This is a genomic window from Shewanella sp. SM55 (assembly GCF_025654025.1).
Lineage (GTDB): Bacteria > Pseudomonadota > Gammaproteobacteria > Enterobacterales > Shewanellaceae > Shewanella > Shewanella oncorhynchi.
Genome location: NZ_JAKKRS010000010.1, coordinates 115,343 through 173,013, shown reverse-complemented (window position 1 = coordinate 173,013; position 57,671 = coordinate 115,343). Strand labels below are relative to the sequence as shown.

Here is a 57,671-nt window from a genome sequence, read left to right as displayed (position 1 = left end):
GTTTATAGGTGGTTTCTTATCATGAGTTTGTTGCCCCTAATTGCTTGTTCCTTATTGCTATTGATGGTGTGGGTATCTCTAAGCTTCATTTAAGAAAAGAAAAGAAAAGAAAAGAAAAAGGATAAGGCAGAGGCACTTATCCTTATGGTGAACCGATCAAAATGATGAGTTTAGCGAAAGCCGCTGCTTAAGCGCCGACAATCCCTAAGGGTTTGGCCGTTTGCCATGCGCCGCGGGTAAAATCTGGGAAGGTGACTGAATTACTGCGGTCATTGAGTGAATGTTCACTTAAGATATTCACCACCGACCAAGACGCGCCATCGTACACATCCTGATCTAAGGCCTCGCCATTGCGCAGGCAATAAATCATGCGCCATAACATCACAAAATCCATGCCGCCGTGGCCGCCGTTAATCTCAGCCTCTTTGCCTATGCGTTGCCACAGAGGGTGATCATATTTGTCATACCACTTTTGCATGTCCATATCCCACTCGTGGTAACTTTGACCAAAGCCACCATTTTCGACGGCGATACGATTCGGGAAACCCGCAAACACGCCATTTATCCCTTGGATTAAATTGTGGCGACTGTAAGGTCTTGGGCTCGTCGTGTCATGCTGCACCATGATGGTCCGGCCCTTAACGGTCTTAATCAGACTGGTATTGATATCCCCATTGATGTACTTGAGCTGATTACGCTCATGATCGGCGGGGAATTCACGTTTAGCATAGAGCGCACGGCCAAGAGCGGGCGAACTCATCGAGGTTAGATAATCAAATCTATCACCGCGGTTGATGTTCATATACTGGGAAACTGGCCCTAAACCGTGGGTCGGGTACAAGTTACCGTTGCGCTTGGTATGCCAATAAGTCCGCCATGAGCCCGTCTTATGGTCTATTTCCCTCATCTGCCAACGTAGCTCGTGGATATAAGCGGCTTCACCGTGGAGCAACTCACCAAACACACCTTGGCGTACCATGTTGAGAACCATAAGTTCTTCACGGCCGTAGTTAACGTTTTCCATCATCATGCAGTTTTTCTGAGTGCGTTCGGCGGTATCCACAATTTGCCAGCATTCCTCTACTGTGAGTGCTAACGGTACTTCGACAAAGGCATGTTTACCGCTTTCCATCGTCTCTATCGCCATAGGTGCGTGCCATTCCCATGGAGTAGAAATTATCACAATATCAATATCATCGCGGCTTAAGAGATCGTGATAGCTCAGGTCATTACCAGTATAGACAGCCGGTTTTGGCCGATTCTGTTTAACGATATGATCCACGGCTCTGTCCAGCACCGCTGGGTGAGTATCACAAATAGCTTTAAGTTCAACGCCTTCTAAATGACAGAATTGCTCGACATGGCTAAAGCCACGCTCGCCAACACCGATAAAGCCAACTCGAACCACGTCCATTTTGGGTACTATGAGTCCGATAACGGATTTACCCGCTTGCGGTTTAGGGGCGACACTACTGGCGTTGGCGTTGAGGGCAATATTGGCTGTGACGAGTCCGGCGGTAGCGGCACCCGCTGCCTTAAGAAAGTGACGACGATGAATGTTATGCATAGTGCTTCCTGCTTTATTTTTGTTTTGTAGGGATATTGAAATATCACTTGGTCTTATTTGTGCGGTAATTCACTTATGGGTTATATCAGAAACCCTATTAAAATTGGCAATAAAAGATGTAACAAGCTCCTATAAGTCCATTTGATATATGAAATGCGCACGTTATGGGGTTATGTAAAAATTTTAAAAAAAACAATTTCTTGAGTTATTTTTGTTGCGAGTTCATCAATATGATCAAACCAAACTAAAAAACGAAAGTGGGCAATATATGGAGCATATTCATACCAAAGGATTGAGTTCTAGATTTGTAGAAATAACGCTACACCCCCTTGTGCTTAACTCTTCAACAAGAGTCGTAGAAACTGGAAGAGATACAATTGTATCTAAATTGCTTGTTTGTGAGTGCTTTCTGTCAATACACGTGCGTGTTATTTCAAACATCTAAATCTAAAAATATTTAAAATTAAACACTTACAGGTTACCGTTTTAGGATAATTGGTCTGGAAAACGCGCATGCGTGTCTTTCTGATGGATTTTTGTATATGAAAAGCGGTAGAAAGCTGATAACTTCTAGTTAATACAGATAGTTAAGTGTGTGCGTTTTTATTTTTCTATGGACGCCAACGCTACGCTGCATTGGCGCTTTTTAGCTCAGCATTAGGGCCTTTTATGGGTGCATTTGAATATTCACAAGCCACTCTTCGGATCTTCGGGGATGATTTGATACCTGAAGACGTATCAAATTTACTTGGTGGTACAGCAACTAAAAGTAAAAAGAAAGGTGATGAAGATGTCAGCAAAACCAGTGGAAAAGTGCGGATTGCCAAAACGGGTAGCTGGCATTTTCAGGCTAAAAAGAGAGAGCCAGAAGACCTAAACGCGCAGATTGGAGCAATTTTATCCCAGCTAACAAGTGACTTAGCGATATGGGAAAAGCTTTACCAAAGCTACAAAGTTGACATGTTCTGCGGCTTGTTTATGGGCAACTGGAATGATGGTTTGAGCTTGTCACCTGAAATCATGCTGGCACTTGGTCAACGTAGAATTGTTTTAAGTTTAGATGTTTATAGTGGGTCGGACGATTAAGATGGTTGTCGCCCCTAAAAACAAATGTTAAAGCCAGCAAAATTGCTGGCTGCGACCTCAACCCGCAGCACGACTTTGCGTGCTAAATTTGGGCGCTAGGCACTAAAACCTTACTTGTTTTTCATTAATTAAAGGAATAATAAATGACCCACCTAATTACTAAAGTGATGTTAACTGGACTCATAGTGGCATCAACTCATCTTCACGCTGAAAACTATGACTTCAAACCGGGTTTATGGGAAACCACTTGGAAATCCGAAATAGTAGAAATAGACGCACCTCCTGAAATGGAGAAAATGATGCGGAGCATGGCCAAAAGGCCTGATTACACGGAAACTGAATGCATAAATGACATCGCCTCTGCATTTGATTTAGAGCCTGAAGAAAATGAAGGCGAAGAATGCCAAACCAACAGCAATTGGATCAGTGCTAACAAGATGGTGTTTGAAACATCATGCACTAGCCCTGATGGTGCATCTAAAACAGTGGGTGAAATGCGTTTCAATGGGAAAACGTTCACTTCTAAGCTTGAAGTGACAATCTCTGAAGAGTCAATGAAAATCAAGTCGAAACTCGTTGGCAATGGAAAATATATTGGCGCTTGTGACTAAGTGCCATACAAACTCTTCAACTTGACGCATAACGGTTAGCAAGGATGTTATGAGGGCAGTTAGTAATATAGAGGGGATTTATTGGACTTTTGCTGACATTGCCAGTTGGTCTGTTTGGCTGCCGTTCTCATTTTATCGACGTCTATACAGCGCGGTGTTTTTATTCAGCTCGCTAGATAAGTCTTTTAGCTGCCTTTACTTTAGCGATAAGTAAATAGTGATAAAGATCGCGTTTTTATTTTTAGATTGAGCTACACTGCCGATTAATTAGTCAAAGGTATTTATCTTTTATATTTTAAATATTTAGCAAATTTAAATTAACCAAAAAATTACATTTGACGGGCGATTTGAAGTAATTTGCTGCTGTGGGGAGTAAAGAGTTAAATGGGTTCTATGCTTAATGTACTACCACAACTGACATTCACTTTAGGTGATTGGGTATTGCATAAGGATATCAGGATGTCTGGGATTGAAAAACGCCGTCGCCTTCATTGGCGGGAGACAGATATGCAAAATCGTGAAATTATAGGTCGTTGGTTAGATGGGCGTCCTTTATTGGGTGACAAAATTACCCTCTATAAAGAAGACGATAAATATTTTTTAGAAACTTGGTTTAGCGATGGCTGCCATAGTTTAGATGAAGTCTATATGACGCAAACTCCTGAGGGCCATAAGCTGGAAGATGTTGGCGGCAATTTCTTTGGTGAATTTTTTATCGTGACATCGTCGCAGCAATTACAATTTTGTAATGAGCAGGGCTGTTATTTCCAAGCAGAAAAATTAGCGGCTGATGTCGATTTTGGTCAAGGTATACGCGTCGCTTAAACGACGACAGTCGAATCTGTAAATAACTAAGGTCGCACGATAGCTAAGAGCTAAGTCGCGACCTTTTGCTTTTATGGAATTGTAGCGAGTGGCTTAAGTTATTCAGTAAATGGATGTTTACTGCTAAAAAACAGCGGTTTACCCGAATAGGGATGGGTCAAACTTAAGCTTTGTGCATGTAAACATAAACGCGGTTTGGCCTTGATAACCTCGGCATCACCATAAAACTCATCACCCAAAATCGCATGGCCTAGGGCAAGCATATGCACACGCAATTGATGGGTGCGGCCTGTTTCTGGCGAAAGCTCGACTAAGGTGCTGTTTTCTCGGCGCTCTAATACACGGTAGTGAGTGAGGGCGCTTTTGCCGCCAGTCTCTCCCGCCTGTAGCGTTTTTTGATAGGGCGGATGTTCAGTGTCTGGCACTATCGCGAGGTCAATAATCCCCTGATCTTGCAGCACATGTCCCATCACTTCGGCAATATAGACTTTCTTACTCTGTCTATCTTGAAACTGTGTTTTTAAATGCGACTCCGCTTTTTTATTACGGGCGAACACCATAATGCCCGAGGTCGCGCAGTCGAGCCTATGCACTAAAATCGTTTCTGGATAAAGGGCTTGTAAGCGGGTTAACGCGCAATCGAAGGTGTGAGCCGCTCGACCCGGATTAGATAATAATCCCGAAGGTTTATTGATTATAATCAGATCTCTATCTTTATAGCGTATGTCTAGCCAAGGAACTGCTGGGGGCTGGTAATCAAATATCTGCATCTTGTCCTCATTTTTGCGCGGCCATACTAGCAAAATTTACGCAGGCACACAGCATAATCTCATGCTTGCTTATTCTTAGAGGGGTGAGGGCAAATATTCTGTAGGTGTCTTACGGCTCCAAATACGGGTATAAGCCATCAGCTGCGGATAAAAAGTGCGGAACGCGGTTTCGATTTCTATCTGCATTTTATTGACGACTTTATGGGCATCTTTAAACAGTGCGGCTTGCGGATGCTGTTTGGCCACCTGTGCTAAGGCTTGTTGTAATCCTTTTTCGGTGGTGTAGCTGCCTAGCCAATCGGCGCTGCGCATTGTGGGCAAGAGTGTACATAATGCCTCTGGATGGTATGGATCAACGCCTTGCGTGGCGAAAGCATCTAACGCGTCATAGGCCTTGCTGCTGAATTCATCCAAGGGTTGGTGGTGATATTCTTCCCAATAGTAAGCTAAATAGTGATCGAAACTCACCGCCATGAGTTCTGCTGCTATGCTTCTTAAGGGCGCAGGGAAAGCTTCCATTAATTCAATCGTCAATTCATGGCTGGCGCAGAGGGTATTAATCTCTTGGTTTAGCCATAAAGCTTGGCGTAACTCCATTGGGGCTTGCGCAATTGGCGCTTGAATATAGTTACCTGCTACGTTGGCAGCAAGGTGGGTTTTACTGATGTCGGCGAGATGTAAGTGTGTAAGAAAGTTCATTATTTGTGCTTGGTTAACCACGTCGGTTCACGGTATCATGCACAAGCGCGCTTAGGAAAGCGCCGAAGCTAAAAATGCAGTATTTTTTCACTTTTTATTGATAATAACATTTGATTCGCCGTGAATAATTATGGCTGACTTCAACGTTGACATAGTAATCGATAAGGGAAAGTGAAATAAAATCAATAACCTTTTTTAGGATCATGGATGATGTGGAACTGGTTCACCAAAATGCTTGGTAAAGACGAGCAGCAGAAGCGCAAAAAAGTGCTAATAGAAATCCCCTTTGAACAACACCGTTTCAGCATGGATGACTTTAGTCGCTCGCGGCTAAAATTCGATGCCGATGATAATCAGCCCCAAGATGGCATCAATCCAGTGGAACCCGAGCAAGAAGTGGACACTGGCAATAAGTAATCTTGATCTTATTGGCCTCTAACCATAGACTAGCCGCCGTTCTAAGCTATCTAGAGGCCAATATGCGCGTTGCAGACTTTTCTTTCGATCTCCCCGATGAGCTGATCGCTCGTTATCCTATGGCGCAGCGTAATGCATCTCGTCTGTTAACCTTAGACGGCAACTCTGGCGCGTTAGGCGACAAACAGTTTACCGATTTGCTGGGGATGATTAATCCCGGTGATTTAATGGTGTTCAACAATACCCGAGTGATCCCCGCGCGCATGTTTGGTCAAAAGGCCAGTGGTGGCAAGTTAGAAATTTTAGTTGAGCGTATGCTCGATGATAAGTGCATCCTCGCCCATGTTCGCAGCTCTAAATCCCCGAAAGTGGATTCGTTAATCCATCTCGACGGTGGCTATCAAATGAAGATGGTCGCCCGCCACGATACCTTGTTTGAACTTGAGTTGTTATCAGAGTTAACCATCTTAGAAGTGCTTGAAGCAGTAGGGCACATGCCTTTGCCTCCTTATATCGATAGACCCGATGAAGATGCCGACAAAGAGCGCTATCAAACTGTGTATAACCAAAACCCTGGTGCAGTTGCCGCGCCAACGGCGGGTTTGCATTTTGACGATGCCATGCTCGATGCATTAAAAGCCAAGGGCGTGAATGTCGCGTTTGTGACCTTGCATGTGGGCGCGGGAACATTTCAGCCAGTGCGTGTCGATACTATTCTTGAACACAAGATGCATTCCGAGTGGGCGAATGTGCCGCAGGATGTGGTTGATTTAATCGCGCAAACCAAAGCTGCGGGTAAACGTGTGGTGGCCGTAGGGACGACGTCAGTGCGCTCCTTAGAAAGTGCGGCACGCGCAAGCCTTGGCGAGCTCAAAGCTTTTAGCGGCGATACCGATATCTTTATTTACCCAGGTTATGAATTCCAAGTGGTCGATGCTATGGTGACAAATTTTCATCTACCTGAATCAACTTTGATCATGTTAGTTAGTGCTTTTGCTGGTTTTGATCATGTTATGGCGGCGTATCAACATGCTATCACGCAAAAATATCGCTTCTTTAGCTATGGCGATGCGATGTTTGTGACGAAAAAAGCCCACTAGACCAAGATTTTGTTTTAAAATAGCCGCCCAAAGTGAGATGGTGCGGCAATTTTTTTCGTTAAAAGATTGAACCTTTTAACGCTGTCCCCATCTCTATTGTTAATCAAAATGGCATTAGCCATTAAAAATGTAGTCAGACTGTTTATCTGGCGAGGTGAATTATGAAATTTGAATTAGACACTACCGACGGGCGTGCGCGCCGTGGTCGGTTAATTTTTGATCGTGGCACAGTAGAAACCCCCGCTTTTATGCCGGTAGGAACCTACGGCACAGTGAAAGGCATGACACCAGAAGAAGTACGTGCCACTGGCGCGGATATTTTGCTCGGTAACACTTTCCATTTATGGTTGCGCCCAGGCGAAGAGATCATGCGTAAGCACGGTGACTTGCATGACTTTATGAACTGGCAGCGTCCTATTTTAACGGACTCGGGCGGTTTCCAAGTGTTTAGTCTTGGCGATATACGTAAGATCACCGAAGAAGGTGTGCATTTCCGTTCGCCCATTAATGGTGAAAAAATCTTCTTAGATCCTGAAAAATCAATGCAAATTCAAGATGCATTGGGCAGTGATGTGGTGATGATTTTTGACGAATGTACGCCATATCCCGCAACTGAAGATGAAGCGCGCAAGTCAATGCAGATGTCTTTGCGTTGGGCGAGACGTTCGCGTGATGAATTTGACCGTTTAGAGAACCCTAACTCACTCTTCGGTATTATTCAGGGCGGTGTGTATGAAGATTTACGCGACGAAAGCTTAAAAGGCTTAGTCGATATTGGTTTCGACGGTTATGCCGTCGGTGGTTTGGCCGTCGGTGAGCCTAAAGCAGATATGCATCGCATTCTTGAGCATATTTGCCCGCAAATTCCTGCAGACAAACCTCGCTATCTGATGGGGGTCGGTAAACCAGAAGATTTAGTTGAAGGTGTACGTCGTGGTGTTGACATGTTTGACTGTGTGATGCCAACCCGTAATGCCCGCAACGGTCATCTGTTTACGAGTGAAGGTGTGATCAAAATACGCAATGCGCGTCATAGAGATGACACGTCACCACTTGATACTAAGTGTGATTGTTATACCTGTAAAAATTATTCACGGGCGTATCTTTACCACTTAGATCGTTGTAATGAGATTCTGGGTGCGCGTTTAAACACCATTCACAACTTGAGATACTATCAAATGTTAATGGAAGGTTTGCGCGGTGCGATTGAGACGGGTACATTAGACGCCTTTGTGGCGGACTTCTATACCAGTCAAGGTCGCGAAGTACCAGAGTTAGTCGATTGATTTTTTGCTAATAAGAAGAGAAAAACTATGTTTATTTCAAATGCATATGCAAGCGCTGCCGGCGCACCACAAGGTGGCGGCACGATGGAACTGATTTTCATGCTGGCGATTTTCGGCCTGATTTTCTATTTCATGATTTTCCGTCCGCAATCAAAACGCGTTAAAGAGCACAAAAATCTGATGTCTTCATTAGGCAAAGGCGATGAAGTGTTAACCAGTGGTGGGATTTTAGGCAAGATTGCAAAAATCAGCGACGAAAGCGATTACGTGTTACTGAGCTTGAACGACACAACACAAATCACGATCAAAAAAGACTATATTGCAGCTGTATTGCCTAAGGGCTCTATCCAGTCGTTGTAAGCCAAGAGGGCTCAGGCGTGTTAAATAAATACCCAATGTGGAAAAACATTATGGTGATGCTCGTCATCGCCATAGGTTGTTTCTATGCCGTACCTAACCTTTTTGGTGAAGATCACGCGGTGCAAGTGGTGGCGACTCGAGGTGCTGAAGTAACAGCATCTACCCAAGCCAGTGTGAACGAGCTGTTAGCCAGTAAGAGCATTGCGGTAAAGCGCTCTGAGCTTGAAAAAGGTCAGTTGTTGGTCCGTTTGCAAAATGCGGATCAACAGCTACTGGCTAAAGAACTGATTGCTGACAGCTTAGGTGATAAGTTTACTGTGGCACTTAACTTAGCGCCTGCGACGCCTAAGTGGCTCGAGTCCATGGGCGGTAGCCCAATGAAGCTTGGTCTTGACCTTCGCGGTGGTGTGCATTTCCTCATGGAAGTGGACATGGGCGAAGCGATTCGTAAGATGGAAGAAGCTAAAGTCGCTGATTTCCGTTCACAATTACGTGAAGAAACCATTCGTTATGCTGGTATTCGTGTTAATGCCACTGGAATTGAAATCAAGTTCCGTGATGCTGAAAACTTAGCGACTGCCGAGCGTTTTCTTAAGACTCGCAATCAAGATATGGTGTTCACCGATGCTAGCCGTGGCGAAGATTTCGCGCTGCAAGCTGTGATGAGTGAAGCTTATCTAAAGCAGATTAAAGAAGAAGCACTGCAACAAAACATTACTACCATTCGTAACCGTGTTAACGAGTTAGGTGTGGCTGAGCCTGTAGTACAACGTCAAGGCGCCGAGCGCATTATCGTTGAGCTGCCAGGTGTGCAAGATACGGCTCGTGCTAAGGAAATCTTAGGTGCAACCGCATCAATTGAATTCCACATGGTGGATGACAAAGCCGATCCGAATGCTGCGCAATCAGGCCGTGTACCTGCGGGTTCTGAAGTGTATCAGCGCCGCGAAGGTGGCACTGTGATATTGAAGAAAGAAGTGATGTTGACGGGTGATCATATCACTGGCGCACAACCTAGCTTTGACCAGTACAGTCGTCCTCAGGTCAGTATCAACCTCGACGCTAAAGGCGGTACCATTTTCTCTGACGTGACCAAAGACAACATAGGCAAGCCTATGGCGACTTTGTTCATCGAGTATAAAGACAGTGGTGAACGCAATGCCGATGGCAGCGTTAAGATGCTGAAAATTGAAGAAGTAATTTCGGTTGCTACTATTCAAGCACGTTTAGGCCGTAACTTTGTGATCACTGGCTTAAGTCATGGTGAAGCACAAAACCTTGCGCTATTACTGCGTGCGGGTGCCTTGATTGCCCCTGTATCAATTGTTGAAGAACGTACCATTGGTCCAAGCTTAGGTGCTGAAAACATTCAAAGCGGTGTGCAAGCTATGGTATGGGGTATGGCAGTTGTCTTACTCTTTATGTTGGTTTACTACCGTAGCTTTGGGCTTATTGCTAACCTGGCTTTAACCGCAAACTTAGTCATGGTTGTGGGCGTTATGTCTATGATCCCTGGCGCTGTGTTAACCCTACCCGGTATTGCCGGTATGGTGTTGACGGTCGGTATGGCGGTTGACGGCAACGTGCTGATTTATGAGCGTATTCGTGAAGAGCTTCGTGCAGGACGTAGCGTACAGCAGGCAATCCATGAAGGTTATGGTAATGCTTTCTCAACTATCGCCGATGCGAACATCACCACCTTCATCACTGCGCTCATTTTGTTTGCCGTAGGTACTGGTGCGATTAAAGGCTTCGCTGTGACCTTAATGATAGGTATTGCGACTTCTATGTTTACCGCCATCGTGGGTACTCGCTCAATCGTTAACGCGATTTGGGGTGGTAAGCGCGTGAAGACTCTGTCTATCTAAGGGGAAGTGACAATGATTGAAGTTTTATCCTTAAAACATACAGTAAACTTCCTCCGCCATGCACTGCCTATTAGCATTATGTCGGCAGTGTTAGTGCTGGGCTCGCTGGTATCGCTCGCAACTAATGGCGTTAACTGGGGTCTTGATTTCACTGGCGGTACTGTTGTTGAAATGGAGTTTACTCAGCCGGTTGATTTGAATGCGCTGCGTGTGCAACTGACGACGCCAGATTCCGAAGGTGCGATCGTGCAAAACTTCGGTTCTAGCCGTGACGTACTTGTACGTTTACAGGTGAAAGAAGGCGTTAAGAGTGATGTGCAGGTTAAGTCTATCATGGAAGCCGCGCAGAAAGTTGACCCACAAGTGCAGCAGAAGCGTGTTGAGTTTGTTGGCCCACAAGTGGGTAAAGAACTGGCAGAGCAAGGTGCATTGGCGGTATTAGTTGCGCTGATTTGTATCATGATCTATGTGTCGTTTCGTTTCGAATGGCGCTTAGCGTTTGGTTCTGTAGCGGCACTGGCGCACGATGTCATCGTGACCTTAGGGGTGTTTTCGTTATTTCAATTGGAATTTGACTTGACCGTATTGGCGGGCTTGTTGACTGTGGTGGGTTACTCACTTAACGATACTATCGTGGTATTTGACCGTATCCGTGAGAACTTCCTTAAGCTGCGTAAGAGCGATCCTGAAGAAATAGTTAACATTTCAATCAGTCAAACTATGAGCCGTACCATTATTACAACGGGCACGACTTTGGTGACTGTTGTGGCCTTGTTCCTTAAGGGCGGCACTATGATCCATGGCTTTGCGACTGCATTGCTGTTGGGGATTTTTGTGGGTACTTATTCCTCTATCTATGTGGCGAGCTTCTTGGCCGTTAAACTGGGTATCAATCGTGAACACATGATGCCAGTTGAGATTGAGAAAGAAGGCGCAGATCAACCTCCTATGATGCCTTAAAGGTTAATTTGGAGTTAAAAAGCCACCGACGAGGTGGCTTTTTTTTGCATCGATTTTGAGGCGTATCTGACATTCTGCTAGCAAACTCACAAAGTTATAGTCAGTTATGCTGTAAAAAGTGAATGTTAATTTATTTAACAACTGATGTAAAAATCAGCGCTCGACAGCCTCGGCTATTTAGCAGTAGGATGTCGGCAACCCATATTCTAGAGAGTTGTAGCCGTAGGATGTCGCATGGAAGAACGTAAAGTGTTAGTTGCTGGTGGTAATTTATTGCAGGCCCATACATGGAAAGGTTTATTGGAAGCCTGTGGCATTCATGTTGAACTCAGAGGTGAAGCGTTATTAGGCGGCATTGGTGAACTCCCTACTGGGATGCAAAACGTCGAGTTATGGGTAGGTGAGTCCCAATACGCGTCGGCACAAGTTCAATTGAATGCGTTGGATGTTGAAAGTCCGCAATGGCAGTGTGTGCAATGCCATGAGACTAATGAAGGCAGTTTTGAGCTTTGCTGGCAATGTAGCTCAGAGCGCAGCGAGAGCCACAACTAGTCTTTCACTGGCAACTTTCTCAGCTTTGCGGTGAGGCTGAAAGATTGCCTCTGCAGGATGAGAAGATTACACTTTGCTGATAAGCTGACATTCATCATGCCATTCAATATCTTATCTAGGAGTTAGTGATGCAACATCCCAATGCATTTTCCGCCCTTGTTGACGCTATTCTGCCTAATATCACCGAAGTGACAATCGAAGCTTATCAGGCCGATGACCGCTGGCACCTTGTTGATGTGCGTGAGGATCGTGAGTGGCTGCAAGATCATTTACCCCGAGCGAAACATTTAAGCCGGGGTATTTTAGAGCGTGATATCGAAGCGCGTTTCCCCGATAAAAATACACCTATATTACTCTACTGCGCGGGTGGTGCGCGCTCCGCCTTGGCTGCCCATAATCTGCAACTTATGGGTTACACCCACGTTGCATCTATGATTGGTGGCTATAAGGGCTGGGTACAGCGTCAACTGCCAGTCGTGCAGGACTAAGCGTTCAGGATCTCTTCTAATGCAATATTTTCCCTTGTTTGTCGATACGGTTAATTTGAATGTTCTACTGGTGGGCGCGGGCGATGTGGCTAGCCGTAAGTTAGCACTGCTGACACGTACTGAAGCCAATATCCACGTGGTAGCGCCAGAGGTGAACCCTGAAGTGCAACGTTATGCAGATGCTGGCCGCATTTTGTTATCCCAGCGTGAAGTCGTCCATGCCGACATTCAAAATTATGATTTGGTGTATTTAGCTACGGCAAACGACAGTCTTAATGCAGAGTTAGCGACCTTAGCTACCGCGCGTGGTATCTGGGTTAATGCCGTTGATAATCCGGCCTTTTGCCGCTTTATCACTCCTTCTATTGTTGATCGAGGTCGTTTAGTGGTCGCGATCAGCACTGCGGGCGCTGCACCGGTATTTGCACGCACGATTCGCTCGCGTTTAGAATCTAGCCTACCGCAGTCACTCAAACCGTTATTCGATTTTGTCGCCGATAGACGCGTCGAAGTACAAGATAAACTCGATTCAACCTCGAAACGCCGCTTATTTTGGGAGCGTTTTTTCGATACCAATGGCGACCGTTTCGATAGTCGTACCACCGAGCATTACCATAATGCGTTTAATAACTTAGTCAGCCGCGGCGAAATCCTTTTGTTGGATGATGCAACGTCTGTGGACTTATTGCCGCTCGCAGCCATGCCATTATTACAGCGCCTCGATTGGATATACAGCCAAGGGGATTTGAGCGTCGAACTCGCTGAACTTGTTCGCCGCGACGCAGATCGCGGTTTTTTACCCGCTTTCAGTGAATTGAGTCAACAGTATGAGCTGGGTACGCGCATGTTACTGGTAGCGGATACGCAAAAAATCAGCTTGTTGAAAGCCCATTTCCCCATGGCTAAACATCTGCGACCCGGTGCGATTTAATTTCTTACCGATTCAGCCTTGGGTTCGATTTAACCTTCTATTCGATTGCACTTTATGTTCGATTTCATGGGCGTATTCTATTGTTCGTTTGAGCTAATGCCGAGTCTCAGGTAGACTCGGCAGCCTTATTTTAGGATTTCGCTGTTTCAGGATTTCACTCTGCATTTAGGATGACTATGGCCCTCAAGGCGACCGTGTTTAAAGTCAATTTACAGATAGCCGATATGGATCGGAATTATTACCAAGACCATCAATTGACGCTTGCCCAGCATCCTTCCGAAACCGATGGCCGCATGATGGTGCGTTTACTCGCGTTTATTGTGAATGCCAGCGAAACCTTAAGTTTTAGTAAAGGTCTGTGCGTCGATGACGAGCCAGAGCTATGGGACAAAACCCTATCCGGTGAAATTGAGCTGTGGGTTGAGTTTGGTCAGGCCGATGAAAAATGGCTTCGAAAGGCCAGCGGCCGTGCCAAAGTCGTACAGCTCTTTACCTATGGTGGTCGCAGTGTACCGATTTGGTGGAAACAGAATCAGCAAGCGTTAGAGCGTTATCAGAATTTAAAAGTGTGGAATATTGCCGAAGAATCCGTCACGGCGATGGAAGCGTTTGTTGGGCGTAATATGGCATTGCAAGTTTCGATTAGTGAAGGCCAAATTTGGTTATCGGATAATGAAACCAGCGTGTTGATTGAGCCTGAAATTCTCAAAGATATTGAATAACATGTTTTGTAAAAAAAGAGCCTGCAATTGCAGGCTCTTTCCGTTTATCACTTTTAAGTATCAGTAAAAGTATCGATTTTGATTTATTTGAAGCTCAGTTCCCAGCTATCGATATAACCAACATCACCACGGCCACTGTCTACGGCTTTTAACTTCCATACGCCGTTCGAATTCGCACCTGTCATATCTGCGGTATAGCTCTTATTGATATTGTCTGCACCAAGACCTGTGTTGTTATGCAGGGTAACCGTTTTTCCTGAAGGGCTGATCAGCTGCACTTTTAAGTCACCAATGTAAGGGTGGACTATGTTCACGACTGCAGTCACAGTACCTGAATCACCTGTGCGAGTAACCGTGATTGGGCTAGTGATCCCCGCCGCTTTGTTATCAGGAATATTATAGTTATCAGTATTGGTATAGCTCGTTGGCGTACCGCCGCCATTAGACGCTGTGTAGTTCGCCGTTAACGACACACCAGTGAAAGCCGAATCGCCTTTCACCATGGCATAGTAAGTGCCTGATTGTACGTTGGTGATTGGACAAGACTCACTATTGCCACTTTTATACGGACGGCAATCGTAATTAGTGGTGGTTGGCGCCGCGCCATATTGCACATACAAGTCCGCATCACCTGTGCCACCGTTCATCACAAAGCCTAGGTTAGTTGCACCTGCTGGAACTTCAAATGAAAAATGTAATTCTTCACCTGTTGCGCCTGCTAAACCTGTTTTCGCCACACCGTTCACCAGAACACTATCGCCCGGTTCGGTTGGATCGACAGGACCCGTTGGACCAGTACAAGATGCGTCTAGGAAGGCTTTTGCTGCAACTGCATTAACTAAACCATAGCCATAGTAGTTGTCACGACCCGCAGTACCAAGATCTTCGGCGGTCATTTTCAATGCGTTACGGACTTGCGCCGCACTACATTCTGGGTGGTAGCTCCACACTAAGGTCGCAACACCTGACACATGCGGTGTCGCCATTGATGTACCATTGTAGTACTCGTAATCTTTATTGCCTTGGTTGCTGACAGTGACTGTGGCGCCCAGTTGATTGCGCAATGCTAAACCTGTTGCACGATCAACAGATACAGAAACCATATTGATTTCGTTGTTAGCATCGACAAGGAAGGGGTTTTGTAAGCCGGGTAATGCCGCGTTACTGTAAACAATCGTCGCACTGGCACCCGCATTCTTACAGGCTTTAGCTGCGTTAATTTCAGGGTAGCTAGTGCCTTGATTACCAACACGTTCCACTAAACAAATCTTATTGGTCATGTTGCCGCAGTTGAAGTTTGTGCCGCTAACGGTACATTCTGCCAAAGTTGCAGTGCTGGTACCGTTAAATGGTGCGGGGACATAGCTGCCACCAGAGGATATCAGGCGATTGTGCGGCACGACACCTGAGTCAAAGTAAGACTGATTGCCGATAGTGATATCGGCTAAACGGCCTTCGCCACGGGTAACAGTCGATAGAACGGCTTCACCAGGGCCTGATATTTCCACTTGGTTAGTGTATTGGGAGAATGCTGAGTGGTCTTTATGGTTATCCACAGAGGCGACGGACATGACGCCATCGTAGGATGCTGGGTAGCTGTGAGTGCTATTCCCATCGTTACCCGCAGCAGCAATCAGGAGAACACCATTATTATAGTGGGCAGCCAGAGCGTTACGCTCAGTGGTACTAGAACCTGAACCACCTAAACTCATAGTGACAACATTGGCGCCGTTGGTGACACAAGTGTCTACGGCAGCGACTAAGGATGAAGAGTAGCCCCAGCCAGATTCATTAAACACTTTGATCACATGAATATTGGCATTTTGATTTGGCATAACGCCGATCACGCCATCATTGTTGGCGATCGCCGCAATCGTCCCCGCAACGTGGGTACCGTGGGCGTTATTATTGCCCGGCTCAAACCAGTTACCCGTGCCTGAGTTATTGGTCCCTGTGACATTGTTGCCACCTAAGTCGCTGTGACTACGGTCGTAGCCTGAGTCGATAATACAAATAGTGCGGTTGCCAGCTTGGCTGTCGCTTAGCTGGGTTGCTCCCACAAAAGTTTGGCCCCAAGGCGTACTTTCACTTAGAAAGCGGCGTGGCATATCTTCTTCGACATATTCCACATCAGCACGGGTTTTTAATTCATTGATCCCTTTGGCATCGAGTTTCACCGAGTAGCTGTTACTGCGGCCGATACGCTTCATTTCCTTCGCTTGTACTTTATTTAATGCGGTATGTTGGGCACTGATTTCAGCCATTTGTGGCTGATAATTCATTGTGGTTGGTAGCGTATCTGTTGTCGCGTCATTGAGTGACTGCAGATCACTCGTTGATTGCACACTATTAGCTGACATGATGGCCGCGGCATCAGTGTTTTTAAACTTCACAATGTAACGCTTTGGCAGTGGTGAGGTTTGTGCTTGTAATGCTGCGGCAAAACCTGGGGCTTGTGGTGCTGCTTGTACACCGGCTGAGATCGCAATAGCTAAGCTTGAAAGGCTTAACGCTATTTTAGTGGTTCTGTTGATTGTCATGTTCTTCTTCCATGGTCAATTTAGTGTTAATCATTATTATTTTATGTTTCATAAGAATAACTACGACTCAGATGCTACTCGGTTAGTGAATTTATCTGCGACCACAGTATTTGTAAATGATTTGTTAACGGTATGGCGGTTGGTAAGTGTTTAGATTTAATAGGCATTTATAGTGCATATAAATTCAAATTGTAACGAGTTGTAACCAGATTTTGTTAAAATATTTGTTTTTTTATGTGATAAACGTGAATAAGTGAATACGAATTTACGACTCCATATACGGGTTTTTGATTGATTTTGCTGTTAGCAATGCATTGAAATTTATATATATATTTTTTTGTGATTAAAAATAACAAAAACAAACTTTAAGTTTTCATCATAATGATAAGATTTTCTCAAGTGATTGATTATGCGAAATTGTTGCAAAAGGCTGTCAATAGGGTGGCAGTTGCCAATTGATTGACTTTACTTAGGCTGTTTGGGAATACGGGTGTTACTTATTTTATAGAACTACTAAAAAATCCTGTGCTCTTTCGTCCACAATGAATCTGGTAAGAACCTATTAATCCACCCCCTGCTTAATTTCGATATTTTATTTAGATAATAAAAAAGCGCCCTAGGGCGCTTTTAGCCGTTAAACCTTGAATTACTAGAGCGAGGTGAGAGTACTAAAGTGATTTATTCTTACTTCCCCACACTAGAGCCAATTTGATGGTTGTGAATTACTTAGCGGGCGTTTTTTGCGCTTCAACTAAGGTGGAATAGCCGCCACCATTATAGGTTTGGGTGTATCCGGCAGCGACTAAGGCTTCGGTCGCAATACTGCTACGACGACCGCTACGGCAATACAAGACGACGGGAGCATCTCTGGCTATGCCACGCTTAGCAAACTCCTCTGTCACTTGCTCAAAGGGAATATTGACCGCATTCGCTAAATGACCTTCGGCAAATTCTTCAGGCGTTCTGACATCGAGCACCATAGCGCCTGCGGCAATTTTATCCCATGCGATTGCAGGATCTTGGTCGGCGGCGCTGGCTATCATGGGCATTAGCAGCAGTGGCATGAGTACCAGTGATTGCAAGCTTAATAGGGCTAAGCGCATTAGACTTTGGCCACGGGTTACGAGGTTGTGGGTCACTTTATCTCTCCTTGACGGCTTTTGGGCACGCTTGTATTAACCAAGCGTGTACTTGCTCACCTAACTCTTAACTCTTATCTTAACTCTTAAGAAGTGACTTTATGTGGCTTAGCTTTGCTTAGCAATTTCAGCCTCTGATTTTACCCCTAATTTGCGTAAAACCATGGCGGCAGGGCAAAAACCGGTAAAAGCACTTTGGAATAGGTTAGCGCCAACAAATGCGGTTAACCACAGAAAGTTGTGGTGCACATAGGCGGTTAACACCAGTGACAGTAACACCATCAATCCGGCAAAAGCCATAATACTGCGTTCTAATGACATACCTTACTCCTTGAAGCCATCTTGGTGATGGCCTTTGTTGTGGTTAGTTTTGTGTTTGTGTTTGTATCTGAAAAGTATTCATACGGTTTTTCATGGCCGTGTAGTACAGCACAGGGATGACAACTAAGGTCAGTATGGTCGAGATAAAAATACCAAAGATCAGACTGATCGCTAAGCCATTGAAAATCGGATCATCAAGAATAAACAATGCCCCTATCATGGCTGCAAATGCAGTCAGCATGATAGGTTTAGCTCGCACGGCGCCAGAGTGGATCACTGCCCGCTCAAAGGGCACACCGGATGCGGTTTCTTGATTAATAAAATCGACCAATAATATCGAGTTACGCACAATAATCCCCGCCAGCGCTATCATGCCTATCATGGACGTCGCCGTGAATTGCGCTCCGAGCAGGGCATGTCCAGGCATTACGCCAATCACAGTCAGTGGAATTGGCGCCATGATGATAAGCGGCACCAGATAAGATCTAAACTGCGCGACCACCAATAAATAAATCGCAATCATGCCAACGGCATAGGCGATACCCATGTCTCTAAAGGTTTCGTAGGTGATCTTCCATTCGCCATCCCAGAGCACGGCGACTGAGTCTAACCCTGTGGGTTGGTGAATATAATGCTGATCAAATCCTAAGCCATCGGTGCCATCAATTTTGCCCGCCATATCGAACATACCGTAGAGTGGGCTGTCCAATGGCCCCGACATATCGGCGACGACCATGATCATAGGGATCATATTCTTATGGATAATTGGTGCATCGATTTTGCCGCGTTTGATGGTCACCAGCTCAGAGACAGGCACAGATTGCCCCGTTTGGCTCAGTAACTTCATATTCAGCACTTGCTCTAAATCGACTTTCGCGCCTTCGTTTAATTGCAGGCGGATCGGTATCGGTTGTTTTTGCTGGGCTTGATGTAAATAGCTCACATCTTTGCCGCCAACTGAGGTGGCAATCAAGTCGACAATATTGCTGTAGGGCACGGCCATCAGGCTGGCTTTACTGCGGTCGATCATCACTTGCCATTTTTGCTGGGCGGCGGGCAAGAAAATATCGATATCGACCACATCTTTGGTTTCATGGAACAGCGCCTGCATCTCATATGCGGCTTGCTCGCGAATAGCGGGACTTGGGCCATACACTTCTGCAACCAGCGGCGACCACACTGGTGGTCCAGGTGGCACTTCAACCACTTTGATATTGGCTTGATATTGCTCGCCAATTTGCTGCAGTTCGTCTCGCACCGATACCGCTATGCTGTGGCTGTCGCGCTTGCGGTGTTTCTTATCCACTAGGTTCACTTGGATGTCGCCAAGCTCTTGGCTGTGACGCAGGAAATAGTGGCGCACTAAGCCGTTAAAGTTCATTGGCGCGTTAGTGCCCGCATACAATTGCAGATGCTCGACCTCAGGGACGGTTGTTAGGTAGCGACTCAAATCCTGCAATACTCTTTGTGTTTGCTCTACGGGAGTGCCTTCTGGCATGTCCACCATCACTTGAAACTCGGACTTATTATCGAAGGGCAGCATTTTAAGCACCACGAGCTGACCGACAGGGAGCGCGACGGCGATGCCGATTAACACAAATACGCCGACAGCCAGTCCTATTCTTGCCTTACGGGCATTTTTACCCAGCAGGAAAGGACCAATTAAGTGAGTAAAGAGGCGCACCATCTTAGTTTCAGCTTCATCCTCGTGCGAGGCTTGGGCAGTATCGTGTTGGTCATTATGTTTCAGCAGTTTACGACTGAGCCAAGGAGTGACCACAAATGCCACAACGAGGGAAATTAACATGCCCATACTGGCGTTGATGGGGATCGGGCTCATGTAAGGCCCCATTAAGCCCGATACAAAAGCCATCGGCAGCAAGGCTGCGATAACTGTAAATGTCGCCAGAATCGTCGGGCCACCGACTTCATCGACCGCCACTGGGATAAGCTCGCTGAAGGACTTTTTGCCGAGCGCCATATGCCGGTGGATGTTTTCTACTACGACTATGGCATCGTCGACCAAGATGCCGATGGAGAAAATCAAGGCGAACAAGGACACGCGGTTTAAAGTAAATCCCCACGCCCAAGAGGCGAAAAGGGTGATCGCCAGCGTGATAATAATGGCCACACCTACGACTAAGGATTCGCGTGCGCCCATGGTTAAAAAGACCAGTACGACTACGGCGCTGGTGGCAAAAATCAGTTTTAAAATAAGGGTGTTAGATTTATCCGCCGCGGTTTCGCCATAGTTACGTGACACTGTGACTTCGACATTTGCCGGGATCAACACATTGTCGACTTTAGCTATCCGCTCAATCACACTGTCGGCGATATCGACAGCGTTTTGGCCTGCTTGTTTACCAATTGCGATTGTAACGGCGGGATAAATGTCGGTTTTATCTGCGTGCCAAACGCTCTGTTTAGGGATATCACTTTTTAAGCTGATTTCGGCAATATCCGCCAAATAAATCGGAATATTCTTGCCCTGTTTATCTTGATAGACACTGACGACTAATTGCTTGAGATCGTTGATGGATTGTAAAAACTGCCCAGCCTGAACTTTAATCTCTTGATTGCCTTGCACTAAGGATGCAGGCATAGAGACCATATTATTGTCATTCAGACTTTGTCTTAACTTATCGTAGGTCAGATTAAAGCTGTTCATCTTGGCGGGATCGATACGTATGTTGGCCACCATATCGTGCTGGCCAACGGTATCGATTTCGCGAGTGCCGGGGATACGCTTAATTTCGGTTTCTAATCCAAGGGCGACATGGGTTAGCTGCTCAGCAGACACTTGCCTGTCCTTAGACCACAAGGTCAAACTGACAATGGGCACATCATCGATGCCGCGGGGTTTAATTAGCGGATCGCCCACGCCAGCGTCCCTTGGCAATTTATCCATATTGGAATAAATCTGGTTGTATAGGCTTACGATGGCATCATTGCGCGCAACGCCGACCTTAAAGATGACGATGATCAGCGCGCCATCGGGTTGGGAGAACGAGTACAGAGTATCTATGCCTTTGATTTCGGAGATCACTTGTTCCGCTGGCAGAGTGACTAAGTTTTCAACTTCCGTGGGTGTCGCGCCGGGAAAAGGGATAAACACATCGGCAAAGGTGACATCAATTTGTGGCTCTTCTTCTTTTGGTGTCACCAAAATGGCGAATAAGCCAAGTAAGAGCCCGAGAAGTGCTAATAGCGGCGTGATGGCGCTATTTTGAAAGGCTGCGGCAATTCGTCCGGAAATCCCAAGTGTGGTTTGTGGTACTGGAGCATGTTTCATAAAACAACCTCGACAAAGCTTAAGTCGCTAGGGAATTATTGCTTCTTGCTGAGCAACACTTGGTAGGCATCAACGGCCACCTTATCACCCGACTTAAGGCCCGCAAGCACTTCTACCTCGCCATCTAAGGGCTCAGTGACACGGACTTGGGTCAGCACAAAGGCTTCGCCTTGTTTAAGGTAAACACTGCTCAGTTCGTTCATTGTGAGCAGTGCAGAGGCGGGCAGTTGGATTTTTTCCCGATCGCCATTTTTAAAGGAAGCTTTTGCCCAAGTACCGGGTTGAAGATTGGCTTCATTTTCTGGCAGATTAATTCGCACTTGATAACTGTGGCTGACGGGATCGGCGAAACTGAAAATCGTGAGGTCAGTTGAGGTGAACTCGCGCCCATCACTTAAACGGACGAGAAATTCGGGGGAATTTTTAAGTTGGTTAATGTAACGCTGTGGCACTTGGGTAATGGCGCGCATTTGACTCGCGGAAAACCCTGAAAGTAGTGCTTGTCCTGGGCTTACAGTTTCGCCAAGTTCGACAAAACGCTCAGTGACTATGCCACTAAAAGGCGCTGAAACGACAGTGTATTTTAAGGATTCGTTGGCTTTGATGACACGGGCTTGTGCTGCACTGACGGCTTGTTCTGTTGCTTTAGCATTGGCGGTGGCTTCATCCATCGCGCCCTTAGAAATCGCGCCTTGGGGAAATAGCTCTTTATAACGTTTGTATTGTGCCTGAGCTTCGACATTTAAAGCCTTCGCTTTGGCTAGATCAGCCTCAAAGCTTGCCAGTTCAGCGCCTTGCTCTTTACTGGTAATTTCCAGTAGAGCGGCTCCTTCGGGGACGACATCGTTAACATCGTAGTTGAGTTTGACAATACGGCCAGAGGTTTGCGCCGATACCGTCGCTGCTTTTACTGCTTCAATGGTGGCGTCTAAGGTGACCCAATTCGGATATGGTTTGTTTAGGACTTCGATGGTTTCGACTGAGGCAGCCTGAACTTGAGTACTGGAAAGTGCCAGCAGTAATAAAAAAGCACGAGAAATTGATGTCATAACTTATATCACCCCAGATGTAATTTATGAGAAAATTCTAATGGAGTTGTTTTCAATAGGCAATCAATATTTATTAGAAAAATTTAATGTAGTGTTTTTACCTAATTTAGGAATAAGGAATAAGGCCTATAGCGCCTTATTCCTCGTGCTTCAGAGCTTCAAATTAAGCCTAAAATTTAGTCATTTAAATAATAGGTTAGTGTGGAAACGATGCGAATTTGTTTAATGTAAGGCGTGCTGCTGTCGCGGTCAGAAATAGTGAACTGGCCTTGACTCGCACTTTTAATTTTTCCGAGGCGAGAATCCGAATCCTTAGCAAATTTTTCAGCCACTTCGCGGGCATTTTGAGTCGCTTCTTGCACCATGACAGGTTTGACTGAGTTGAGATCGGTAAACAGAAACTCAGTGCGATTATCATAATCTTGGCTGGCAATCGCTATACCTTCTTTTACTAAGTTAATCATTTGCTTACGGGTGTTCAGCATGAGATCAATCTGTGGCGTATAAACCGATAGGTTCACTTTTGCCGAGTAACGGTATCTGACGTTAGGATCGACATAACCTTGGGCTTGGCGATCTTCAATTGAAGGCAAAGAGACAGTAATTTCGCTGTCGCTAAAGCCTTGTTCCTTTAAAAACGCCACAACACGATCGGTTTTTTGCTGAACCGTCTCGTAGAGTTTAGGCAGATTGTTATCGACCTCAGTGAAATTGATTGGCCAAATTGCCACATTGGCTTTGACTTCTTTTTCCGCTAAGCCCTTTACCGTGACAGTGCGTTCCATGGCTTTCATTTGCAATAGTGCTGAGCTTGCTGTCTGGCCTACATAAACAAGCCCCGCGCAAAGGAAACCACCTAACAGCAGGGCAGGAAGGATGTTATTTTTTTCCATAAAAAGAATCTCTTGATTAGATGAACTCAGTCTACGATACCGAATAAACCTCAGTCATGCACTGGGTTTATTCGGAATAGATGCCGCTTAAGGCAGGGGAGATTATGTTGAGAGATGAGTTTGGAAATATCTGTTTAAAGCATTTATTTTTCAGGAGGGATGGCGCTTGGCTGCCATAATTCGACTTTATTGCCATCAGGGTCAATAAACCAGCCAAAGCGGCCAAATTCTGAATCTTCAATACCACCAATCGGTTGACTGCCACCTTGCTCTACTTGTACGAGTGCTTGCTCTAAATCGTCAACGACAAAGTTGAACATAAACCCTTTATCTGAGGGGGCGAAATAGTCCGTGCTATGGGCGAAAGGGGTCCAAACATGGTAGCCAAGAGTTGATTTATCTGTGTGATAAAACGCGGCGCCTCCCCAGTTTTCAATGGGGACTTGAAGATGGGTTTTGTACCAAGTTGCCAAGGCAACGGGATCGACACTTTTAAAGAAAATTCCACCGAGTCCAATGACTTTAGCCATAGCCGTAGCTGCGTTTACAGGAGTATGAATTAACTTTAGGCAATAAATGCTTAAGATACAAAAAAGCCGCAAAAAATGCGGCTTTTGGTGTTAGGAATTTATCTTAGAACTGGTAGCTGTATTGAACTGAGTAGTACATACCACTTGATTCAGTAATCGCATTAACAGGGCCTGCGATTGCGCTGTTTTCGATCAGGTGAACTTCTTCACCTTTAATATAAGCGATACCAAAGTCAACGGTGTTTTGTGGGTTGATGTGGTAGCTCATACCCGCGGTGTACCAGTTACGGTCAGAGTCTGGGAATGAAATAGAGCTGATTTCGTCCACAACGCCTTGGTCATGCATATAACCCGCGCGCACGGTGAATTGTTCGTTGATAGTATAAGTACCACCTAGGCTGAATAACCATGAATCTTTCCATTGGTATTCTTTCAGCGCAACGTCGCCAGCTTGCAGTTGAGTACCTGCACCCGCTTGACCAGGAATAATAGTGGCTACGCCATCTTTAGCCGTGATTTGTTCAAAGTTGCTCCACTGGGTGTACTGCGCAGTGTAGTGCACTGCAAACTTAGGTGTGAGCTGATGGAAACCAGCAACTTGGAAAATATCCGCAAGGGGTACGTCTAAGCTGTCAAAGCTTGTCGCTAGTGCTGTTTTTGAACCTAAACCAACGGCAGATAGATCTTTAGTGCTGATCGTGTTGATATCACCTTTAACATTCACTGTTGGGCTGAAACGGTAGCTGATACCGAAACGATTGTCTTTATCTAACTCAATTGTGGCACCCACAATACCACCAAACGCCCAACCGTCAGCGTCGACGTCAACCAGAGGTGTCGCGCCCATGTTACGGGTTAAACGACCTTCACCGTAAATGGCATCAATACCAGCACCGATACTGAACATGTCATTAATACGGTATGAAAGGCTGGTGTTAAAGTTAACCGTTGTTACTTCTGTTTCGCCAAGCAGATCATAAGGTGCTGGTGAGCCTGCTGGCAAACTCTTTGAAAGTGAGCTGGCATCGGTACCGGTACCAAAGTTAGAGAAAGCGGCAAAACCTACGGCGAACTTATCGTCGATGGGGTGGATGTAGAAAATATTAGGGATAATTTTAGAGCTACCCGCGTCATCGATGCTGCCTAAGTCAACGGCACCACCGGCAAAGTTAACATCTTTAACATCAACAGTAATATCGGCATAAGTTAAGCCGAAGGAGATCGCATCTTTATCGAATAATGCCATAGCAGCAGGGTTACGTGATAACACAGAAGCGTTATCGGCAATAACCGCATCACCCGCAAATGCACGGCCCATACCAGTTGCTGATTGGCTGTTTAGTTGAAAACCTGAAGCTAAGGTTTGTGTGCTTGCTAATGCGACAGAAACGGCAATGAGTGTCTTGTTGAATGTTTTCATTATTATTCTCTCTATTTTTTATAAGTATTGGATTTTTATTCGGTCCTAGTCCGCCGAAAGTATTTAAATCCATTTATTAGTCTCCGGCATCTTATGGATTCAATGTACCCTCAACAAGTCCGACCAGAAGTGAAATATGTTAATTTTCAGTTAATTAAAAGTCTTTAAAACAAGAGTGATACTTTAGTATGCTTGAATGGTCTGGCCAGATGCTTGATATGAAGGGCTTTGGGTGCTGCTATGGGTTTCAATTGAAGTTAACGGTTTGTAATGGTGTGTAGGGTATTTAAAAGGATACAAAATGTAAAAAGCGCACACTTGTGCGCTTTTAAACATATGGAAGCATATCTAGATTAGAGTGCAGACTTAAATTGTTCGAACTCTGTCGTTACTTTTTCACTTGGAGCAGAGAATTTACTGACTAAAATACCCGCAATAGTCGCGAATATAAACCCAGGAAGGATTTCGTATACTTCAAAAATGCCACCAGTGAGTTGCTTCCAAATCACCACGGTTAATGCACCGACAATAATAGTGGCGATAGCGCCATTACGGCTGTATTGCTTCCAAAACAAGGATAACAAGACTACGGGACCAAAGGCCGCACCAAAGCCTGCCCAAGCATAACTCACTAGGCTGAGTACGCTACTTTCAGGATTGAGTGCTATCACACCTGCAATCACAGCGATAGCGAGTACGCCTAAACGACCTACCATCATTAGCTCGCGATCATCGGCCTTTGGGCGTAACCATTTACGGTAGAAATCTTCGGTGATGACACTTGAGCAGACTAAGAGTTGTGAGTCGATAGTACTCATGATTGCCGATAAAATAGCGGCGATTAATAGCCCACCAATCCATGGGTTAAACGCCGCTTGAGCTAAATGGATAAACACAGTTTCAGAATTGGCTAATGGCTCTTTGGCGAAATAGAGCGAGCCTGCAATACCTGTGGCTAACGCGCCAATGAGAGATAACACCATCCAGCTCATGGCAATACGGCGTGACAAGGGCAGGGCATCGGCACTGCCTATCGCCATAAAACGCGACAAAATATGTGGCTGACCAAAATAACCTAGGCCCCATGCGAGCAAAGATAACATGCCGATGGCAGTGGTTTTGTCATTGACCAATGCCAACATCGCGGGATCGATCGTTTCAATACCTGCATGGCTTTCGGGGTGAGCGAAAACGGCGAAAGGGACAATCAATAGGGCGATGAGCATTAAACTGCCTTGGAAAAAGTCAGTCCAACACACGGCAAAGAAACCGCCAATAAAGGTGTAACCGACTATGATGGCCGAGCCAATCACGAGGGCTGCGGTGTAATCAAGCCCAAAGACCTTCTCAAACAAAATCGCGCCACCGACCATGCCAGAGGAGGCATAGAAAGTAAAAAACACCAGAATAGTGATTGCGGAAACGAGCTTGAGATAGCCTTGGGTATCGTGGAAACGTTTCTCGAAAAAATCCGGTAAAGTGAGGGCGTTATCGGCGAGTTGGGTATAAATGCGCAGTCGCTTGGCAACAAATAACCAGTTTAGCCAAGCACCAATAATTAATCCTACGCCAATCCAGGCTGCACCTAAGCCGCTTAAGTAAACTGCGCCGGGTAACCCCAGTAACAGCCAACCTGACATGTCAGATGCTCCCACGCTGAGTGCGGTCACTGCGGGGCCCATTTTGCGGCCACCTAAAATATAATCATCAACAGTATCGGTAGCACGGTAAGCCCAAAAACCTATGCCCATCATCAATACTAAGTAACCAACAAATGTGATTAAAATCGGGGTTTCAATCGTCATCTTGCCTTTTCCCATCTTTTTATTATTAAAAGTGGCAAGCATGCTACCAGATGTTTGAACGTGCGCCCATTAGCAGATGTAAGTGTGATTGAAATCTAACCTCCGATAACATGAAAATATCGGAGATTGATTTTTAAATGCAATTTATAACAATGTCTTAAATAAATATATTCTTGATTTCGTCTTTTATATAGCTAAGGTCAGCTTGATCCTCACCTATGAGCAAAATAAATGCATCGGGCGTTTCAAAGCCCATTCCTTGATATTTACCGTCGGCGAAGGTTTTATCCAACACCATACGTTTCTCGAGTGGCACGATAAAGAGTGTCACCTTACTTTGTTCGCCCTGAAGTACTAAGTGCAGGCTTTTTACCCCCTGAAAATCGCAATAAGAGGTGTAATACACTTTGCCCGGTTGTTGGGTAAATTTGGCGTTGCCAAAGTCTTTTATCGATGCAAGCTGGGCATTGACTTGACTAAAATTGACATTTTGATCGACATGCAAGGCAATATCTTCATGGTAGACATGGGCCAGTGCATGTTCAGCCAAATCAATAGGCCCTAAGCGTAATAGGCTGAAGCTGATGCCTACCACAAACGCAACCGAGGCAGCCATGGCCACTAAAAAAAACGTTTGCCGGCGCTGTTTATGGTGCTGTTGTAACTGCTGACGCAAAATGAGTTTGTCGGCGAGATCCTCAGCCACATCCACTTTTAATGCATTGCTCAGTTTGGCATCAAGGTTTTTAAGCTCATTGATTAGGGCTTGGTTTTCTGACTTGGCATTGATTTGTGCCAGAAAGTCAGCATCTTGATTATGAGGATCTTCATAAGCTTGACGTCTAAATTTAAGCTCATCCATTGGATTGACCTCTCACATCATTCTTCTCAAGTAATTCTTTCAATTGGCTCCTCGCCCGAAATAAACGCGTCATTACGGTGTTGCGATTGAGCTCCATCAGCTCGGCGATTTCATCGCCGCTAAAGCCACCAATGAGCTGGAGTAAGAGCGGTTCGCGGTATTCGATATCCAGCTTGCCAATTTGTCGACGGATCAGATATTGCTCGGTCTGCTCTTCACTGCTATTGGAGATATTGTCTTCCAATGTATCTTGCTCAACATCGGAATAATCGAACTGTTTACGCTCGAAACGCCGCGCATTTTCACGCCTAAGAATCGTGATCAGCCAAGCTTTCGCCGCTTTATCATCCTTGAGGGAATCCAAAGCGCGCCACGCCCGCAAGAAGGTTTCTTGGGTAATGTCTTCAGCCACGTGCTTATCGCCGCATAACCAATAGGCGTAGCGGAAAATGTCTGCATGTAGCGCCTTGACTAGGCTGTTGTATCGTCGTTGTTTGCTTAGCATGTCAGAAGAGACCGCGGGCTCGACGGATTTCTTGCGCAAGTTAGCAAACATTTTTTATCTTTGGGCTTTTTGGCGGAATATTTAGCATGGTAGCACTCGCTTCTTTGTCATTAACCCCATCATTTATTTAGGATTCAGTGGGCTTAATGGTGCTGATTTTGGGTTTGAATGTTTATGCTCACAGGCCTTAACCGCGTTAAGTAAGGCGGTACATTCGGCGCTTAAGTGGCTATTTGTATTGTTAGAATTCGCACTGCTCGTATTAGCACTGTCAGTATGGTGGCTCTTATCGGCCTTCGCACTGTAGGCTTTGATTTGCAGTTGCTGTATCGCTGCTGCCAGTTGTGGTGACTGCTCAGCAATCTTATCTAATGTCATAGGCGTTTGCTGTAACTCACTGAAATGTCGCTGCAATTGCAACATTATTCGGCTCACATCGCCACTGGCGCAGGCTTGCTTTAATCCTTTCAAGCCGAAGGCAGTCACTGATTGTGCTGAACTTATTGAAGAGTTTACTGCAATTGGGGCGGCCGTTTGATTTTTTAAGGCGCGGCGCCAAGCGACTAAGGTGATAATCCAAGCGACTAGAGTGACCAGCCATAGCGCAGCAAAAACCGTGGTTAGCCAAGACCAGCCCTTATCGGCCGCGGAGTTGGTTTCCCATGTTGGTTGAGTTGGCGTATCGCTGATAGCACCACCTTCAACGATTATGGTACGTGCGGGTAGCGTTGCAGTTTCTTGACGTTTAAGGCGCGGATTCCACCAAGGCACTTTGATTTCGGGCAAGGTAAAGGTGCCCGCTTTGCTGGGAACGATTGCCGAAGTAATACTGTACTGCGAAACAATTTGTGCATCGCGCACAAAGGTCTGCCGCTGGGGTTTTTCTGGGTATGACTTGAGTTCATCGGGCAGAGTTTGCACTATATCAGGCAGACTATTTTCATCGGCATTGGAAGCCAACAGCGTAATAGTGCGGGTGATAGGGCTACCGACGGTAAACTTTTTAATATCTTCAGGGAAGTTTTCTTTTAGCGCTACTAAATCGGCAACCAGCCATTGGCCTTGGAAGCTTGTTGGTGCGGGATTCACTTGAACTGTCAGTGAGGGCGCGCCTGCTTGCATTGGGCGGCTTTCATTAAAGCCAAACATGCCGCCGCGGCGTTGGGATTCTACCAGCACATCGCCAGCAAAGGTTGCACCTTTGATATTCACTTGGCCTGGCAAATCGGGAATGATGCCATAGGTGCGTTCAATCACGCGGTAACGTCGGCCATCGACTATCTCTGAACCATCCCTATCTTCACCGATTTGTTTGATCTGTGCGCCTTCGATCACCGGTGCACTCAATACGCCCCTTTGTAATTCTACCGCCAGATAGAGTTTCACCTTGTAGGTAATGAGCTGCCCAACATAGGCTTCGTCGGTCGAGACTTTGGCGTCAATGAACAGATTGTTCATTTGCGCGGGCTGGCTACCGGTTTCGACCACTTTGAGAGGAATAGGCGATGAGCTGACGCCGTCAATGCTAAAGGCAGGAATGGTTAACTGGCCTTGTTGTTTTGGCGCGAGCAGTACTTGCCAGCGGGTTTCTTTGACCGCATCGAAGTTCATGATTTGCGTGCTGCGACTCACGCTAGTACGGCCGACAATAAAATCTTTCAGTAGAGCTGATGTGTCTAGCTTACCTGTATCGACTTCGTCATCGACACTGATGTTGAGCACAAAGTATTCGCCCTCCATCACTGGGTTGCGATCGACCGAGGCCTCAATTTTGCTAAGTGCAAAGGCGGGATGAGCCACTCCGATGGCAAGGAGTAGCAGGATAAAAAATTGTCTCGTCACCACTGTTCGTTATCCTTTGATATTTGGCCATTTTGACGGCGTTTTTGATATTCCAACTGCATCTTGTTGCGCAGTAACACTTGCGGGTCTTCACTCACGCCCCTCAGTGCTCGTTGCATTTCTGCGGGCAGTGGCTCGCTATTGGTTGGCGGTGCCTCGACCGATTCACTCATAGCAGCCTCTTGTTTATCTTGCACATTTTGCTCAGGAGCTTCTTTGGCGGCAACGCTTTGCTTTTCTTGCTCAGCTGACTTTTGCTCTTCAGCATCGGCTTTAGCCTGCGCTTGCATCTTAGCTTCATTGTCTGCAGGTGAATTGTCTACCGGCTCATTTTCCTGCGCATCCTGCACGCCATTTTGCTGCTTGGCTTCATCCTGCTGATCCTGAGCATTGCCATTTTGCTTATCTTGCTCAGATAGTTGCTCATCCGTTTTTTGCTGTTCAGGGCTTTGATCCGCGTCGGCATTGTCCTGTTGATCCTGAGACTCTTGCCCTGCTTGATCTTGCTTATCTTTCTGAGCGCTATCTTGGTCAGATTGCTGTTTATCCTGCGACTTTTGGTCACCAGATTGTTGGTCGCCAGACTGTTGGTTGCCTGAATCGGGATCACCGGACTGTTGATCGCCTTGTTGATCTTGGTTCTTATCCTGTTGCTCGTTTTTACCTTGCTGTTGTTGCTGTTCTTGCAATAACTTTTCAGCTAGTTCAAGGTTGGCCTTGGCCGCAGGGAAATCAGCTTGTTTCTCAAGTGCGGCTTGATAGCGCTCCTTGGCCTTATCGGGTTTACCGAGCTGCATCAACGCATTGCCTTGATTGTAGAGGCCTTGGGCTGAGCTATCTTGCTCGAAGGTTTTCAGTGCTTGCGCAAAATCACCGGCTTTGTATTGGGCGCTGCCACGCCATTGGGGCGACTCAAACTGCTTAGCGGCGTTTGCGTAATCTTGGGATTGATAGGCCTGCATCGCTTGTTGATCTGTGGTTTTCCACACATTGTCCCAGGCATTGTCCCACACACTGGCATGGGCTGGCTGAGGCACAGCCGCGAGCAGTAAGCTGCCAGCAAGAGTGATAAATCCAACACTGGCCACGATTCCTTGTCTAAAGCTGAAAAGGGCGGGTAGCAGTAATAATAAGGCGAGGTAAGGACCGAGATCCTGCCAAGTTTCACCATCAAGATCTGTGGCTTTCGCATCGCCAGCATCGCTTAACCATTGCTGTAATTGGGCGAGATCATTACCGTCGGTGCGATTTTGGATTAAAACGCCTTTGTTATTCGCGGCCAGTTTTTGCAGCAGAGCGAAATCAGTGCTGGCCACAACGACTTCGTTGCTGCTGTCGCGTTGTAATTGTCCATCGGGTAGACGAATTGGCGCACCTTGGCTGGTGCCAAAAGCGACGACGGCGAGGCGATATTGGGTGCCATTTAATGCCGAGTTAGCCTCATCAAACTGGGCAGCAGTTATGCCATCTGTCATCAGGATAATATCACCGCGAATATGCCCACCCTGAGCCAGTAGCATTTTAGCTTGGGTCAAGCCTGCCGCTAAGTTTGAACCACGAACGGGCATAATCTCAGGACTTAACGTCGGCAGTAAATTGAGTAATGTGCCGGTATCACGGGTTAATGGGCTGATAGTAAAGGCATCGCCTGCAAAGGCGACTAAACCAGTTTCACCTTCTTTAAGATTACGCAGAAGATCCGTTGCCCTAAATTTGGCTTGGGTTAACCGATTCGGCGCAAGATCGGTGGCGAACATAGATACGGACATGTCCATCACCAGTACGCGGCCTTGCTCGGCGGCAAACACAGGTAAGGATTGTTTATTCACGGCAGGTCCGGCGAGTGCCAAGGTTGCAATCAACCAAGTGAAGGCTAATAAATGCAACGGACGGCGGGATTTTTTATTACCTTGGGTGACCAATACCTTGGCTAAGTGCGGCGCAATATAACGATTCCAAGCGCTGTGGCTCTCGTGTTGCCGCCATAAACTCAACAAGGCTAAGGCTAGCGGCACTAGGGCGAGTAGCCATTCGGGACGAATAAAATGTAGGCTCATTATTTGATGTTCCCCTGTGAAGTGGTTGCGACAGAGGGTTTAACGCGGCGCGCTGCAAACAGTGGCAATTGACCTAAGGCAATCCACAGACTCGTCAGTAATGCCAGTGCCAGCGGCCAATAGAACAGATCTGCCTGCGGACGATAGCTTAATTGATCGCGACTCACGGGTTCGAGTTTATCGATTTCTTGGTAAATCTGGTCTAGCTCTTGGCTGTTACGGGCGCGAAAATAACGGCCGTGGGTGACGTCGGCGATATGTTTAAGTTGGTTTTCATCCAGATCCATCGAAGGATTAACCCGCTCGCGGCCAAAGAGTGTACGGCGCTCCATTACATCTGCGCCCACACCAACCGTATAAATGGTAACTTTACGATTAGCGGCAATTTGCGCTGCTTGCTCTGGTTCGATATTGCCCGCATTGTTAGAACCGTCGGTCAATAAAATCAATACTCTATTACTCTCGTCCATTTTATCGAAGCGTTTTACCGCTAGAGCGATAGCTTCACCTATGGCGGTTTGCTTACCGACTAAGCCAATTTGTGCTTCTTTTAAAAATTGCGCCACTGAACGTCTATCTTGGGTGAGCGGCGCCTGTAAATAGGCGTGATCAGCAAAGAGGATCAAGCCGATACGGTCACCCTTGCGGCGCTCGATAAAGTCACTGACGACGTGCTGAATTAAAGTGAAACGATCGACGGTTTTGCCATTCACCACCATGTCTTCAATCTGCATACTGCCGGATAAATCCACCGCCATCATCAAATCACGGCCTTGGCTTGGCAGTTCGATAGGTTCACCAAGCCATTGAGGACGAGCAATAGCGAGCACTAACAGGCACCACATCAGCCAGTAGCGTTTGCGGCTCTGGCGCGTGTTGGCCGCTAAGCTTTGTTTGCCCGTTTGACTTATTCCGGGTAATTGCAGCCGGCCACCATCCACTTGTACTGTGTGTTGGCGCCAAAAAATCAAAGGTAAAGGCAATAACATCAATAGCCAAGGCCATGCAATTGTTAACATTGTGCCTCCGCTTTTTCAGTGTCAGTTTGCTGGGTTGGCGCTTGGCTTTTAGCTCGAGCGTCGCCACTAGCTTGAACGTAGCCCTTAGCTTGAACAAGATTCGGCTCAGGGGCACTCAGTTTTGCTTTCGATGCCAACCAAGCCTGTGCGAGTTGATGTAATTCATTGGCTTCAGCTAAGGTCAATGGCGTTGCCTGATGGCGTTTGGCTAATAAGGGGCCGATACGTTGGCGTTTATGCTCGGGTAAATAGCTGTCTAACCAAGCCGCCCAAGCTTCACCATCTAAGGAGGCTATCGCTTCTCTGCTGAGGTAACTCATGGCGGTGCGCTTTAATAGGCTGTTGACGTCAGAGGCATAGGAAGTCGCTTGTTTATCGAGCTGATTGAGTAACTGCTTCGCGGCTTTTTTCGGCGCTAAGTCACGGGCGCGTTGTCTTAGCCAGATAACTAAGAGTGTGATGAGGGCAATCACAAGTGCTAAAACCAGCCAATAACCGATTGCCCAAGGCCAAGCGCCGATCGGTTCGGGATGAATAATATCCTGCAGTTGAGCAAGTGCTGGATTTGGCGCCGTAAAAGGCATAGGTACTGTTGCCTGTGGATTTGCTATTTCTGAATTCACTGTTGCTGGATCCATAGTTAACGCAATAATTCCAATTGATGGGCTAGGGGAGCACCCGCATCTATGAGCTGGGTGCGAACGCGCAGTTGCTGCATCATGGCGATAAAATCGTTTTGCTGACGCAACTGAATGTCGAGCCAAGCCTGATAACTGTGGCGGGTAAGCACTAAGTCCTCATCCCCATCCCGTACCGGCAAATTAAAGTTGTGCGGTAACGGCAGTGTGCCTTGACGCAGAGGATCGGTAATAAGATAGGCACCCACATCGCAATGACGCTTAAGCTCGGTGAGAGGCGCGATACATTGGGGACTAAAATGGCTGCCATCTGTCACTATCCAAACTAAGGAGCCGGGTTTGGCGATACGTTGTAATCGCTGACAGGCACGCAGGATATGGTCAGGATCGCGCTGGCCAGTGCCAACATGATTGAGCTGATTTTCGTGCACACGGCGCAGGCCTGAGATCAATTGCAATATGCCCTGACGACGGCTGCGGGGTTTGAGCTCTAAATGCTCAGACTCGCATGCGATCAAGGCGCCGAGCCGATCGCCATGGTTAATCGCATTCCAACCTAAGGTGGTCGCAAGGTGTCCTGCTTGCACCGATTGCAGCAATAAACTCGAACCAAAATAGAGGCTTTGGCTCAAGTCGATTAACAATAAAATAGGGCGCTCACGTTCTTCGACAAATAACTTAGTGTGAGTTGTGCCTGTACGAGCGGTAACGCGCCAATCAATGGTGCGCACATCGTCGCCCTGTTGGTAGTGGCGCACCTCGGCAAACTCCATACCGCGGCCTTTGATTAAGCTGCTGCGATGGCCCGCTAAATTAGCGCGGGCACGGCTATAACGCTCAGGCATAGCACGGGCGATATTTTGGCACGCCAGCAGCTCTTGCTCGGTTAAATGCAAGCCATCGGCAAAAAGCGGCAAGCCATCGACCGAGGCTGAGAGTCGCGCTGTGTCACTCATCTTATTTCACCTTTATCTTCACCGTTAAGGTACTGCAACTTGACTTAAGATGTGGTTGATCACGTGATCGCGGCTGACACCTTCGGCCTGTGCTTGGTAGCTAAGTAGCAATCTGTGTCTTAACACGTTCGGTGCGACGGCTTGAATGTCTTCTGGTGAAACAAAGTCTCGCTCGTGCAGCCAAGCACGGGCGCGGGCGCAGCGTTCTAATGAAATGGTTGCACGCGGGCTGACGCCGTACTCAAGCCACTTAGCTAAGTCTTCGCTGTAACGTAAAGGCTCACGGGTCGCCATCACGATTTCGACTATGTACTTTTCGAGTGGCTCGGCGAGATAGATTTCCATGGCTTCGTCACGGGCGGCAAACACATCTGCTTGTGCAATCGGCTCAGTGGTTGGTAATTCGTGGGTCAGCGCTTCTTTGCGGGATTGACGCAGAATTTCGATTTCAGTCTCGCCGCTTGGGTAATCAAGGTTTAAGTGCATCAGAAAACGGTCAAGCTGTGCTTCGGGCAGCGGATAAGTGCCTTCGTTCTCTAATGGGTTTTGGGTGGCCATTACTAAAAACAGCGGTGGAAGTTTATAGCTGTGCTTACCAACTGTAACTTGACCTTCGGCCATGGCTTCTAATAAGGCTGACTGAACTTTGGCTGGGGCGCGGTTAATTTCGTCCGCCAAGATTAAATTGTGGAAAATCGGTCCGGCTTCAAATTCGAAGGTGCCGGTTTGCGAGCGATAGATATCTGTGCCAGTTAAGTCGGCAGGTAGCAGATCTGGGGTAAATTGAATGCGGTGAAAATCGCCCTCAACCCCGTCACATAAGGCTTTCACTGCACGGGTCTTTGCCAGTCCCGGAGGTCCTTCAACTAATAAGTGGCCATTGGCAATTAAGGCAATGAGCAGATTTTCGGTCAATACTGGCTGCCCTAAAACAACCTTATTTAGGTAAGTGCGTAATGCGTGGAAGCGACTCAAAGGCATGATGCTACTCGTTTTATTATGTTGAAAATACGTGTGTGGGCTATAGACAACAGCTATGGTAAAGAATTCCCTTAGGGTTTGGCTAGTGTTAAAAAAACAAACAGGTGTTTAAAACTTGCTGACAAGAAGTTAGAATCAGATCACACTTTAATGGTCAGACCTGTTATTGGGCGTTTTTCGCCGTAAAACAATGGGTCAAACACGGAAATCGATAGCGCCGCCTGAAATCTCTCAGCGATTGCGCACATAAAGAGGGTGACAAATGAGTGATAGACAACAGGTTACGAACGCCAAGGGTGAACGTATCGCCATTGTAGCGGGTTTAAGAACGCCCTTTGCAAAGCAAGCCACGGCATTCCACGGCGTATCGGCGCTCGATATGGGCAAAATGGTGGTCAATGAATTATTGGCGCGCTCAGAACTCGATCCTAAGCTGATTGAGCAATTAGTCTATGGACAAGTCGTGCAAATGCCGGCTGCACCTAACATTGCCCGTGAAATCGTACTCGGTACTGGCATGAATGTGTCGACCGATGCCTATAGTGTCACTCGCGCCTGTGCAACTAGCTTTCAATCTGCCGTAAACGTGGCTGAATCTATCATGACAGGCAATATCGAAATCGGTATTGCGGGCGGCGCCGACTCTTCTTCTGTCTTGCCTATCGGTGTGTCGAAAAAATTAGCCCATGCGTTAGTCGATCTGAATAAAGCCCGTAGCTTTGGGCAAAAATTACAAATTTTCCGCCGTTTAGGCATAAAGGATTTATTACCTGTGCCGCCTGCGGTTGCCGAGTACTCAACGGGCTTGTCTATGGGACAAACCGCCGAGCAGATGGCAAAAACCTACAATATTAGTCGCGCCGATCAAGATGCCTTAGCACATCGCTCACATACCTTAGCGAGTGAAACTTGGGCTTCTGGCCATTTGCGTGACGAAGTTATGGTCGCGCATATACCGCCGTATAAGCAGTTTATCGATCGTGATAACAATATCCGCGAAAACTCGGTACTGGAGTCATATGCTAAGTTGCGTCCTGCATTCGACAAACAACATGGTACTGTGACGGCGGCCAATAGTACGCCACTGACGGACGGTGCCTCAGCGATTATCCTGATGAGTGAAGGTCGAGCCAAAGCCTTAGGTTATCAACCTATTGGTTACATTAAGAGTTACGCCTTTAGCGCCATTGATGTCTGGCAAGATATGCTGATGGGGCCATCCTACGCGACGCCACTGGCGTTAAAACATGCTGGAATGGAATTAGAAGATCTTACTCTGATTGAAATGCACGAAGCCTTTGCGGCGCAGACATTAGCGAATATGCAGATGTTTGCTTCGAAAAAATTTGCCGAAGAAAAACTCGGCCGCAACCGCGCGATTGGCGAAATCGACATGAGCAAGTTTAACGTGCTCGGTGGCTCGCTCGCTTATGGTCATCCTTTTGCGGCAACGGGAACCCGTTTAATCACCCAAGTGTGTCGTGAGCTTAAGCGCCGTGGTGGTGGAACTGGCTTAACGACGGCCTGTGCGGCCGGTGGTTTGGGTGTGGCTATGATAGTGGAAGTGGAGTAATCGGCATGGAAAAGACCTTTAATTTAACTCGCCGCGACGACGGCATTGCCATTTTGACTATGGATGTTCCTGGAGAAACCATGAACACCCTAAAAGCACAGTTTGGCCCTGAAATCAGTGAGATTCTGGCTGAGATTAAAAGCGACCCTCATATTCGTGGACTCGTGCTGATCTCTGGCAAGAAAGATTCTTTTGTCGCGGGCGCGGATATTTCCATGCTCGATGCCTGTAAAACGGCGGGCGATGCCAAAGCCTTATCCCAGCAAGGGCATGTGGTTTTTAATGAGTTAGAAGCCTTAAAAATTCCTGTAGTGGCGGCAATCCATGGTGCCTGTTTAGGTGGTGGTTTAGAGTTAGCCTTAGCTTGTCATCAAAGGGTATGTAGCGACGATGGTAAAACCATGCTCGGCGTACCGGAAGTTCAACTTGGCTTATTACCTGGCGGCGGTGGGACTCAACGTTTGCCTCGTTTAGTCGGCATTACCACCGCCTTAGACATGATGTTGACCGGTAAACAAATCCGTCCTAAACAAGCCTTGAAAATGGGCTTAGTGAATGATGTTGTACCGCAGACCATTTTGCTGCAAACCGCAGTTGAGATGGCGCTTGCGGGTAAACGTGCACCGAAACCTGTTAAAAAGTCACTCGTTAATCAAGTGCTTGAAGGCACGAGCTTTGGCCGTAACATTATTTTTGATCAAGCGACTAAACAAGTCGAAAAGAAAACCCAAGGTAATTATCCAGCACCAGCCAAGATCATTGACTGCGTGCGTCAAGGGATTGCGAAGGGGATGCAAAAAGGGCTAGAAGTCGAAGCGAGTCACTTTGCCGAATTAGTGGTATCAAAAGAATCTGAAGCGCTGCGCAGTATTTTCTTCGCCACCACAGAAATGAAGAAAGAAACCGGCGCTGAGGGTGCTACGCCGCGTAAAGTGAAGAAAGCGGTGATCTTAGGTGGCGGTTTAATGGGCGGAGGCATCGCCTCTGTTACTACCACTAAGGCTAAAATCCCCGTTCGCGTCAAAGACATCAGTGAAAAAGGTTTAAGCAATGCATTAGCCTACGCTTATAAGTTGTTGGATAAAGGGGTAAAGCGCCGCCATATGACGCCTGCTGCCCGTGACAACTTAATGGCGCTGATGACGACAACCACTGAGTATAAAGGCGTTAAAGATGCCGACATCGTTGTGGAAGCGGTATTTGAAGACTTAGCGCTTAAGCATCAAATGGTGAAAGACATTGAGCGTGAGTGTGGTGAGCACACGATTTTTGCGTCAAACACCTCATCTTTACCTATTAGCCAAATCGCCGAGGCGGCGACGCGTCCTGAAAATGTGATTGGTCTGCATTATTTCTCGCCAGTGGAAAAAATGCCGCTGGTGGAAGTGATTGCCCATGCTAAAACGTCGCCAGAAACCATTGCGACTACTGTCGTATTTGCCCGTAAGCAAGGTAAAACACCGATAGTGGTGCAGGATGGTGCGGGTTTCTACGTGAACCGTATTCTGGCTCTGTATATGAATGAGGCCGCGCAATTACTACTCGAAGGCCAAAGTGTTGAGCATTTGGATAAAGCTTTAGTGAAATTTGGCTTCCCTGTGGGACCGATTACTTTGCTCGACGAAGTGGGTATCGACGTGGGCGCAAAAATTTCACCGATCCTTGAGAAAGAATTGGGTGAACGTTTTAAAGCGCCAGCGGCATTCGACAAGCTTTTAGGTGACGATCGTAAAGGCCGCAAAAATGGCAAAGGCTTTTATCAATACGGCCAAAAAGACTCTAGCAAGAAAGCGAAAGTCGTCGATGAGAGTGTTTATGGCGTGTTAGGTATTAAGCCTGGCACCAATAAAGATGTAAAAGCGGTTGCTGAGCGTTGTGTCGTACAAATGCTCAATGAAGCGGTGCGTTGTTTAGATGATGGTATTATTGCATCGCCAAGAGACGGTGATATTGGCGCCATTTTTGGTATTGGCTTTCCGCCATTCCTCGGTGGCCCATTCCATTATATTGACACTTTAGGCGCCGCGAACTTAGTGAAGATCCTTGAAGGTTATCAAAGTCAATTCGGTAACAGATTCGAGCCTTGTGAGCGTTTAAAAACCATGGCTCAAGAAAACGCGCACTTTTTCTAAGTTTCAGTGAATTTAAGTCATAGTTAATCTAGGTCTTAGTAAATTGGAATTGAACAAAAAAGCGGCAGATCATTGCCGCTTTTTTTATTGCCATAAGGCATGTTTTTGCCTAAAAAATGTTCATGTTGGGGATGTGGATCTTGTATAATCTGAGCCCTTTATCGAGAGTTCAGTGTTACCTGTTCTGTACTGAGAGCGTAGCGATGAATGAGTGTTGCTCGTTTATGCATAGTGCGGAGAATTTTTTATCCTGCTGTTAAAACGACGTATTTAACATGTGCATCAATCACCAAGACTACGCGAGTAGCATCCGCATTTTAATGAGGAATTAATTTCTCTACATTTATGATTTATTTAGTTGTTTTCAAAGAGGTGGTTTGTGGTTTTGCTGGTTATCTTTATCGCATTAATCTCGGCTTGGTACTTTGGCTTGGCTGCATTTACCGCAGGTCTTACTGTTAAGCATTGGGTGCTGCTGGGTTTTGTGCTCGGGCCTCTGGCTTATCCACTCTTTACGACACATAGTCATTTAGCCTTGAGGAAAGTCCGTTGTAGTGAGGAAGGGATATTAAATAGCTAATTTATTAATTTGTTAGGTAATTTCCATGACTACATGACTACATGACTACATGACTTTAGTACTTTTATATTCACTTAAAACTAAAGGGAGTCAATGCTCCCTTTATTGTTTCTAAGCTGCGCTAACTTAATTAACTATCACTGTACATGAGTTAGACTCATGGCTACAGAACTTAAATTAGTTCCACCAACCTTTTGCTGAAATCACTTCAAGGTGATTCAAGCCTTCAGGCAACTTAACTTTTTTACGCGCTGGCTTGGATAAACCGAGTGCTTTTTTGATTGAATTTAACATAGTCACTCTCCTTAACCTGATTAATGTTATGCAACTTCAGAGTTAATAAATTTAACGTAAGGATGTCCTGCGACTTCGAGAGGTTTGAACTTCACGTAAGGATGCCCAGCGATTTCAAAAGGTTTGAACTTCACGTAAGGATGCCCAGCGATTTCAAAAGGTTTAAACTTCACGTAAGGATGCCCAGCGATTTCAAAAGGTTTGAACTTCACATAAGGATGCCCAGCGATTTCAAAAGGTTTAAACTTCACATATGGATGCCCAGTTACTTCTACTGGAGCAAGTTTAACTGCAGGTTCTTCTGAAGTAATTGACTTAGCTGCTGGTTCTAATTTAGTGCTATCTTCAAGTGCATAAGTATTTACTGCAAAACTAATTGAAGATAATAAAGTAACGGCGGCAAGGATTCCTTTCATCATTCTAATTCTCTCTCAGGGTAGTTGATATTGATTTATTATTGACACTGATAGTGCTATTGCACTTGTTGTGCCAATGTTGTAAGTCGCAATCAAGTTGAGAGTAAATTGATTATGTAATGTTGCTTTTTGTGTTTAGCTTTATCATGTCTTCTTGGAGTAGCAAGGTAAATTCGGTCTCCTTTATGGCCTTACTAAAAATATAGCCTTGAATTTCTTCGCAGTTGAGTGCCCGTAAAATGTTCAATTGTGCAGCTTGTTCTACCCCTTCTCCTACAACAGAAAGCCCCATGTTATGGGCGATAGTGATAATAGAATCGACCATTTTGAGATCGCGATCAGACTTATCAATATCGTCAACAAAAGCTTTATCAATTTTTAAAGTATGAATCGGGAAACGTTTTAAGTATGAAAGGGACGAGTATCCAGTGCCGAAATCATCGAGTGCTAAACTAACGCCCATTTTAGCCAGTTGCTGCATGACAATAATAGCCGTTTCCGGCTGTTTAATGACGGTACCTTCAGTTATTTCTAATTCAAGATGACATGCAGGTAGTTTAGTGAGTCTTAATATTGACTCTATTCGCTGTTGAATATCGGGCAGTGCAAATTGACGTGACGATAAATTGACGGCGACTCTGCCGCTGAATATGCCTTGTTCACGCCATTTCTGTGCAGCGAAACAGGCTTTGCGTAAGACTATTTCACCAATTTCAACAATTAAGCCGTTTTCTTCAGCAAGCGGAATAAAATCATTTGGGGGTATCAAGCCATGTACTGGATGATTTAATCTGACTAAAGCCTCCATACCTGCAATTTTACCGCTTTTAAGATCAACCTTAGGTTGATAATAAACTTCAAATAGATCATCTTTTAAGCCTTCACGGATAAGATTTTCTACTTCTAATTGCCTAATTGCATGTTGGTTTAAAGACTCAGAATAAAACTGGTAGCAATTACCTCCTGCTGACTTAGCATGGTACATAGCAATGTCAGCCTTTCTCAGTAATGCTTGCTCGCTTTGCTCATCTTCTGGGAATAGCACTATGCCAATACTTAATCCTAGGACTAGCTGTTCATTGCTAACGTCAAATGCAGGTTTTAATCCCTCAATAATACGGTTAGCAATCGCAGCGCTGGCGCTTATATCTGAACCCTTGTCTAATACAATGGCGAATTCATCTCCGCCTAGACGATAAATACTGGTATTTTTAGGAAGTAAGGACTTAATGCGGGTAGCAACGAGCTTTAATAATGCATCTCCAATTTGATGGCCTAAGGAGTCATTAATACGTTTAAAATTATCAAGATCAAGTACCATAAGCGCATGAGCTATTTCTCGATTCACTAGGTTACTTAAGGTCACTTGTAAGTTGGAGCGATTTGGCAGTCCAGTTAAGAGATCGTTATTAGTTAATTTTCTAAGCTCTTCTTCTTGCTGCTTACGTCTTGATATATCAGAAAAAACACCAACATAGTGTGATAATTCGCCTAACTCATCATAGATAGCATCGATAGTGAGCTCCATATGGAAGTGACTGTTATCTCCTCTGGCGGCTTCGACTTCATTTGCCCAGCGACCTTGCTGTTTTAACATGGTTCTGATTTGGGTGGAGAAGGTTTCTGGATATAAATCAAATGTGAGTAAGTTGCCAATAAAGTCATTTCGGTTACGTAATGAAATTTTGCAGCAAGCTTCGTTGACTTCGACAAAACGGTATTCATTGTCGAGGATAAACATGCCTTCTGAAATATTTTCAATCGCTTTTTCAAAGAGTTTCAGCTGCTCTTCTTTTTGTTTAAATTGACTAATATTTTTAATCGTTCCAGTCATTCGCAGGGCATTATCTTTGTCATCCCGCTCTACAATCTTGGCGCGGTCTAAAATCCATACCCAATTGTCGTCTTTGCCTTTTACCCTATATGCGGCTTCAAAATGATCTGTTTCACCATAAAAATGCTTATTAAGCGCTTCACGAACACGTTCCTGATCCATAGGATGTATATTACTCTCTTCATCCGATTTTCCTGAACGATGTCCATCACGGGGAAATTCAAGTGCTCCCCAAATATTGGAGCGAAAAATGTTGCCAGTTTCTATATCCCAGTCCCACATTTCATCACCACTTCCCCAAAGGGAAAGTTTTAATCTTTCTTCGCTGAGTACAATCTGTCTTTGTGTTTCTCTACGACGTAGCACCGTTTTTATTACTAGATATGAGATACATAATACAATTGCAGCATAAATAGATTTTGCTTGAAATGATGACCACCAAGGAGGTGTTATAATGACAGCAAGCTCTTTTGTTGCTGCTTTTTCACCGGAAAGTGAGTTAACCGCATAAACTTGAAAAGTATAATTTCCTGGAGATAAGTTTGTATATGTTGCTGAGTTTGTTCCATTTGCAGGTATCCATATATCAGAAAGGCCAAACATCCTATAGTAGTAGTTAGTTGATGAGTCGTCTGACATGGGAGATATAAAATTGAACGAAAATGGATAGTCAGAGTATTTCAATGATATTTTATTAGATGCTGCGATTGATTGTATTAGATAGTTACTTTCTTGATTTTGAACTATATTAAATACTAAGAAATCTGATATTTCTGTTTTATTTACCTTGCTTTTCTTTACATAGCTTACAACATCTTTAGGTGATACTAGACTAATTCCACTGATCCCCGCAAGTAGAGTGTTACCGTTTATATTAATACCATTGGGAGCATTGTACTCATATTGACTCCCATTTGATGTTTTTAAGGTATAAGATACTTTACTGTTTTTTTCAAAAATAATGACTTCACTTAGTGATGAGGCTGTTATAAAACCATCATTATCTACAATGGCGTAGATCTCTTTATTGTTAGAAAGTATTCTCGAAATTTTTTTACTGGTATCATTATAAAGCATCAGTGACGTTGATGTTCCGAAGTAAATGCCATTATCACTTTTTTCGATGCTGTAAGTTATTTCATTGTTTAAGTTTTCTAATAACCCATTTTCATATTTTTTCAGTCCATCTTGTCCGGCTATATATATTAGGTTGTCAGATGTTAACTCTACGTCAAAAATTGGCTCATTCTTTTTTGTATCAATGCTGTTAGTAATTTCACCATTTTTGATGATTAAAACTTTCCCATCAGGTGTGCCAGCAGCAATTGTTAAACTATTTTCATTAATAGAGAGTGATGATATTATATTTTTGCTAATCAACCTGGATGAATCATCTTTCTGTAAAAATAACCCTGCATTAGTACCAAAATAAAGTCCATCATCACTTAGAACTGCGTATTTGTATCCTTGAGTATGAGTGCTGAAACTTTTGATTAGGTTTAAATTTTCATCAAAAAGATTTATTTTTTCAGAGTCAGATGAAACCAGAAAGCCTTTAGTGTTTTTTGTAAGATGCCATGTGCTATCGGTGGTTAAGTTGGTTTTCTGCACTAAATTATTTACTTTTTTTACAATAGTGATGCCTTGATCAATACTTCCTAGTATAAACATATCTTCGGTTGCAAAAAATGAAGATGTTTTATCTGTGCTATCTGTGGCTAGAAGTCCTACAATGCTATTTTTAGAAATATTAACTATATTTTTATCAGTGATACCATAAATAGTGTTTTTGTGTTTCGTGAGTTGAAAAAATACTCGCGGATCAATTTTTACTATTTTATTGTCCTTATACTTATATAGTCCATCACTTAATGATATGAGTAGTGTTGAGTGATCTTCTTGCTCGAAATCAATTGTTTTTTTAGCTATCTCTTTTAATTCATTCTGGGTGAGCTTAAATAACGTACCTGCATAATCTCTTATGTAATAATCGTCGCCTACTTTTATCGTTTTTTTGATTTCACTTAGGCCTTTATTTGAAAGTTCGTATGTTTTTTCTTTGTTATTTATATCTATAATTGCTTTGTTAGTTCCAACAATTAAACTCTTATCACTTGAGTTGAGGCTCCAAACAGGAGAGCTTTTTACCGACAGTCCATAATGAGAAAAGGATTCTTGAAGTTTATCATATACGACTAAGCCACTATCGGTTCCAACATATAAAATGCCTTTATCATCAATAAGTAAACTTCTAATAAAAGAGCTGGGAAGGCCTGTTCTGGTATCATTAGCATAAAAATGCTTAAAGTTTTTCCCATCAAATCGATTTAATCCATTAAATGTTCCTATCCATATATAACCATCATTGTCTTGAACGATAGACGTAACAGTGCTTTGGGAAAGTCCTTCTGGGACACCAAAAGATTGTGATTGGAGAATAATAGGAGATTTATCAGAAAAGGGAGATGCGTTTACGTCTTCGAATGCATGCAAGCTAAAAAAAGCGAGCAAGACGATTTTAAAGAGTGCTTTAGGCATAGTGTTTGTTCTTATTATCCGAGGATGCCATGAAACAATTGTGTTACATCACTTTTCCAGAAAGTGAGCGGTTTGTCAAAGTGGAGTCTGCAGAAAATCCTTTTAACAGCATGTAGATGCAGTAAAATTGTTCGGTGCTGAAGTGGTAGAACATGGGCTAGCCATGTTTTACATCAGGATTACGCCCAACACTGAAAGATACGACTATAGTTGGACTGATTTGTAGCGGTTCTGTTTGTTTACCTAACTTTGCTCACAAATGTGTGAGCAAAAGTGTTTTTTGTTTAGAAATTAAACTTTTCTGCCGTTTGCTTAAAAACTTTAAGATCCGTGATCATTTTGTCTGACATCAGCGCTGCTTGGGTTCTGTGTTGTTCACCTGTGCTAAATAACACTAAGCGATCGCTGTGCTTAGTTCGCATTTTACGCATCATGAATTTGAGTAAATCAGTGCGGGTGAGCTTAGTTATTTCGTCTACGACGAGTTCTCTTTGGTTAAATTGATAATCTCTATTGCCGACACTGACCCAATAACGTTGACTGCGAGTTTTGAGGTTCGCGTCGTGCTCCATGATTTGATTAATCAGACCTACCTTTGTGCTTTCCCATTCTTCGTTGGTGATTTGCATCACTGCATAATTAAAGTCGGCAATAAACTCGTCGATGGCCTCTAATAAATGCAGTGGCCCAGTTGTGGGTGACTGAATATAGAAAATAAGTCCAGGATGACGATTGAGCGGCAGGTAACCTGTGCCTACCATATAGCCCAACTGTTTTTCAGTACGCAGCTCATGGAAGAAGGTGGACGACATAGTGTGATTCAGTAAGCTAAATAGCGCCATTTTTTCGGGTGTTGCCACGGCAGATTGGTAATACACAATAATTGCGCTATCTTGATGATCTATCGCGAGTTCTCTCAGTAACGTGCCTTGGCCTGTTAAATTCACTAATTCTCTGGTGGACTCGGCGCTTGGCGTCGAAACTAAGGATAAAATGTGCTCTAAACGTTTGCCGAGAGCTTGTGCTTCAGAGACTAACCAATCCCCGTAGACTAACCCTTCAAGATAGATCTTTTCGTAGAAGGCGCGTACATGGTTATGTAAATCTTCTAGGCTAATATCTTCCAACATTTGAGCCATACGTGCTGGTTCATAACTGCTTTTTTGCAGCGTAACAGTCAGGCTAGTAAATAATTGTGAAATCGGTTTAGCCTGTGTTTGATTCTGCCAACTGCGCAGAAGCTGAGATTTTATGAGAGCAAAGCGCTCTTCGGTAAAATTGCGCTCTCTGGCTTTATGGATTAATAGCGCTAATAAGGTTTCTTGATTGCCTGTAAAGCCAGATAAATGCAGTGTAATTCCGCCTTGATGCGGATAAATGTTATAGCTTAAGCCTGCAACTTCGGCCTGATAGGTTGGCTCGGTTAGATAATCGAGTAGCATTTCAACATACAAGCGGGTGAGGGCGGCATGCCTTGGTGTTTTACTTGCCTGCTCTGAATCTAGCGATAAATACATGTGACCTTTTGGCACATTAAACTCATCATCTTTCTTATGCCAAATGCGGTATCCAGTTGATTCAGCAACTATCACTGGCACGTCAACATCGCTCTTATCCGGACGGGCAATTGAGTCGGCGACAATAAAAGGATTTGCAGCTGGTAGCTGTAATTCAGGGCGAATATTGTTCACTTGCCAACGAGCTAGGGACTGTGGCGCAATTGGGCGGACTTTGTATGGCGTGTGATACCAGTTAGCTTTACGATCCGTTTTAACCGACTGGGCTATAAGCTGCAGGCGCATATTCTGTGGCACCATGAGCTCAAGTAGCTCAATGGTTTCAGGGATATCCAGCCCATCCATCCGATAATCGCCAAAGACCAAGTCTTCGACCTCATAGTGATGCATATTAATGCTGAGATGGCTGGCTAAATCGAGTGATTTAACTTGCTCTTGATAACGAAACGCCATTTTGAGCAGGTTTGCACGCTCCAAATAACGCCATTCATCTAAGCCTTGGGTTTTGATAAGTTCAATATACTCAAAACAGCAGCTGATAATTTCATCGAGATTGCCTAGCCCTTTATCGGTTAACTGTAAACCGATACTGTAATCCTTGAAGTTATAGCCATTTACACCGCCGCCCGCAGACAAGTTGTTCACTAATCCTTGTTCTTTTAGATACGACAACAGACTGCCATGACTCTCATTGCCTAAAATATGGCTGATATAAGTCAAAGGCTTACGTTTGTAGTAGTGATCAATTCCTGGGAAATTAAAACTGATGCTTAAGCGTTTTTGCTCCTTAAGCGGCACAATATCGATTTGCCTCAACAGTTCTTTTTCTGAAAATAGTGGTACTTGAGGATAGTTTTTCACTAAGTTCAAGTTTCGGATCCCACTAAAATAGTGGCAGGCTAAATCTTGTAATTCATCAAGGGAAAGCGGAGCGACTAAGCACAAGGTCATTAAGTTGGCGCTGTAATGGCTTTGATAGAAATCGAGTAATTCACTACGTACCTGTGCCTGTTCTCCGCCTAAGGTGACTAAGTTACCCACGGAAAATTTCGAAAATGGATGCAGTGGGTTGACTGTCTCTTTGAGTACTTGATAGGTTCGACGGATATCATCTTTTAGTTTTAAACTAAATTCAGATTCAATAGCTTGGCGTTCTCTATCGACTAAATCTAAATCAAATTTTGGGGCGATAAAAAATTGGCTGAATCTGTCTAAGGAGTCGGCAAACACTTCTTCATTGATGGTGAAAAAGAAGTTAGTGTGCTCTGTGCCTGTCCAAGCGTTATTGCTGCCGCCATGCTGATTAATAAAGGCGTGATACTCGCCTGAGTCTGGGAATTTCTCAGTACCTAGAAAGAGCATATGCTCTAAAAAGTGCGCCATGCCGGGTCTATCTGCGGGATCATCAAAATGACCCACGCCTACAGCCATAGATGCGGCAGCTTGGCTGGCATCTTGATCTTCAACCAATAACACCCTGAGCGCATTATCTAATACAAGATAACGATACTGGCGGTTATCATTTGGACTTTTATATATGGACTGAGAGGCTTGCAAAGAGACACTCCGGTAACGATAGCTTGTTATATATTGATAGTCTTAATGGTTTTTAGCAAATATCTCTTGTGTTTATCGACTAAAGATTAAGTCGTGTGAGGTTTGTTGAAACGGATTTTAGGGCTACAATTGGGATAAAACAAAAACAAGTTTGAGTCGCGAGAGAAGTATGCAGCTATTTTTGATGAGACATGGTGACGCCGGATTTAATGCTCAGTCTGATAGAGACAGAACACTGACCGATGTTGGAAGGCACCATACTGTGTTGATGAGCAACTGGCTAGCTCGCAGTGTGGCTGATTTCGATCTTGTTTTAGTTAGTCCTTACTTACGAGCACAGCAAACGTGGCAGGAACTGAGTCAGCATTTTCCTGAGCCGCGTAAGTGGCTAGTCGCCGATGATCTTGTGCCTTCTGGCGATCCCGCCAATGTAGCCGCCTTGGTTGTGGCTTATGCTGAGTTATACAAGGCGGATAAAGTACTCGTGATTGCTCATATGCCGTTACTGGGTTACTTAGTCAGTGAGTTAGTGACTGGCGTTGAGCCGCCATTATTCGCGACGTCAGGCATTACGCTCATTGATAAACATGCCGAGCAAGCCTCAATCGTGTGGCAGCACGCCCCGCATAGTATTAGCTAATCTAGGTTTATATCTCTTTTACAAAACAAACGGCCCACATTAAATGGGCCGTTTGTTTTCGCTAAATAGTAAATGTTAAAGCCTAAGCCGATAGCGAGCTAACGTCTATGCGGCTGCTCGCCAATATCAATCAGCACTAATAACGCCGCATCGCCCCCCCATTCTTTAGGCGCCTGATGGAAAGCTTTCACCATAGGATGCTGCACTAACCACATGGGAACTTGTTGTTTCAATATGCCACTGCCGTAACCATGCATAATGCAGCAGCACATGCTCTGTTGTTTGACGCAGGCTTGAATCAATGCTGCTAGCTCAAGTTTGGCTTCCGATTGGCGATAGCCGTGCAAATCCAGCAGCAAATCTGGCTGGTAATCCCCACGTCTGAGGCGCTTGAGCTCTAAACTGTCAACACCTTCTTCTAACCAACGCATCGGCCCTTGTACAGGCAGTAGTGGCTGATAAGTATCTGAGAAATAACTGTTAGCATGCAGTTGCTGCTCTTTCAGTTCTATTTCCTGTTTGGTTTTTAAGGGCATGCGAAAGTGTCGCTTATTTTGCGTGATGGGTTTAATTCCATCAATAAGCGCTGAGAACATCGCCAAGCCTTCTTTGTCGTCGTCTTTATTCATGGCGGGTATTCTATTGAATCCTATGGTTTCTGAATAGAGTTCAGTTACAATGTTTGCGAACAAACTAGCGGGAGCACGTTTTGGATAAGATCTTTGTAGATGAAGCTGTGACAGAATTACGTACTATTGGCGATATGTTACGTTGGGCCGTGAGCCGTTTTAACGATGCCAATGTGTATTATGGTCATGGTACTGATAATGCGTGGGATGAAGCCATCGCCTTAGTTTTCCATGCCTTACACTTACCCGAAGAAATCGGTCAGCAAGTGATTTTAAGTAACTTGACCAGCAGTGAAAAGCATAAAATTGTCGAGTTGATCATTCGTCGGGTGAGAGAACGCTTACCTGTGCCTTACTTGACCAACAAAGCGCGTTTTGCTGGGCTTGAATTTTACGTCGATGAGCGCGTGTTAGTGCCACGTTCACCGATTGCCGAAATGATCGCTAATCGTTTTAGCCCTTGGTTATATAACAAGCCAGTTACACGTATTTTAGATTTATGTACTGGCAGCGCTTGTATCGCGATTGCCTGTGCCTATGAATTTGAAGACGCCGAAGTCGATGCGCTGGATATCAGCGAAGATGCCTTAGATGTGGCGCAAATCAATATCGAAACCTTAGGTGTGATGGACAGAGTATTCCCGATGCAATCGGATCTGTTTTCGGCCATTCCAGAAGGGCCTCAGTATGATTTGATTGTTTCAAACCCACCTTATGTGGATGCCGAAGACATTGGCGACATGCCTGATGAATATCATCATGAGCCTGCCATTGGTTTAGCCTCAGGTCGCGACGGCTTAGATTTAACCAAACGTATACTGGCCAATGCCGCGCAATACCTAACACCAACGGGTTTGCTCGTAGTCGAAGTCGGTAATTCTATGGTGCATTTGATTGAGCAGTTCCCAGAAGTGCCATTCACTTGGATTAACTTTGAAAATGGTGGCGATGGCGTATTCGTATTAACCCGCGATCAACTGGTCGAAAATCAGTCAGTGTTCGGCATTTATCGCGACGCACAATAGCCTAAGATAGCAAATTAGGTTGAGACTTTTCCCGCTGCCAGTTAGGCTTGCAGCGGGAAAATAAATTGTCCAGTGGTCGCTGGACACGGAGCGATGAACAAATAACCTAAGGTGTACAAAGCGGATGTCTGGAAACAGTATTGGTCAAAATTTTGTAGTGACGACGTTTGGTGAGAGTCACGGAGTTGCACTTGGTTGCATTATTGATGGTTGCCCACCAGGGCTTGAATTAACCGAAGCCGATATGCAGCACGATCTTGACCGCCGTCGCCCAGGGACATCCCGATATACCACGGCCCGCCGTGAGCCCGATGAAGTACGGATTTTATCCGGCGTTTTCGAAGGTAAAACCACGGGTACCTCGATTGGACTCTTGATTGAAAATACCGATCAACGCAGTCAAGATTACTCTAATATCAAAGATTTATTTCGCCCTGGGCACGCCGATTATACCTACCAGCAAAAGTACGGTATGCGTGACTACCGCGGTGGTGGCCGCTCATCAGCCCGTGAAACCGCGATGCGAGTGGCGGCGGGTGCGGTGGCGAAAAAGTATTTAAAGCAAGTTCACGGTATCGAGATCTACGGCTATATGTCGCAGCTGGGTCCTATTTGTGCGCAGACCATTGATCTTGACCAAATTGAGCAAAATGCCTTTTTCTTCCCCGATGTTAGCAAGCTTGAAGCGCTCGATGAATACATGCGAGAGCTGAAAAAATCCGGTGACTCCATTGGCGCGAAAATCTCCGTTATCGCGACAGGTGTGCCTGTGGGTTTAGGGGAGCCAGTATTTGATAGACTCGATGCCGATATTGCCCACGCGCTGATGGGCATTAATGCCGTCAAAGGCGTTGAGATTGGTGATGGTTTTGGTGTCGTGACGCAAAAGGGCTCCGAAGGGCGTGACTTAATGTCGCCGCAAGGCTTTGAATCTAACCATGCGGGCGGTGTGCTCGGTGGGATTTCATCGGGTCAGCCGATTATTGCCCATATTGCGTTAAAACCCACCTCCAGCATCAGTGTGCCAGGTCAAAGTATGACGGCGCAGGGTGAAATGGCCGAAGTGGTCACTAAAGGTCGTCACGATCCCTGCGTTGGGATCCGCGCGGTACCGATTGCCGAAGCTATGCTTGCCATTGTGTTGATGGATCACTTGCTAAGACACAGAGCGCAAAATCAGGATGTGCGTAGTCATACGCCAGTGCTTGGTATGCGATAAGTCGCATGAAATAGCTGGTATGCGATAAGTGGCATGAAATAGCTGGTATGCGATAACGATACAATGAGTAGCATGAGATAAATGGAATGCGTTAATGTCAACTTCTTCTAGCACAAGCCGGCAATTGCGCTGGCTTTGTGCCTGCTATTTTTTCTTCTTTTCTATTCTCGGCACTATGGTCCCTTATCTTGGGGTCTTCTTCGAAAATCGCGGTTTTAATCCTCAAGAAATTGGCTTTTTACTCGCCATCCTGATGGCGACGCGCATTGTTGCGCCGAATGTGTGGGCTAAAGTGGCTGACCGTACTGGGATGCGCACCGAGCTGATCAAAATGGGTGCGGGAGCCGCCGCGCTGGCGTATTTGAGTTTCTTCTACCATGGTGGTTTTGTGTATATGGCGCTGAGTTTGGCTCTCTATACTTTCTTTTGGAATGCGATCCTCGCCCAGCTTGAGGTGATCACCTTAGAAACCTTAGGCGAGAATGCCAGCCGCTACGGTCAAATTCGCAGTTGGGGCAGTGTCGGTTATATTTGTCTTGTTGTCGGTGCGGGCTTTGCCATTGGTCAGTGGGGCACAGAAGTGCTGCCTTATATTGGTTTGTCATTATTTATTGGCATGTTAGCCAGTGCGTTGCCATTACCTGCAAATCGTTTAGTGCGTGACACCAGTCAAGTGCGGCCGCCATTGCAATGGAATCGGGCGATTATTTGGTTCTTAGTCTCGGCCATGTTGCTGCAAATGAGCGCGGGACCTTTCTACGGCTTCTTCGTCTTATATTTAAAGCAAGCAGGTTACTCCGAATCCTCGGCGGGCATATTTGTCGCCCTTGGCGCTATGGCCGAGATCGTGATGTTTATGTTCGCGCCGCGTTTACTCGGCCGCTATGGCGTGAATACCTTATTGATTGTCAGCATCGGCATGACTTGTCTACGTTGGTTATTGGTTGCTTTTGGGGTAGATAGTGTGTTGTGGCTTGGTTTTAGCCAATTATTACATGCCTTTACCTTTGGCTTAACCCATGCGGCATCGATTCAATTTGTGCATAAACATTTCGATGCGAGTCACAGAAGCCAAGGTCAAGCCCTATACGCCAGTTTAAGTTTTGGGGTTGGCGGCGCGCTCGGTACTTGGATTTGCGGCTATATTTGGGGCGATGGTAGTGGGGCGGTTTGGTCTTGGGTATTTGCCGCAGTATGCGCCTTTGCCGCTATGCTGGCGGTATTCTTTATCCCTAAGGATAAACCGAGTGTTGCAGCCCATACGGCCTAGTCATATCCATTAAGATAAAAATATAAAAAAATCAAAAGATTGCGTTAAGTGAGGTAAAGGGTGATTCGGTTTCGTTTAGGGTTAGTTGTCAATCCGTTGGCTGGCTTAGGTGGCAGTGTTGGTCTTAAGGGCAGCGATGGCGTTGCCGAAGAAGCGCTCGCCTTAGGCGCTGAACCCAAAGCCGCCTTGCGTATGATGCAGGCCCTCGAGGTTATCCGTGATTATAGTGATGACATTGAAGTCATTACCGCTTCAGGCATCATGGGTGAAGACGCCGCTAAAACACTCGGTTTTACCACGCGAGTGGTGTATCAAACTCCGGATAAAACCCAGGCGCTGGATACGCAGGCCGTTGTGCGTGCGCTGCTGGATGAACCGCTGGATTTACTGCTTTTTGCTGGTGGTGATGGCACGGCCCGCGATGTTTACTCTGTATTTGAACAAGCCACTATCGACGACAAACTCCCTGTGCTCGGCGTGCCTGCTGGGGTGAAAATTCATTCCGGCGTTTACGGTATTACGCCCCATGCGTCTGGCATGGTGGTCAAGATGTTACTCGATGGCGAACTTGTCAGTTTGATGTCCGCCGATGTGATGGATATTGACGAAGTGGCTTTTCGCCAAGGTACAGTGCGCGCTAAACGATTTGGTGAGCTCTTAGTGCCCGCCGAGCCGCGCTATGTGCAAGCGGTGAAGATGGGCGGCAAGGAAGTCGATGAACTCGTGCTGGCCGATATCGCCGCCGATGTGATCAATCAAATGGAAGATGAACTGTACATCATGGGCTCTGGCAGTACGGTTGCCTTTGTGATGGAAGAGTTAGGCCTCGATAATACCCTGCTCGGTGTTGATCTCATTCAAAATAAAAGTTTAGTCGACAGTGACTTAACCGCGAACAAATTACTCGAATTGACCCAAGATAAGCCGACTAAGCTGGTGATTACCTTAATTGGTGGCCAAGGCCATATCTTAGGGCGCGGTAATCAACAGTTGTCGCCCGAGCTCATTCGGCGCATCGGAAAAGACAATATTATTATCCTTGCCACAAAAACTAAGCTAAAAGCACTTGATGGACGACCACTAATTGTGGATAGTGGCGACCCTAAATTAGATAGCGAGCTTGGCGGCTACTATAAAGTGACGACGGGCTACCATGATTACGTCATGTATCAGGTGGCCAATCCAGATTTATTGGTCGCAGCAGATGTGTCGGCCAATCCAGTATTAATGGAGAGTTAGACCCATGTTAGAGCATTACGAAGACGCATTAGAACAGTGGATCGCCAGCGTTGTTAGCCATGGTGATGACGATGCTTTGTTTGCCTGTGGCTATTTACAGGGCCATGTGGCCGTAGTGTTGTCGCAATTGGAAGCGCAGGGTGAAACGGATCTTGATGCGTTAATGCTAAAAATGACCGACTGTCTAGCGCTCGCGCGCCAAGAATTAAACGATGCCGATTATGCCTTGGTTGAACAGGCATGGGCACAGCTGCATGCATGGATTGTAGGCGAATTTGATGTTGCCTAGCTCCCAGCCGATGACTGACAACGAGCAAGTGACTAATACCGAAGTAACGAGTGTAGAAATGCCGAGTGCTGAATTAGCCAGTGAGCAAGCTCTCGATGCTAGCGCGGTATTTATCGGTTTAGTGAATCCTAAAACACCCGTTAACGTCGGTGGCATTATGCGCGCATCGGGTTGTTATGGCGTCGATGGCGTATTTTACACTGGCAGGCGCTACGAGTTAGCCGCGCGTTCGGGTGCTGTGCAATACCATGTCGATACTAAAGATGCTGGCGAGCGCATTCCGCTCACGGGCGTCACTTCATTGTTAGCCGCGATTCCGGCGGACACTCAGCTTATCTGTGTCGATTTGGTGGTGGGCGCAACGCCGCTGCCGGATTTTGTCCATCCCGCAAAAGCCTTTTATGTGTTTGGTCCTGAAGATGGCACCATTGGCCAAGAGATTATCGATAAAGCCGATGCTGTAGTGTATGTTCCTACGGTCGGTTGTATGAATCTTGCTGCTTCGGTCAATGTGCTGTTATACGACAGATTGGCTAAATCCCACCGTGAGGCTGCAGATCTGACATCGAGCATAGGCGGCGATGCGCTGATCCGTCAGAGTCGTGATAACAACAATCGTACTCGGGTAAAAGTGGCGAGAGAATCGAGAAAGCCCCGACATATTGAGGCTAGTTGTGTAGAGCCTAGCTGTCTTGAACCTAGCAGCAGTGATAACACTATTGTTGTTACTGCCGCTTAAGCGGTTTACATAAAATATTTTAAAAAGGGATTAAGCCAAGGCTTAATCCCTTTTTTATAGCGCTCAAAAACGTTATTTTTCTAGCGATTGATTGCCTAGAGCGCTTTGCCCTTGAGCAATTTTCGCAGCCACATGCGATTGGGGTTGAGTTTACACAGAGTCGCTTTATCGAGTGGTATTGGTTCGCCGCAAAGCTGCGCCGCGAGACATTCGGCGGCAAGTGGCCCAGAACTTAACCCCCGTGAGCCTAACCCGCCGAGAATATACAGCCCTTGATGCACGGGTGCTGGCGTGGTTTGCCAGTAGTGACGACTTTCTTTCGTGAGTTGATGTTGCGCATAATCTTTAATAATTTGTGGCACATCGGGCGCGCAGCCCATCATAGGGAAATGATCCCGCGTGACCATACGCACGCCAACACGGGCATTGTTGCCACTCATGTCGATATCTTCAAGCCAAGGCTGATTGGGGTAACTCTCGTGCATTTTGGCGAGGTTTTCTTGCTGCTCCAGCGGGCAAAAATCTAAATGCTTGGGTTCTTTAACGTAACTTGCGCCAAGGGAGTGGAGTCCTTCGTGACTCGGGGTTAAATAACCGTTGGCGCACAGCACAGTCGCGAGCTGACTCAATTGAAATTGAGCTGGCACATGGCTGACTTGGCCGCGAAAAGGGCTAATTTGTAATTTGTTGCTGGCATCAAATTGCGTGAGCGCTGCGCCATTGGCGAGCACAAGTTGTGCAAAGGGGCCAAAGCGATGCTTAGCGGTGATTAAATACCAACCTTCACTTTGATGCTCAATTTCAAGGATCTCAGTCTCCAAATGGAGTTTGACCTCAGTAAGCTGCTGCGCTTTTTGTAGTGCGGCTTCGGCATATTCGTAGGGACAAACCCAGCCAGCCAGCGGATAGAAAAAGCCTGATTTGTCGATATTAATGTTCGCAAGAGAATTGGCCTGCTGCGCATCGACTCGATAGGCAATTTCACTTGGCCAGTTCTGGCTTTGAATAATTTTATCGAGTCTTAATTGGCTGCGTTCATCGTGGGCGGTTTGTAATATCCCGCAAAAATCATGGGAAATCGGCGTTTGATGTGGGGCGGGGGCAGATGTCAGCGCCTGTACTCTACGTCGACTAAATAAAAATGCCTGCTGGAAGAAGCGGCTTAATTCATCATTTTCCGGTGTCAGCAGTGGATAAATCGCCCCTTGGCGGTTGCCCGAAGCGCCTTGGCCAAGCTTGGCATCTTTACAAAAGAGCTGCGTACTTTTGCCGCGTTCCGCCAAAGACAGCGCCAAATGCGCCGAGGCTAACCCGCCGCCTATGATGGCAATCGAGCAGGGCGCGTCCGAGGATAATATTGCAGCCATAGGATTAAAGGCATAGGCTTTAGCATCTTGCTGGCGTAAGACGTGGCGCTCGTGTAACAAAATGGCATCAGGCTGATGGTTTGTCTGTATTTCAGCGCAGGTAAAATCCCTCTCCTCAAAGCCACAGGCTTGGAAACTGCTCACAGGTGTTTCGCTTAGTTCGCTTGATTCGTTTAATCCAATAGTTGCAACAGTGGCGCCATCGTCACTGAGTTTTGCCATCTGCCAATGGATCTGCTGATTTAACCCATTTTGTAGATGGGGCAATACCAGCCAGTGCTGAACGGGGTGAAGCGGAGAATGGATGAGTGAACTAAGCTGGGATTGAATATCACCAAAGTGCAGGTCGATTGTGGTACGACCGTCATCAAAAATTAATCTCTGACAACCTATAATAGCCGTCGGCTCTGTATGAAGTAAGCGTTGGGCAAGTGGCTCAAGCTCAGGCACTTTGGCTAAACAGGCGGATTGATCCCAAAGTAATTTAAGTTCGTAAGCATTAATCGGATTGGGTTCGAATACGTTAAGGAGTAATCGTTGGTTAGGGTTCGTCTGAGTGCGCCACCAAGATAAGAGTTCAAGCCCGTTACCTAAACCAATTTGCCCTAATACTAAGAGTTTTTGCTGTGAATGAGCCTCAAATACCCGCTGCTGATAAATGCTCAATTTGCTGAGATAGTGTGCATCAGTGTGAGCTGTTGCGGGATAAAGGTTGATTAATT

Annotated in this window: 48 protein-coding genes (1 of these 48 cut by a window edge); 23 read left to right on the top strand and 25 right to left on the bottom strand. The window is 45.7% G+C overall.

Going from position 1 to position 57,671, the window contains the following annotated elements:
* Positions 1-187 precede the first annotated feature (187 nt).
* A complete protein-coding gene (locus L5L91_RS14110) occupies positions 188-1,567 on the bottom strand; it encodes a Gfo/Idh/MocA family oxidoreductase (protein ID WP_263236927.1) in 1,380 nt (459 codons plus the stop codon).
* A 591-nt stretch (positions 1,568-2,158) separates the two neighbouring features.
* On the opposite strand from L5L91_RS14110, the gene L5L91_RS14105 reads away from it, so the two are divergent.
* The 3 genes from L5L91_RS14105 to L5L91_RS14095 all read left to right on the top strand — a co-directional run bounded on the left by L5L91_RS14105 (position 2,159) and on the right by L5L91_RS14095 (position 4,089).
* Positions 2,159-2,653 carry a DUF4279 domain-containing protein gene (locus L5L91_RS14105; RefSeq protein ID WP_263236925.1) on the top strand — a complete coding sequence of 165 codons (495 nt, stop codon included), beginning with the start codon at positions 2,159-2,161 and terminating at the stop codon, positions 2,651-2,653.
* A 143-nt stretch (positions 2,654-2,796) separates the two neighbouring features.
* Positions 2,797-3,264, top strand: coding sequence for a DUF3617 domain-containing protein (locus tag L5L91_RS14100; RefSeq protein ID WP_263146161.1), 468 nt, complete (start codon positions 2,797-2,799; stop codon positions 3,262-3,264).
* A gap of 384 nt (positions 3,265-3,648) precedes the next feature.
* The gene (locus tag L5L91_RS14095) at positions 3,649-4,089 is read left to right on the top strand and encodes a hypothetical protein (RefSeq protein WP_131523165.1); all 441 of its coding nucleotides are present in this window, start codon (positions 3,649-3,651) and stop codon (positions 4,087-4,089) included.
* A gap of 98 nt (positions 4,090-4,187) precedes the next feature.
* Here L5L91_RS14095 and L5L91_RS14090 read toward each other — a convergent pair whose 3' ends face one another.
* Together L5L91_RS14090 and L5L91_RS14085 are read right to left on the bottom strand one after the other, a co-directional pair.
* The gene (locus L5L91_RS14090) at positions 4,188-4,859 is read right to left on the bottom strand and encodes an RluA family pseudouridine synthase (protein ID WP_028761077.1); all 672 of its coding nucleotides are present in this window, start codon (positions 4,857-4,859) and stop codon (positions 4,188-4,190) included.
* Positions 4,860-4,934: 75 nt separating this feature from the next.
* Complete coding sequence (locus L5L91_RS14085; RefSeq protein ID WP_263177475.1) at positions 4,935-5,558, bottom strand: acyl carrier protein phosphodiesterase; 624 nt, start codon at positions 5,556-5,558, stop codon at positions 4,935-4,937.
* Between the two features lie 207 nt (positions 5,559-5,765).
* On the opposite strand from L5L91_RS14085, the gene L5L91_RS14080 reads away from it, so the two are divergent.
* From L5L91_RS14080 to L5L91_RS14035, 10 genes are all read left to right on the top strand, one after another.
* Complete coding sequence (locus tag L5L91_RS14080; protein ID WP_105252070.1) at positions 5,766-5,975, top strand: hypothetical protein; 210 nt, start codon at positions 5,766-5,768, stop codon at positions 5,973-5,975.
* Positions 5,976-6,037: 62 nt separating this feature from the next.
* A complete protein-coding gene (gene queA / locus L5L91_RS14075) occupies positions 6,038-7,075 on the top strand; it encodes a tRNA preQ1(34) S-adenosylmethionine ribosyltransferase-isomerase QueA (protein WP_168824289.1) in 1,038 nt (345 codons plus the stop codon).
* Between the two features lie 161 nt (positions 7,076-7,236).
* Positions 7,237-8,361 carry a tRNA guanosine(34) transglycosylase Tgt gene (gene tgt / locus L5L91_RS14070; protein WP_006082277.1) on the top strand — a complete coding sequence of 375 codons (1,125 nt, stop codon included), beginning with the start codon at positions 7,237-7,239 and terminating at the stop codon, positions 8,359-8,361.
* Positions 8,362-8,388: 27 nt separating this feature from the next.
* Entirely contained in the window at positions 8,389-8,721 is a 333-nt protein-coding gene (yajC, locus tag L5L91_RS14065; RefSeq protein ID WP_007649452.1) for a preprotein translocase subunit YajC, read from the top strand.
* A gap of 17 nt (positions 8,722-8,738) precedes the next feature.
* Positions 8,739-10,589, top strand: coding sequence for a protein translocase subunit SecD (gene secD, locus L5L91_RS14060; protein WP_028761073.1), 1,851 nt, complete (start codon positions 8,739-8,741; stop codon positions 10,587-10,589).
* 12 nt (positions 10,590-10,601) lie between these two features.
* Positions 10,602-11,549: a protein translocase subunit SecF gene (secF, locus tag L5L91_RS14055; protein WP_028761072.1), complete on the top strand. Its 948-nt coding sequence runs from the start codon at positions 10,602-10,604 to the stop codon at positions 11,547-11,549.
* A gap of 234 nt (positions 11,550-11,783) precedes the next feature.
* A complete protein-coding gene (locus L5L91_RS14050) occupies positions 11,784-12,101 on the top strand; it encodes a DUF2007 domain-containing protein (protein WP_028761071.1) in 318 nt (105 codons plus the stop codon).
* A gap of 128 nt (positions 12,102-12,229) precedes the next feature.
* Complete coding sequence (locus tag L5L91_RS14045) at positions 12,230-12,589, top strand: rhodanese-like domain-containing protein (RefSeq protein ID WP_113941668.1); 360 nt, start codon at positions 12,230-12,232, stop codon at positions 12,587-12,589.
* A 19-nt stretch (positions 12,590-12,608) separates the two neighbouring features.
* Positions 12,609-13,520: a bifunctional precorrin-2 dehydrogenase/sirohydrochlorin ferrochelatase gene (locus L5L91_RS14040; protein WP_168824282.1), complete on the top strand. Its 912-nt coding sequence runs from the start codon at positions 12,609-12,611 to the stop codon at positions 13,518-13,520.
* Between the two features lie 176 nt (positions 13,521-13,696).
* A complete protein-coding gene (locus tag L5L91_RS14035) occupies positions 13,697-14,242 on the top strand; it encodes a YaeQ family protein (RefSeq protein WP_028761068.1) in 546 nt (181 codons plus the stop codon).
* Positions 14,243-14,325: 83 nt separating this feature from the next.
* On the opposite strand, the gene L5L91_RS14030 is transcribed toward L5L91_RS14035, so the two are convergent.
* From L5L91_RS14030 to L5L91_RS13950, 17 genes are all read right to left on the bottom strand, one after another.
* On the bottom strand, positions 14,326-16,782 hold the full coding sequence (locus tag L5L91_RS14030; RefSeq protein ID WP_263236922.1) for a S8 family serine peptidase: 2,457 nt from the start codon (positions 16,780-16,782) through the stop codon (positions 14,326-14,328).
* Between the two features lie 722 nt (positions 16,783-17,504).
* Positions 17,505-17,921, bottom strand: a complete 417-nt coding sequence (locus L5L91_RS14025) for a rhodanese-like domain-containing protein (RefSeq protein ID WP_263236920.1) — start codon at positions 17,919-17,921, stop codon at positions 17,505-17,507.
* Between the two features lie 108 nt (positions 17,922-18,029).
* Positions 18,030-18,242: a DUF2892 domain-containing protein gene (locus L5L91_RS14020; protein ID WP_105252075.1), complete on the bottom strand. Its 213-nt coding sequence runs from the start codon at positions 18,240-18,242 to the stop codon at positions 18,030-18,032.
* 43 nt (positions 18,243-18,285) lie between these two features.
* Positions 18,286-21,534, bottom strand: coding sequence for an efflux RND transporter permease subunit (locus L5L91_RS14015; RefSeq protein ID WP_263236919.1), 3,249 nt, complete (start codon positions 21,532-21,534; stop codon positions 18,286-18,288).
* A 35-nt stretch (positions 21,535-21,569) separates the two neighbouring features.
* Positions 21,570-22,583 (bottom strand): efflux RND transporter periplasmic adaptor subunit, encoded by a 1,014-nt coding sequence (locus L5L91_RS14010; protein ID WP_263236916.1) that lies wholly within the window; start codon positions 22,581-22,583, stop codon positions 21,570-21,572.
* Positions 22,584-22,759: 176 nt separating this feature from the next.
* Positions 22,760-23,476, bottom strand: coding sequence for an SIMPL domain-containing protein (locus L5L91_RS14005; RefSeq protein ID WP_263236913.1), 717 nt, complete (start codon positions 23,474-23,476; stop codon positions 22,760-22,762).
* A gap of 143 nt (positions 23,477-23,619) precedes the next feature.
* Complete coding sequence (locus L5L91_RS14000) at positions 23,620-24,006, bottom strand: VOC family protein (RefSeq protein WP_263236911.1); 387 nt, start codon at positions 24,004-24,006, stop codon at positions 23,620-23,622.
* A gap of 103 nt (positions 24,007-24,109) precedes the next feature.
* Positions 24,110-25,426: an OmpP1/FadL family transporter gene (locus tag L5L91_RS13995; protein ID WP_105252077.1), complete on the bottom strand. Its 1,317-nt coding sequence runs from the start codon at positions 25,424-25,426 to the stop codon at positions 24,110-24,112.
* 353 nt (positions 25,427-25,779) lie between these two features.
* The gene (gene putP / locus L5L91_RS13990) at positions 25,780-27,231 is read right to left on the bottom strand and encodes a sodium/proline symporter PutP (protein ID WP_105253092.1); all 1,452 of its coding nucleotides are present in this window, start codon (positions 27,229-27,231) and stop codon (positions 25,780-25,782) included.
* A 157-nt stretch (positions 27,232-27,388) separates the two neighbouring features.
* Positions 27,389-28,093 carry a DUF3379 domain-containing protein gene (locus L5L91_RS13985; protein ID WP_105252078.1) on the bottom strand — a complete coding sequence of 235 codons (705 nt, stop codon included), beginning with the start codon at positions 28,091-28,093 and terminating at the stop codon, positions 27,389-27,391.
* Complete coding sequence (locus L5L91_RS13980) at positions 28,086-28,649, bottom strand: sigma-70 family RNA polymerase sigma factor (RefSeq protein WP_263236908.1); 564 nt, start codon at positions 28,647-28,649, stop codon at positions 28,086-28,088. Before L5L91_RS13980 ends, L5L91_RS13985 begins: the two co-directional genes overlap by 8 nt.
* A 72-nt stretch (positions 28,650-28,721) precedes the next feature.
* Positions 28,722-30,443, bottom strand: coding sequence for a BatD family protein (locus tag L5L91_RS13975; protein WP_263236905.1), 1,722 nt, complete (start codon positions 30,441-30,443; stop codon positions 28,722-28,724).
* A complete protein-coding gene (locus L5L91_RS13970; protein ID WP_263236902.1) occupies positions 30,437-32,497 on the bottom strand; it encodes a VWA domain-containing protein in 2,061 nt (686 codons plus the stop codon). Before L5L91_RS13970 ends, L5L91_RS13975 begins: the two co-directional genes overlap by 7 nt.
* Positions 32,497-33,516 carry a vWA domain-containing protein gene (locus L5L91_RS13965; RefSeq protein ID WP_263200561.1) on the bottom strand — a complete coding sequence of 340 codons (1,020 nt, stop codon included), beginning with the start codon at positions 33,514-33,516 and terminating at the stop codon, positions 32,497-32,499. The genes L5L91_RS13970 and L5L91_RS13965 overlap by 1 nt, the downstream gene beginning before the upstream one ends.
* Positions 33,510-34,154 carry a DUF4381 domain-containing protein gene (locus tag L5L91_RS13960; protein ID WP_113940707.1) on the bottom strand — a complete coding sequence of 215 codons (645 nt, stop codon included), beginning with the start codon at positions 34,152-34,154 and terminating at the stop codon, positions 33,510-33,512. Before L5L91_RS13960 ends, L5L91_RS13965 begins: the two co-directional genes overlap by 7 nt.
* A gap of 2 nt (positions 34,155-34,156) precedes the next feature.
* Positions 34,157-35,110 carry a DUF58 domain-containing protein gene (locus L5L91_RS13955; protein ID WP_198572767.1) on the bottom strand — a complete coding sequence of 318 codons (954 nt, stop codon included), beginning with the start codon at positions 35,108-35,110 and terminating at the stop codon, positions 34,157-34,159.
* A 24-nt stretch (positions 35,111-35,134) separates the two neighbouring features.
* On the bottom strand, positions 35,135-36,091 hold the full coding sequence (locus L5L91_RS13950) for an AAA family ATPase (RefSeq protein WP_028761051.1): 957 nt from the start codon (positions 36,089-36,091) through the stop codon (positions 35,135-35,137).
* Positions 36,092-36,353: 262 nt separating this feature from the next.
* Between L5L91_RS13950 and fadI the strand changes: the two genes are divergently transcribed.
* From fadI to L5L91_RS13935, 3 genes are all read left to right on the top strand, one after another.
* The gene (fadI, locus tag L5L91_RS13945; RefSeq protein WP_263236899.1) at positions 36,354-37,664 is read left to right on the top strand and encodes an acetyl-CoA C-acyltransferase FadI; all 1,311 of its coding nucleotides are present in this window, start codon (positions 36,354-36,356) and stop codon (positions 37,662-37,664) included.
* Positions 37,665-37,669: 5 nt separating this feature from the next.
* A complete protein-coding gene (fadJ, locus tag L5L91_RS13940) occupies positions 37,670-39,796 on the top strand; it encodes a fatty acid oxidation complex subunit alpha FadJ (protein WP_263236896.1) in 2,127 nt (708 codons plus the stop codon).
* A 379-nt stretch (positions 39,797-40,175) separates the two neighbouring features.
* Positions 40,176-40,376, top strand: coding sequence for a hypothetical protein (locus L5L91_RS13935; RefSeq protein ID WP_131525278.1), 201 nt, complete (start codon positions 40,176-40,178; stop codon positions 40,374-40,376).
* 320 nt (positions 40,377-40,696) lie between these two features.
* Here the strand turns inward: L5L91_RS13935 and L5L91_RS13930 are convergent, their stop codons facing one another.
* From L5L91_RS13930 to L5L91_RS13920, 3 genes are all read right to left on the bottom strand, one after another.
* Complete coding sequence (locus tag L5L91_RS13930; protein ID WP_263146195.1) at positions 40,697-41,089, bottom strand: hypothetical protein; 393 nt, start codon at positions 41,087-41,089, stop codon at positions 40,697-40,699.
* Positions 41,090-41,198: 109 nt separating this feature from the next.
* On the bottom strand, positions 41,199-45,458 hold the full coding sequence (locus L5L91_RS13925; protein ID WP_263163416.1) for an EAL domain-containing protein: 4,260 nt from the start codon (positions 45,456-45,458) through the stop codon (positions 41,199-41,201).
* Between the two features lie 284 nt (positions 45,459-45,742).
* Positions 45,743-48,532: an insulinase family protein gene (locus L5L91_RS13920; RefSeq protein ID WP_263236895.1), complete on the bottom strand. Its 2,790-nt coding sequence runs from the start codon at positions 48,530-48,532 to the stop codon at positions 45,743-45,745.
* Positions 48,533-48,701: 169 nt separating this feature from the next.
* Here L5L91_RS13920 and sixA point away from each other — a divergent pair, with 169 nt between their 5' ends.
* The gene (sixA, locus tag L5L91_RS13915; protein WP_212601769.1) at positions 48,702-49,172 is read left to right on the top strand and encodes a phosphohistidine phosphatase SixA; all 471 of its coding nucleotides are present in this window, start codon (positions 48,702-48,704) and stop codon (positions 49,170-49,172) included.
* A 98-nt stretch (positions 49,173-49,270) separates the two neighbouring features.
* Here the strand turns inward: sixA and smrB are convergent, their stop codons facing one another.
* The gene (gene smrB / locus L5L91_RS13910; protein ID WP_263236891.1) at positions 49,271-49,801 is read right to left on the bottom strand and encodes an endonuclease SmrB; all 531 of its coding nucleotides are present in this window, start codon (positions 49,799-49,801) and stop codon (positions 49,271-49,273) included.
* 80 nt (positions 49,802-49,881) lie between these two features.
* Between smrB and prmB the strand changes: the two genes are divergently transcribed.
* The 6 genes from prmB to L5L91_RS13880 all read left to right on the top strand — a co-directional run bounded on the left by prmB (position 49,882) and on the right by L5L91_RS13880 (position 55,582).
* Positions 49,882-50,826, top strand: coding sequence for a 50S ribosomal protein L3 N(5)-glutamine methyltransferase (gene prmB, locus L5L91_RS13905; protein WP_011788895.1), 945 nt, complete (start codon positions 49,882-49,884; stop codon positions 50,824-50,826).
* Between the two features lie 124 nt (positions 50,827-50,950).
* Positions 50,951-52,045, top strand: a complete 1,095-nt coding sequence (aroC, locus tag L5L91_RS13900) for a chorismate synthase (protein WP_131523503.1) — start codon at positions 50,951-50,953, stop codon at positions 52,043-52,045.
* Between the two features lie 94 nt (positions 52,046-52,139).
* A complete protein-coding gene (locus L5L91_RS13895) occupies positions 52,140-53,315 on the top strand; it encodes an MFS transporter (RefSeq protein ID WP_263236889.1) in 1,176 nt (391 codons plus the stop codon).
* A 60-nt stretch (positions 53,316-53,375) separates the two neighbouring features.
* On the top strand, positions 53,376-54,554 hold the full coding sequence (locus L5L91_RS13890; protein WP_263236888.1) for an ATP-NAD kinase family protein: 1,179 nt from the start codon (positions 53,376-53,378) through the stop codon (positions 54,552-54,554).
* A 4-nt stretch (positions 54,555-54,558) separates the two neighbouring features.
* On the top strand, positions 54,559-54,843 hold the full coding sequence (locus tag L5L91_RS13885; protein WP_263200556.1) for a YfcL family protein: 285 nt from the start codon (positions 54,559-54,561) through the stop codon (positions 54,841-54,843).
* On the top strand, positions 54,833-55,582 hold the full coding sequence (locus L5L91_RS13880; protein ID WP_263236886.1) for an RNA methyltransferase: 750 nt from the start codon (positions 54,833-54,835) through the stop codon (positions 55,580-55,582). The genes L5L91_RS13885 and L5L91_RS13880 overlap by 11 nt, the downstream gene beginning before the upstream one ends.
* 95 nt (positions 55,583-55,677) lie before the next feature.
* Here L5L91_RS13880 and mnmC read toward each other — a convergent pair whose 3' ends face one another.
* On the bottom strand, positions 55,678-57,671 hold the 3' portion of the coding sequence (mnmC, locus tag L5L91_RS13875; RefSeq protein ID WP_263203345.1) for an FAD-dependent 5-carboxymethylaminomethyl-2-thiouridine(34) oxidoreductase MnmC. Its footprint extends 49 nt past the window's final position; 1,994 of the gene's 2,043 nt are visible here — the last part of the coding sequence; its start codon lies off the right edge, out of view — the gene reads right to left on this strand; it ends in the stop codon at positions 55,678-55,680.

Excerpts from the sequence above, each read along its gene's own strand:
- L5L91_RS14050 (WP_028761071.1), top strand. The coding sequence starts at position 11,784 with ATGGAAGAACGTAAAGTGTTAGTTGCTGGTGGTAATTTATTGCAGGCC.
- secF (WP_028761072.1), top strand. The coding sequence starts at position 10,602 with ATGATTGAAGTTTTATCCTTAAAACATACAGTAAACTTCCTCCGCCAT.
- L5L91_RS13930 (WP_263146195.1), bottom strand. The coding sequence starts at position 41,089 with ATGATGAAAGGAATCCTTGCCGCCGTTACTTTATTATCTTCAATTAGT.
- yajC (WP_007649452.1), top strand. The coding sequence starts at position 8,389 with ATGTTTATTTCAAATGCATATGCAAGCGCTGCCGGCGCACCACAAGGT.
- L5L91_RS14035 (WP_028761068.1), top strand. The coding sequence starts at position 13,697 with ATGGCCCTCAAGGCGACCGTGTTTAAAGTCAATTTACAGATAGCCGAT.
- L5L91_RS14040 (WP_168824282.1), top strand. The coding sequence starts at position 12,609 with ATGCAATATTTTCCCTTGTTTGTCGATACGGTTAATTTGAATGTTCTA.
- L5L91_RS13950 (WP_028761051.1), bottom strand. The coding sequence starts at position 36,091 with ATGCCTTTGAGTCGCTTCCACGCATTACGCACTTACCTAAATAAGGTT.
- L5L91_RS13980 (WP_263236908.1), bottom strand. The coding sequence starts at position 28,649 with ATGTTTGCTAACTTGCGCAAGAAATCCGTCGAGCCCGCGGTCTCTTCT.
- L5L91_RS14030 (WP_263236922.1), bottom strand. The coding sequence starts at position 16,782 with ATGACAATCAACAGAACCACTAAAATAGCGTTAAGCCTTTCAAGCTTA.
- L5L91_RS13965 (WP_263200561.1), bottom strand. The coding sequence starts at position 33,516 with ATGTTAACAATTGCATGGCCTTGGCTATTGATGTTATTGCCTTTACCT.
- sixA (WP_212601769.1), top strand. The coding sequence starts at position 48,702 with ATGCAGCTATTTTTGATGAGACATGGTGACGCCGGATTTAATGCTCAG.
- L5L91_RS14110 (WP_263236927.1), bottom strand. The coding sequence starts at position 1,567 with ATGCATAACATTCATCGTCGTCACTTTCTTAAGGCAGCGGGTGCCGCT.
- L5L91_RS14010 (WP_263236916.1), bottom strand. The coding sequence starts at position 22,583 with ATGACATCAATTTCTCGTGCTTTTTTATTACTGCTGGCACTTTCCAGT.
- L5L91_RS14005 (WP_263236913.1), bottom strand. The coding sequence starts at position 23,476 with ATGGAAAAAAATAACATCCTTCCTGCCCTGCTGTTAGGTGGTTTCCTT.
- aroC (WP_131523503.1), top strand. The coding sequence starts at position 50,951 with ATGTCTGGAAACAGTATTGGTCAAAATTTTGTAGTGACGACGTTTGGT.
- L5L91_RS14045 (WP_113941668.1), top strand. The coding sequence starts at position 12,230 with ATGCAACATCCCAATGCATTTTCCGCCCTTGTTGACGCTATTCTGCCT.
- smrB (WP_263236891.1), bottom strand. The coding sequence starts at position 49,801 with ATGAATAAAGACGACGACAAAGAAGGCTTGGCGATGTTCTCAGCGCTT.
- L5L91_RS13995 (WP_105252077.1), bottom strand. The coding sequence starts at position 25,426 with ATGAAAACATTCAACAAGACACTCATTGCCGTTTCTGTCGCATTAGCA.
- tgt (WP_006082277.1), top strand. The coding sequence starts at position 7,237 with ATGAAATTTGAATTAGACACTACCGACGGGCGTGCGCGCCGTGGTCGG.
- fadJ (WP_263236896.1), top strand. The coding sequence starts at position 37,670 with ATGGAAAAGACCTTTAATTTAACTCGCCGCGACGACGGCATTGCCATT.
- L5L91_RS14095 (WP_131523165.1), top strand. The coding sequence starts at position 3,649 with ATGGGTTCTATGCTTAATGTACTACCACAACTGACATTCACTTTAGGT.
- L5L91_RS13955 (WP_198572767.1), bottom strand. The coding sequence starts at position 35,110 with ATGAGTGACACAGCGCGACTCTCAGCCTCGGTCGATGGCTTGCCGCTT.
- queA (WP_168824289.1), top strand. The coding sequence starts at position 6,038 with ATGCGCGTTGCAGACTTTTCTTTCGATCTCCCCGATGAGCTGATCGCT.
- L5L91_RS13880 (WP_263236886.1), top strand. The coding sequence starts at position 54,833 with ATGTTGCCTAGCTCCCAGCCGATGACTGACAACGAGCAAGTGACTAAT.
- L5L91_RS13970 (WP_263236902.1), bottom strand. The coding sequence starts at position 32,497 with ATGAGCCTACATTTTATTCGTCCCGAATGGCTACTCGCCCTAGTGCCG.
- L5L91_RS13895 (WP_263236889.1), top strand. The coding sequence starts at position 52,140 with ATGTCAACTTCTTCTAGCACAAGCCGGCAATTGCGCTGGCTTTGTGCC.
- L5L91_RS14015 (WP_263236919.1), bottom strand. The coding sequence starts at position 21,534 with ATGAAACATGCTCCAGTACCACAAACCACACTTGGGATTTCCGGACGA.
- L5L91_RS13885 (WP_263200556.1), top strand. The coding sequence starts at position 54,559 with ATGTTAGAGCATTACGAAGACGCATTAGAACAGTGGATCGCCAGCGTT.
- L5L91_RS13985 (WP_105252078.1), bottom strand. The coding sequence starts at position 28,093 with ATGGATGAGCTTAAATTTAGACGTCAAGCTTATGAAGATCCTCATAAT.
- L5L91_RS14085 (WP_263177475.1), bottom strand. The coding sequence starts at position 5,558 with ATGAACTTTCTTACACACTTACATCTCGCCGACATCAGTAAAACCCAC.
- L5L91_RS14090 (WP_028761077.1), bottom strand. The coding sequence starts at position 4,859 with ATGCAGATATTTGATTACCAGCCCCCAGCAGTTCCTTGGCTAGACATA.
- fadI (WP_263236899.1), top strand. The coding sequence starts at position 36,354 with ATGAGTGATAGACAACAGGTTACGAACGCCAAGGGTGAACGTATCGCC.
- L5L91_RS14020 (WP_105252075.1), bottom strand. The coding sequence starts at position 18,242 with ATGTCATTAGAACGCAGTATTATGGCTTTTGCCGGATTGATGGTGTTA.
- L5L91_RS14100 (WP_263146161.1), top strand. The coding sequence starts at position 2,797 with ATGACCCACCTAATTACTAAAGTGATGTTAACTGGACTCATAGTGGCA.
- L5L91_RS13925 (WP_263163416.1), bottom strand. The coding sequence starts at position 45,458 with ATGCCTAAAGCACTCTTTAAAATCGTCTTGCTCGCTTTTTTTAGCTTG.
- L5L91_RS13960 (WP_113940707.1), bottom strand. The coding sequence starts at position 34,154 with ATGGATCCAGCAACAGTGAATTCAGAAATAGCAAATCCACAGGCAACA.
- L5L91_RS14000 (WP_263236911.1), bottom strand. The coding sequence starts at position 24,006 with ATGGCTAAAGTCATTGGACTCGGTGGAATTTTCTTTAAAAGTGTCGAT.
- putP (WP_105253092.1), bottom strand. The coding sequence starts at position 27,231 with ATGACGATTGAAACCCCGATTTTAATCACATTTGTTGGTTACTTAGTA.
- L5L91_RS14080 (WP_105252070.1), top strand. The coding sequence starts at position 5,766 with ATGATGTGGAACTGGTTCACCAAAATGCTTGGTAAAGACGAGCAGCAG.